We start from the raw sequence: 49,374 nt of genomic DNA on the forward strand, positions 1-49,374 counted from the left end.
TCGGTCAGGATCGTCTGCTGACAGGGCCTGAAGCCGGTATTACCCGTGACTCGATTTCCGTTGAATGGGAATGGCGTGGCCGTAGTGTTAAATTGTTTGACACCGCAGGTTTGCGCCGCAAAGCGCGCGTACAGGAAAAGCTGGAGAAGCTCTCCGTTGCCGATGGCTTGCGCGCTATCCGTTTTGCGGAAGTGGTGATTATCGTTCTCGATGCGACCATTCCTTTTGAAAAGCAGGATTTGCAGATCATTGATCTGATTATCCGTGAAGGCCGTGCGCCGATTATTGCTTTCAATAAATGGGATCTGATCGAAGACCGTCAGGCATTGCTGGCTGATCTGCGTGAGAAGACTGAACGTCTGTTGCCGCAGGTGCGGGGTATCCGCGCTGTGCCGATTTCCGGTGAAACCGGCCACGGCATTGATAAGCTGATGGAAAGCGTTGAGATGACGCACCGTATCTGGAATACGCGCATTTCCACAGGCCGCCTCAACCGCTGGCTCGAAGGTGTAATTACCCACCACCCGCCACCGGCAGTGGCTGGCCGTCGCCTTAAAGTGAAGTATATGACGCAGGTCAAGACACGCCCGCCGGGCTTTATGGTGTCCTGCTCGCGTCCTGATGTGATGCCGCAATCCTATGTGCGTTATCTCATTAATGGTCTGCGTGAAACATTCGAGATGCCGGGCGTGCCTATTCGTTTGTCCTTGCGTACATCGGACAATCCTTTTGCCGGACGCGCAAAAAAGAAACGCTGATGTCATCTTGGTGATGTATTTTAAAATCCTGCCGGAAATACTTCGGCAGGATTTTTTATTGCCGGTAACAGATGGGCAGGAATGCAATGCAGCTGATTTTTGTGAGCCACCCGCAAGTTGTAGTCGATCCGGCAGTGCCGGTTGAGTGCTGGCATTTGTCACAAGCGGGCAGGGCTGCATTACAACAGTTTCTCGAATGCAATATCTGGCCGGTTCCGGATATGATCTGGAGCAGTACGGAAACCAAGGCGCAGGAGACTGCTGCTTTATTGGGCGCGTATTTTAACAAGGCTGTGCAGAGCCATAGTGCTTTGGGAGAAAATGACCGCTCCGCAACGGGTTTCCTCCCTCCGGCAGAGTTCGAACAAGTTGTCGGTCAGTTCTTTGCTCAACCGCATCATTCCGTGAGCGGTTGGGAAAGAGCGGTGGATGCACAGGCGAGAATTGGCACGGCAGTTCGTGACATTATGGATGCTGCCGCCAAGGCTCAGCATAAGGCTGTTATCATCTGCGGTCATGGGGCAACTGGCACATTGCTTTATTGTGCGTTAGCCGGATTGCCGGTTTCCCGCCGCTATGATCAACCCTCGCAGGGGCATTATTGGCACTATGATCACGGGGCAAAACAGATGCTGCATCATTGGCGAAACATCAATGATCGCGCCTGACAGGGATTACAGTCTTGCATCGCGTTTCATGGTTCTGTAGTCAGAGAACATGCAGGTCCTGACAGTGCTGCCAGCTTGCAAAAAATTGCAGGAGTGCGGCATGGCACAAATTATTTCTACTGACATTGCATCTCTTGAACTGGCTGCAAATGCGCTGGGCACAGGCAAACTTGTGGCTCTGCCGACCGAGACCGTTTACGGACTGGCCGCTGATGCTACCAATGGCAATGCGGTTGCGGGTATTTTCTCTGCCAAAGGCCGTCCGCATTTCAATCCGCTGATTGCCCATATGGCGACGCTTGCAATGGCTGAACGTTATGTTCAGTTTGATGATCTGTCCCGTAAACTTGCGACAAAGTTCTGGCCGGGGCCGCTGACACTGGTGCTGCCGGTGCGTGATGGTGCAGAGATTCATCCGCTGGTGACCGCCGGTCTCACAACGCTGGCCATTCGTATGCCACGCGGGCCGGTGCGTGAGATTATTGCCATGCTTGACCGCCCGTTAGCTGCACCCAGCGCCAATAGTTCCGGTCGTATCAGCGCCACCTCGGCACAGGCTGTGCAGGATGATCTGGGTGCCAAACTCGATCTGATCGTTGATGGCGGTGCCTGTGTGGTGGGGCTGGAATCCACCATTGTTAAAATTGAAAATGGTCAGGCGTTTTTGCTGCGGCCGGGTGGTTTGGCAGCAGAAGAGATCGAAGCCTTTCTCGGCCAGCCTTTGCATCGTCTGGATCAGCGTGCGGCCATTCAGGCGCCGGGCATGATGGCGTCTCACTATGCGCCGGATGCAGCGATGCGGTTGAATGTTTCTGAAGTGCGTGAAGGCGAGGCGCTGCTGGGTTTTGGAGCGCAACGTGCAGCGGGGGCAGAAAATGCGGCTGCGGTGCTGAATCTGAGCCCTTCCGGTGATCTGCATGAAGCTGCCGTGCATTTGTTTGATTATATGAAAAAACTGGATGCAGCAGGGGCGAAGACGATTGCCGTTGAGCCGGTGCCGCATCATGGTCTGGGCGAAGCAATTAATGATCGCTTATCGCGCGCGGCTGCGCCGCGCGAATAACTGGAACTGGGCGGCTGCGCCGCGCGATTAGTTGAATTTGGGCGGAAACAGATGATGACGATTTCAGAAGAGTTGATTGCGCGCTTCACTGCAATTGTCGGTGAGAAAAATGCACTCCGCGATCCGGTCGATCAGATTTCCTATTTAAGCGAACCACGTGATCTGTTTCATGGCCGCGCCGCCTTGGTACTGCGCCCTGCATCGGTGGAAGAAGTCTCTGCCATTATGAAACTGGCCTATGAGACCGCTACACCTGTGGTGCCGCAGGGCGGAAATACCGGCCTTGTCGGTGCGCAGCAGCCGGATGCCAGCGGACGGGCGATCATTCTCTCGCTGTCGCGCCTCAATGAAATCCGCAACATTGATACGATCGGCAATCTTGTCACGGTTGAGGCTGGTGTGGTTTTGCAAAACTTGCAGGAAGCCGTGCAGGATGCGGGGCGGTTGTTTCCGCTATCTTTGGGCGCGGAGGGTTCCTGCCAGATCGGTGGCAATCTCTCGTCCAATGCCGGTGGTACGGCTGTGCTGGCCTATGGTAATATGCGTGAATTATGCCTTGGTCTTGAAGTCGTCTTGCCGGACGGGCAGGTGCTGAATGATCTGCGTCGCGTGAAAAAAGACAATACCGGCTATGATTTGCGTGATTTGTTTATCGGTGCGGAAGGCACGCTTGGAATTATCACTGCAGCGGTGCTGAAAATACACCCGCAGCCGAAAGGCAAAGCGGTGGCCTATGCAGGATTGCAGTCGGGGCAAGATGTGGTGCAGCTGTTCCGCTTGGCTACCGATCAGGCAGGGCAGTCGCTGACCGGCTTTGAGCTGATGCCGCGCATCGGCATGGAATTTATCCTCCGCCATATCGCAGAAGCGCGCGATCCGCTGGAAAATGCCTATCCGTGGTATGTGTTGATCGAGATTTCCTCTGCGCGTTCAGAGGCGGATGCGCAGGAAATGATGGAAGCTGTTCTGACGCAAGGTTTTGAGACCGGACTGGTGCAGGATGCAGCCATTGCGCAAAATGGTGCGCAGGCTGATCTGTTCTGGAAAATGCGTGAAGAAATGTCTCCGGCGCAGAAACCGGAAGGTGGCTCAATCAAACATGATATTTCTGTGCCTGTTGCTTCAATCCCTGCATTCCTTGCCGAAGCGGCGATTGCAGTTGAGGAAATGATCCCGTCTGCGCGTGTGGTCTGCTTCGGTCATATTGGCGACGGCAATCTGCATTATAATGTTTCGCAACCGGTGGGAGCGGATAAACAGGCTTTTCTGGCGCGCTGGCATGAGCTCAACCATCGCATCCATACGATTGTGATGCACTATAATGGTTCCATCTCGGCAGAGCACGGTATCGGCGCGCTGAAGCGTGAAGAATTGCGGGCGTTCAAACAGCCGCTGGCGCTGGAACTCATGCGCCGGATCAAACAGGCTTTTGATCCGAAGAATATTATGAATCCGGACAAGCTGCTTTGAATTGAGCCTTGTTAAAATTTAAACTTGAGCCGCCGTTTCGTTAAGAAGCGGCGGCTCAATTATTAAAAACAGGCCGCTTTGCCCACCGCTCATCATAAACGAGCGGTAAATATCCACATTCTGAGCAGCAAAAACGCGGTTAGCAAAAGATTGATGTGCTGTCCGGCGTGTTTAACGCGGATTTAATGTCCACAGCCTCAGCCTTAATAACTGGTTGCTGACGGATGGTGGTTTTCAGACAATCTTCAGATTTGGAAGCTCCGGAAGCGGTAAAATGCTGTTGGCGAAGCAGAACAGGCGCCTATTGTTTAACTCTTGTTAAAAATCATAAATATTCGCTGATTTTCATGGTTTAAATGCTGTTTACCGGCCTTTCCGAAATCTTACTTCTGCTTGGCCGATAGTTGGAATCTGTAAACCATTCCCGCAAAGACAGAAGCATTAACCGTGTCATTTAAGCAGATTGGTGACTTTGCCGCGCTATTCTTGTGTCTAACGAAGCCAAAAAGGCTCGCAAATATAACAGGACCGAAAATAAAAATAACAGCGGTTCTCAGAAGGTACAGGGCGCGAAAACAATGAACCAGATGCTGGAAAAACAGGACAAACCAGTTTGGGCGAGCAGGGAGATCCGTCTCGATCCTTTCCAGTTCCCTCAGAGCGTATCTTACGCTTCCGCGGGGGAGCAGGAAGATGTGACTTTTACGATTAATGAACGTGGCGCAGTGCTGCGACGCGTATTGCCTTCCAGCGGTTTGCCTATGTCTGTGGCATTACCTGCCCATGTGTTTCTCGGTGTGACTGCCCGTGCGGTTGAAGATGAACAGGGTCTGATTACCGTGACACTGGAACTGATGCACGAAGATCCGCAAATGTCTGTGCCGCTGCTGGTGGCGCATGATCTGGATGATGTTGCTGCCGACTGGCATGCATGGGCGAATGCTTACAAGCTGCCGATGCTTCTGGTTGAGGCCGATGGTGTTGCCCGTCCGCTTTATGACAGCATTGGCGGTGTTACAGCTTCAGCCAGCACAGAGCGTCGTCAGGGGCAGGAACCGCGCCGTCGTCGTCCGCGTTTTCTGGCACGCCGCAAAACCGGTTCGCTGGGCGTAAGTTTGAAGATTTCTGGCCGCGAGATCATCTCGCGAGTGTAAAAAAGCTGAAATTATTTCGCGAGTTTAAAAGACAGGAAATTATTTCGCGAGTTTAAAAAACTGAGATTATCTCGCGCGTTTAAAGAATTAAATATGTGATCTCCAGGCACAGAACATGCAAAACACCACATGCTTGAAGGGGCATGTGGTGTTTTGCTTTGCGGTGGAGTTATTTCTTGCGGGAAAGAAACGCGCCGACAGCCTGTGCAGTCTCTGCAGATTTCAGGCGATCAGAAAAAATCTGTGCCTCGCGATCAATCCGGTCTGTGAGCGGTTCTGCGGCGCTGCGTAACAAATCACGGGTCAGTTGCAGGGCAGCAGGCGGGCGGGCTGCAAGCTTTTGTGCGGTTTTGAGCACTTCCGCTTCCAGCTCTGCTTCCGGCACAATGCGCCAGACAATGCCGGCTTCCAGTGCCTGTTCCGCAGTCATGGCTTCCCCCATCGCCAGCAGGGCAAAGGCACGCTGGTAGCCCATGATTTTAGGGCCGAGCAGGCTTGAGCCGGCCTCCGGTACCAGCCCGAGATCGACAAAAGGTGTGTGGAACACGGAACGCGGCGAGGCAAAGGTCAGGTCGCAATGCAGGTTCAGTGTGGTGCCGACCCCGATTGCCAGCCCGTCCACACCGGAGATCAGTGGTTTACGTGTCAGTGCCAGCGTATGCAGAAAGTCGATAATCTCTGCACCGAGGCTGCCTTGTGACAGTGCTGCATGCATAAAGTCCTGCATGTCATTTCCGGCGGAGAATGCACCGGGCTGGCCTAAAATAACGCTAACACGGATAGTGTCGTCGGTATCAGCCTGTTTCAGTGCCTCGGCAATACCGTGATACATATCGCGGGTGATGGCATTTTTCTTTTCCGGCCGGTTGAGGCGGATAATCTGCACTGCATCCTGACGTTCAATCTGAAGAAAGTCGCTCATCATCAAATATCCTGCAAAATTGTTGCGGCATTGGTCAGGCTGGCTGCACCATTGAGCACGACCTGTTTAAGCGCGGCAGTTTCCTGAAGCGTGTTTTCGGCAAAGAAACCGGCAAGGGCAGCAGTACGGTTGTCATGCAATCCGGCTTTGGTGAGATAAAGCGCGCCGACAGTCAGCGAGAGCAAGCGCTGATAGGGTGTGGCACCACAAAGCGCTGTCTGGTTGTCGCCTTTAACTATGCAATCCTGCAGGAAGCGCGTGACTTCTTCTGTAGCATCCAGCGCGAATTCAAGCTGCGGAACGATTGCGGAGAGCTTGCCGGAGGTTTTGGCTTGTCCGGCAATGTCGCGTAATTCCTGCAGAAAGCCATGAATATGACCGCCATTTTCCAGTGGTAATTTGCGCATCACCAGATCCATGGCCTGAATGCCATTGGTACCTTCATAAATTGGCAGGATACGGGCATCGCGCAGCAACTGAGCGGCGCCGGTTTCTTCAATATAACCCATGCCGCCATGCACTTGAATGCCGAGGGATGCCACATCCACACCGCTATCGGTGGAGAAAGCCTTGGAAAGCGGGGTCAGCAGGCTGGCACGGTTTGCCCAGAAGTCCGCTTTGGCGCTGTCGGCTTTGGCCATATCCAGCGCCTGTGCGGTAGCATAGCAAATCGCACGGGAAGCCTGTGTCAACCCTTTCATGGTCAGCAACATGCGCTGGATATCGGGATGCTCGATGATCGGGCTCATTTCTGCGCCCTTCGGCGCATTCAGGGCACGTCCCTGACGCCGCTCCGCCGCATAGGCGCGGGCTTTCTGGTAGGCAGCTTCGGCAATCGCAACGCCCTGAATACCGACCAGCAGACGGGCATTGTTCATCATGGTGAACATATAGACGAGGCCTTTATGCTCCTCGCCGATCAGATAGCCGACAGCACCTTTTTCACCCGTATCACCAAAACCGTCACCATAAATCATGGTGCAGGTCGGTGAGGAGTGAAGGCCGAGCTTTTCTTCGAGTCCGGCGCAGAACACATCATTGCGTGCGCCAAGCGAGCCGTCTTTATTGACCAGATATTTCGGCACCAGAAACAGCGAAATTCCCTTCGTTCCTGCCGGTGCATCGGGCAGGCGCGCCAGAACCAGATGCACGATATTATCGGTCAGATCATGCTCGCCATAGGTGATAAAGATTTTTTGCCCGAAAATCCGGTATGTCCCGTCATCCGCCCGTTCAGCGCGGCAACGCAAAGCACCGAGATCGGAACCAGCTTGCGGCTCGGTGAGGTTCATGGTGCCTGACCATTCACCGGAAATCAGCTTTTCGAGATAGGTGTTTTTCAGTTCATCGCTGGCATGATGTTCCAGCGCTTCAACTGCACCCATCGTCAGGGTTGAAGCAATAGCAAAGCCGAGCGAACCGGAGTTCCACATTTCCGCAACGGCAACCGAGAGCAAAGTCGGCAGGCCTTGACCACCATAGACAGGATCGCCGGTCAGGGCGTTCCATCCACCATCCGTCCAGTCTCTGTAAAGTTCTTTCCAGCCATCTGCCGTGGTGACCTGCGCATCTTTCAGGGTTGCGCCCTGATGATCGCCTTTGGTGCGTAGCGGAGTGATGCGCGTCTCGCTGAACTTTGCCGCTTCCTGCAAAATGGCTTCGACAATATCCGGTGATAATTCTGAAAACAGCCCGGTTTTCAAAAGTTCCGGCAGGCCTGCAACCTGATTGAGTGTCTGGCTGATTTCAGCAAGTGGCGCGCGATACATCTGCTTCCTCCGTTTGGCGCATTCCGGTGAAAGAATGCAGCCGTAATTCTCCTGCAAATATTGGTATCGGCTTATTACGTAAACGTCAATAAATTCTCAGGGCAGCAAAACAAGAAAAAACCCGCCGAAGAGGTGGGTTTCAGAAGGCGGGTGTAAAAGCGATTATCGGGCTGATTTTTCCCGTTCAACGGCACGCCAACCAATATCCGAACGGCAGAAGCCACCAGCCCAGTCGATTTTAGACACAGCCTGATAGGCTTTCGCCTGAGCCTCGGAAACTGTCTTTCCGGTGGCTGTAACATTGAGAACGCGACCGCCATTAGCCAGCAACTCGCCATCTTTATGCACAGTGCCTGCATGGAACACTTTTACATCCGGCAGAGCATCAGCCTCTTCAATGCCTTTGATGACAGTACCTTTGCGCGGGGAAGCCGGATAGCCTTCCGCTGCCATCACCACGGTGAGGGCGGCATCGTCGCTCCAACGGATTGAAACCTGATCCAGCATTTTGTTGACCGCCGCCAGCATGATCACCAGCAGGTCGTCTTTGAGGCGGGTCATCAGCACCTGACATTCGGGATCGCCGAAGCGGGTATTATATTCAATCAGCTTAGGGCCGTCTTTGCCGATCATCAGACCGGCAAACAGCACACCACTGAAAGGTGTGCCGATCTCGGCCATGCCGCGCATTGTCGGCTCAATCAGCTCCTTCATCACCCGTTCCGTCATGGCTTCATCCATGATTGGCGCAGGAGAATAAGCACCCATACCGCCGGTATTGGCACCGGTATCGCCGTCACCGACACGCTTGTGGTCCTGTGCGCTGCCAAAAGGCAAGGCTGTGGTGCCGTCACAAATGCAGAAGAAGCTGGCCTCTTCACCGTCAAGAAACTCTTCAACCACAACTTCAGCACCGGCATCGCCGAAATGGCCTTCAAAACAGGCATCTACGGCATCCAGTGCTTCTTCCAAAGTCATGGCAACGACCACACCTTTACCGGCGGCGAGACCATCGGCTTTAACAACAATCGGCGCACCTTGCTCACGGATATAGGCCTTGGCCTTTGGCGCGTTATTAAAGCGGCCATAGCTGCCGGTCGGAATATCAAAACGGGCACAAAGATCTTTGGTAAAACCTTTGGAGCCTTCAAGCTGAGCCGCGGCCTGTGAAGGGCCAAAAACTTTAATGCCTGCAGCGATCAGCGGATCGGTAATACCGGCTACCAGCGGCGCTTCAGGGCCGACCACCACCAGATCAATCTCAAAACTATGACAGAAGGCAATCACGGCGTCATGATCATCAATATCCAGATCAATCAGTGTGGCACATTCGGCAATGCCCGGATTGCCCGGTGTGCAATAGAGGGTGCCGAGCAGCGGAGATGCTGCCAGTTTCCAGCTGAGCGCGTGTTCACGGCCACCGGAGCCGATCAGCAGAACTTTAAGAGCGTCTGAGGGGGAGGTGGTCACAGGCATTTCTCCATATGTGCTTGAGGCTTGCTCCTCCTTTACGAAATCGGTAGAGAATTTAAAAGCATTTATGAGAATGCGACTGCGAAAGGTTTGCATAAAATGGTTCAGATTCAGGCACGCGGGCAAACGGGCAAGGTTATGGACGCGCCGTCCGGCCATTGGGTCTACCGGTTATTGCCGCCAAGCCTGTGGCCTTATGCGCAGCTTGCCCGCTGGGATCGTCCGATTGGCTGGCAGCTGCTGCTTTGGCCATGCCTGTGGTCGGCAGCTTTGGTAGCGAGTGCCGGTGCTAAAGCCGGTGATGATATCTGGAGCGTGCTGCCTTCGCTTTGGCATATGGTGCTGTTTCTGATCGGTGCTATTGCCATGCGCGGAGCCGGTTGCACACTCAATGATCTGGCAGATCAGGATATCGACGATAAGGTTGCACGTACCCGTTCCCGCCCGCTGCCATCCGGTCAGGTCAGCCGCAAACAGGCTTGGGTTTTCTTAGGGTTGCAATGTCTGGCCGGTCTTGCTGTGGTGCTGCAATTCAACTGGTTTACAGTCGCGTTAAGCTTTGCTTCGCTGGTGATTGTCGCGGCCTATCCGTTTATGAAGCGCATTACCGACTGGCCGCAGCTGGTGCTGGGTATGGCTTTTTCGTGGGGTGCATTGGTGGCGTGGTCGGCACAAACCGGTTCTCTGTCACTTTCGCCTGTGCTGCTTTATATCGGCGCGATCCTGTGGACGATCGGTTATGATACGATCTATGCTCATCAGGATAAGGAGGATGATGCGCTGGTGGGTGTGCGCTCGACTGCCCGTTTGTTCGGCGAGAAAACCAAACTGGCGCTGATGCTGCTTTATGGCGGTGCGCTGATGTGCTTTGCCGGTGCGTTTGCTGTGGCAGAAGTGCCGATGCCTGCACTGGCCGGTCTGCTTGCAGCCGGTGTGCATCTCTACCGCCAGATTGTTGTGCTGGATATTGATAATCCGGAGCAATGCCTGCGCCTGTTCCGCTCCAATAATATTGTCGGCTGGCTGATCTTTGCCGGTCTGGTGCTCGGCTCTTTGTGGGTTGTGATCAAGCCGGTGATCTGATCTGGATCAGACAATAAAAAAGCCGCTCTGAACAAGAGCGGCTTTTTTGTTTACGGATAGAATTTCTGGGTTGTCCAATCGCCTTCCGGTGCATCGCGTTTGAAGATCAAGCGATCATGCAGGCGGAACGGACGGTCATGCCAGAATTCGATATAAGTTGGTTTGATACGGAAACCCGACCAGTATTCAGGGCGCGGAATTTCACCGATGGCATAGCGCGCAGTATATTCGGCAACCGCTTTTTCCAGTGCAAAGCGGCTTTCCAGCGGGCGGGATTGTTTGGAAGCCCATGCGCCGATGCGACTGCCGCGCGGGCGCGACTGGTAATAAGTATCAGCTTCCTCAGCCGTTACCTGTTCGACAGGGCCGCGCACACGGATCTGACGGCGCAGAGATTTCCAATGGAAGCACATGGCTGCTTTACCGGCTGACAGGATTTCGCAACCCTTCTGGCTCTCATAATTTGTATAGAATACAAAGCCATGCTCATCGAAATCCTTCAGCAGCACCATGCGCACATTCGGCATGCCGCTTTCGTCTACAGTTGCCACTGCAACAGCATTCGGATCATTCGGCTCGGATTTTGTTGCATCCTCAAGCCATTCTGCAAACAGACGAAAAGGCTCGGTTGCAGTTGTAAAATCATTCGCTGATGTTGTCATATCGGTATGTTCACTTGCTTGGTAATCGGAAGGCTTCAGCGGTACTTAAATCCGCGCTTCCATCATCATGACCAGCATAACTTGCATGAGCGGCTGAGCTTGTGAAGACCCGCAAGTTTATTATTGTACAAAAAACCGGCTGGATACCGGATGGATACCGGATGGGTGTCATATTTTTCTTCGGCCTGCAGATGGGAAATAGCCGTGAAAACAACAAGAAATAATCGCAAATCGATAATAAACCGGCGCATATGCGAAATGCTGTGAAAACATGTTTCAGAAGCCTTTGACGGCTGCTATCGATTTGTTTACCTTCTGCGCATACCGCTTGTTAACGCAGACCGGCACATAATAAAGGCCTGTTTTCAATTAACACCGGAATGTCCTTGCGGATATTCTGTTCTTCAGCCTGTCAGGACGATCATTTGCCAGTCACTACAATGACTTCAGAATTACAGAAAAGCGGTTTTTTGCAGTTGATGCGGGGGGCATCCTGCCGTTTTCTTATGATCGCTTGCACTGTTTCTGTCCTGTCCGGTTGTGCAATGTCCGGTTTTGATCTCGAAAAAGCGATGCCGGATAAAAACAGTATTACCGGTTCTGTCGCAAAACAGCCTGCTGTAACAGCAGAGGTTAATGACAGCAGTAAAGTATCGGATCAGAACACCATCCGGAATGTGGTTTCGGCTCTGAATTTCACGCAATGGGGCAAAACGCCGATCCCATGGGCTAATCCGGATACCGGCAGTCAGGGAACAATCACCACAGTCGCCGAGAAAAAGACGGATGCCGGACTGTGCCGCGAATTTGAAACCTCGCGCGAAGCCTTTGACGGTGCTGCACTTTATCGCGGACAAGCTTGCATGGCGCAGGGTGGTGCCTGGGCTCTGACCTCTTTCGCTCCGATTTAATAATTATACAGAAATTGAACGCCAGATTTTGCAGATGAACGGCTATATTTGCCGTTTAACATCTGGAAAACAGCCGTATTGATACGCATATTGCTGTATAAAAGCATGCCGGAACCATGCCGTGAAACACTGTCGCTGTCTTTACAAGCTGATCGGGTGTTTAATCCGCGCGGTAAAATGGTGCCGTATGCGCTAAGCTCTTATCAGATGACAGGTGATTCTGTTTGGCAATCACCGCAGCCATGAAGGAATATTATGCGCGATCCCTATAGCGTATTGGGCGTCGCTAAAACGGCGAAGCCTGAAGAAGTAAAATCTGCTTTTCGTAAACTGGCCAAGAAATATCATCCGGACCAGAATCAGGATGATCCGAAGGCGCAGGAGAAATTTGCCGAAATTAATCAGGCCTATGAAATTATCGGCGACAAAGACAAACGCGGTCAGTTTGATCGCGGTGAGATCGATGCCGAAGGAAAACCGGCAGGTTTTGCCGGCCATGGTTTTGGCGGTCAGGGCGGTGGTTTTCAGGGCGATCCGTTCGCAGGTTTTCGTCGGGGTGGCCCCGGCGGGCAAGGTGCTGGCGGCTTCCAGCAGGGCGGTTTTGACGGCGCAGAGGACATTTTGAGTAGTATTTTCGGTGGTGGTTTTGGCGGCGGCGGAGGCCGGACACGCAGCCGTGCACCGTCAAAGGCACCGGATCTGAAAGCCTCGATCTCTGTTTCACTGGAACAGGCCGCAGGAGCTGAGAAGGTTGAAGCTGTCTTCCCGAACGGCAAGAAACTGTCAATCAAACTGCCGAAATATGTTGAGGACGGTCAGACAATCCGCCTGAAAGGTCAGGGAGAAACTATTCCCGGTGCTGTTGACGGTGATGCATTGGTAACTATCAACTTCAAAAAACACCCGCGTTTCCGTCAGGACGGGCGTGATTTGCATCTTGATTTGCCGGTGCAGCTCAGTGATGCGGTGCTTGGTGCCCGTGCGGAAGTGGAAACTTTGAGCGGACGTGTGGCCGTGCGTATTCCTGCCTGGTCAAGCTCGGATAAGATTTTGCGTCTTAAGGGCAAAGGATTGCCTAATAAAACGGGAGATGCTGCGGATTTATTCGTGCATATCCGGATTATGTTGCCTGAAAATGGTGATGAAGAGCTCGAATCGCTATTGCGTTCACGGGCAGGATAAAGTGATTCACGGGTGGATTAGCGCCCGTGAATACTGCTTTATATTACTGACGGGAACCGTTACATATTAGAAACAATAAGCTGATATTTGCACTTAAATACCTGCTTTCAAGGGGAAGGGGGACAAAATTTACTGTCCTTGCTTGAAGCCAATGCTGTGCTGTGCGATAGGCAGCTATTCAGATTATATTTTTTTATGAGGTATGGTGAATGACCACCAAATCCGGTTTGTTGCAAGGAAAACGCGGGCTGATCTTAGGTTTGGCCAATAATCGCTCAATCGCCTGGGGTATTGCCAAGGCTGCACGGGATGCCGGTGCGGAGATCGCTTTAACTTATCAGGGCGATGCGATGAAGAAGCGCGTCGAGCCGCTTGCGGCTGAACTGGACGCGTTGGTTTGCGGCCATTGCGACGTGACTGACGATGCATCTATGGATGCGGTTTTCGCTCTGATCGAAGAGAAATGGGGTAAGCTCGACTTCCTCGTTCATGCTATCGGCTTCTCTGATAAGGATGAGCTGACTGGCCGTTATCTCGATACTTCGGCAGAGAACTTTTCCAACACAATGCTGATCTCGGTTTATTCCTTCACTGCGCTGGCTAAGCGCGCGGAGAAACTGATGACAGATGGCGGTTCAATGCTGACACTCACCTATTACGGTGCAGAAAAAGTCATGCCGAACTACAATGTGATGGGTGTTGCCAAGGCCGCACTGGAAGCCAGCGTGAAATATCTGGCTGTTGATCTCGGCCCGCAGAATATTCGCGTTAATGCGATTTCCGCCGGTCCGATCAAAACGCTTGCAGCTTCCGGGATCGGCGATTTCCGTTACATTCTGAAATGGAACGAGTATAACGCACCGCTGCGTCGTACCGTCAGCATTGAAGAAGTCGGCGATTCTGGCCTGTATTTCCTCTCCGATCTCTCCCGTTCCGTGACTGGTGAAGTTCACCATGTTGACAGCGGCTATCATACAATCGGTATGAAGGCCGTGGATGCACCGGATATTTCGGTTGTAAAAGACTGAGGACAGCAGGGATGGCACGGGAAATCATTTACTTCTCGCGTCATGGCGAGACGGACTGGAATGTCTCCCAGCGTGTGCAGGGGCAGATGGACATTGATATCAATGCCCATGGCCGCACGCAGGCTGACCGCAACGGCGATATGCTGAAGTCGCTGATTGGTACTGCAGAAGGATTTGACTTTGTTGCAAGTCCTCTGCGCCGTACCCGTGAAACGATGGAGCGTATCCGCACCCGTATGGGGCTCGACCCGCTGGCTTACCGCACCGATCCTCTGTTGATGGAGGTGCATTTCGGCGACTGGCAGGGGCATATGATGGAAGAGTTCGAGGCTGCCGGTGTCGGCAGTGCAAGTCTCTTGCAGCAGCGCGAGCGTGACAAATGGAACTTTGTTCCGCCGGGTGAACATGCCGAAAGCTATATGATTCTTTCAGGACGTGTTGCCAAATGGCTTGAAAGCGTGAAGGGCAAAACAGTGTGCGTAACCCATGGCGGTTGTATTCGCACCTTGTTCTATCTGGTTGAAGGCATGAGCGGGCAGGATGCCGCGCATCTTTCCGTGCCGCAGGACAAGCTTCTGAAGCTTGAAAACAACCGTCTTGAATGGGTTTGAATAAAGCAGCTTCTGCATAATAAAAAAGCGCCGGAAACGGCGCTTTTGTCATTTTATAATGGCCGGTAATTGCGGGTTTAACCGCCGTCGGCTTCGTCAATATTGCTGATATAGCGAACATTATCGACGAGATCATAGGTGACGATAACCTTCATGCCCTTTTCAATCGCACTATAATCGAATTCTCCGGGCAGGCGGTAATCTTTACCGTTGTCCAGCGTAATGGTTTCCGTATCTTCATTGATCTTGGTGATCTTACCCTCAGCATCGTCTGCAAGCGCTGTGCCTGCAAAAAGCGGGGCGAGTAACACCGTGAGAATGGCCAAAATACGCATGAGAAATCCTTGTGCGTTATAAAAATCCGGTTCCAAAGCTGCAGGTCAATTATGGCATTAGAACGACTTGCTTCTCTGAAATGCTCTGTTGTTCAGACTAGACTATATCCGCAGAATTTCGCAACATTTTCCGGTCATATGGTGCCGATACCGCAAACAGTATCGATTGGCGCTGCTTTTTTGTGCGCCTGTCTTTCTCTTGTTTGACCACCGCTTAAAAGGCGAATAGAAACAGATTACCAAACTGAAATTAAAATGAACCGCAAAGAACCGGTTCAATCTTGGGGTTTTCTATGTCGCATAACAGCTTTGGCCATCTTTTCCGCGTGACGACCTGGGGCGAAAGCCATGGTCCGGCGCTGGGTTGTATTATTGATGGCTGCCCTCCGGGTATTCAATTTACCGAAGCTGAAATTCAGGCCTATCTTGATAAGCGCAAGCCGGGTCAGTCAAAATATACCACGCAGCGCCGCGAGCCGGATCATGTGCGGGTATTATCCGGTGTTCTCACCAGTGAAGACGGGGTGATGACTACCACCGGTACGCCGATTTCCATGATGATTGAGAACGTGGATCAGCGTTCAAAAGATTATGGCGAGATTGCCCGTCAATACCGTCCGGGTCATGCGGATTATGCTTATGATGTAAAATATGGCCTGCGCGATTATCGTGGCGGCGGACGTTCTTCTGCGCGTGAAACCGCAGCGCGTGTTGCTGCCGGTGCGATTGCCCGCAAAGTTGTGCCGGGTTTGAGAATCCGTGCAGCATTGGTAGGCATGGGCATTCACAAGATTGACCGCTCCCGCTGGGATTGGGCTGAAGTCGACAATAATCCGTTTTTCACACCGGATGCAGGCTCAGTAGAACTGTTCGCCAATTATCTCGATGGTATCCGTAAAAATGGTTCCTCCATTGGTGCAGTGATTGAGGTTGTGGCTGAAGGTGTGCCTGCCGGTATCGGCGCACCGCTTTATGCCAAACTGGATCAGGATATTGCGTCCAATCTGATGTCGATCCCTGCAGTAAAAGGTGTTGAAATCGGTAATGGCTTTGAGGCTGCGACGCTGACCGGTGAAGAAAATGCCGATGAAATGCGCATTGATGCCGATGGCAATCCGGTCTTCCTGTCGAATAATGCCGGTGGTATTCTTGGCGGTATTGCAACCGGTGCACCGATTATTGCTCGCTTTGCCGTGAAGCCGACCTCATCCATTCTCACGACACGTCGTTCTATTGATGTGGATAAGAAGGAAGTGGATGTTATGACCAAAGGCCGTCATGACCCGTGCGTTGGCATCCGTGCTGTGCCGATTGGTGAGGCAATGCTCGCTTGCGCGATTGCGGATCATTATTTACGTCACCGCGGCCAGACTGGCCGCGTCTGATAATCATGGGGCCAGACTGGCCGCGTCTGATAATCGTGGGGCCAGACTGGCCGCGTTTGAAAATTATGCTCCAAGCTGGTCGCATTTGAATTTGGTGCGACCAGAGCAGTTATATGTGATGTTCTTTGAAAGATTACGGAGTGAAGCATGAGCTATAATCAGAAACAGGTTGTTGATGCACTCCGTGCTTTTGAACGCGGCGAAATCGTTGTTGTTATGGATGATGACGGTCGCGAAAATGAAGGCGATCTGATTGTCGCCGCTGTCCATTGTACAGCGGAGAAAATGGCATTCATCGTGCGCCATACTTCCGGTATCGTCTGCACACCTATGCCGAAGGAAGAGGCCAGACGCCTCAACCTGACGGCAATGGTGGCGGAAAATGATGCACCGCATTCCACTGCTTTCACTATTACTCTTGACTATAAGCATGGCACGACGACCGGTATTTCGGCAGATGACCGCACGCTGACTGTGCGCAATCTGGCGAACCCGAATGCAGGCCCTGCGGACTTCGTGCGTCCGGGGCATATTTTCCCGCTTGTCGCGCGCGAAGGCGGTGTGCTGATGCGCTCCGGTCATACGGAAGCTGCGGTGGATTTGTGCAAACTGGCCAATTTACCGCCTGTTGGTGTGATTTGTGAACTGGTCAATGATGACGGCTCTGTCATGCGAGGGCCGCAGGTCACTGAGTTCGCGGAAACACACGGATTGCATCGTATTACCGTGGCTGATCTGATCGCCTATCGCCAGCGCAAGGAAACGCTGATTGTGCGCATGGGAGAAACCGAGGTGGATACACTGGCGGGGCATGCCTGTGCTTTCACTTATCAGCTGCCTTGGGAGCCGATGCAGCATGTGGCTTTGGTATTCGGTGATATTCGTGACGGTGAAGATGTGCCGGTGCGTCTGCATCGGGAAGATGTGTTGGCGGATACATTTGGTGCCGGTTCCGGTCTTGATACGGTGCTGAAGCGAATGGCTGCCGAGAAACGCGGCGTGCTGGTTTATCTGCGTGAAGGGTCAGTCGGCGTCGGTAAAAATGACCAGTCGCGCCGCCGTGCGGAAAATCATGACAGGGAAGAGCATAAAGAAGCGCAGGCGCGTGAGGAAGAATGGCGCCAGATTGGTCTGGGTGCGCAGATTCTGAAAGATCTCGGCATCAGTTCCATCCGTCTGCTGGCTTCCAAAGAACGCCATTATGTCGGTTTGGAAGGTTTCGGTATTACTATTCTTAAAACTGAAATCTTGTAACTTTATTCTGCCTGAAATAGCAGGCAGATACAGGGCATTATGGCAACCAGACTTTATTCGCATCCGGTTTTTCTTGAGCATCTCACACCAGCAGGGCACCCTGAGCGTCCGGATCGGTTGCGGGCTTTGTTCAGTGTTCTGGAAGGCTATGATTATTATGCGCTTGATCAGGTGGAAGCACCTGTTGCCGATGAGGGTGCTTTAGGCTTGGTGCATCCGGCCTCGTATCTGAAGAAAATCAAAGCGCAGGTTCCCGATCCGCTTGATGAAGAACAAGTGGCTTCCGGCATGGCACAGCCGATTGTGAATGTCGGACAGGACACCTATGTCAGCCCGCAAAGCTGGCATGCCGTGTTGGCCGCAACCGGCTCTGCCCTTGCTGCCGTTGAAGATGTATTTAACGGGCAAGCGGATAATATCTTCATCGCTGCCCGTCCGCCTGGTCATCATGCAACTGCCGACACAGCTATGGGATTTTGCATTACTAATACGGCCGCGATAGCTGCACGCTATGCGCAGAGCCATTTTGGTGCGGAACGCGTAGCGATTATCGATTGGGATGTGCATCACGGTAACGGCACGCAGGATATTTTCGCTGCGGATAAGAATGTGCTGTTCTGTTCAACACATCAGGCGCAGATTTATCCGGGTACCGGTCTGGTCAAGGAGACCGGTGTCGGTAATATCATTAATGCACCTTTGCTTGCTGACAGTGGTAGCCGGGAGTTCCGCGAAGCCTTTACTTCCCGCATTTTACCGGCATTGGACAACTTTCGCCCTGACCTGATCTTGATTTCAGCGGGCTTTGATGGTCATTATCTTGACCCATTAGCTCAACTTAATTTGACCGAAGCGGATTATGATTGGGTGACGGGGCAGGTGATGGAGCGCGCCGACCGGTTCTGCAATAACCGGCTGATCAGTTTTCTAGAAGGCGGATATGATTTACAGGGCTTGTCCTTTTCCGCTGCAGCGCATATTACGCGTTTAATGAAAGGATAAATTATGACCGAGCCGAACACCACCGGACAAGCTTCCAATGACGATATTGCTGTAATGAGCTTTGAACAGGCGCTCAAACAGCTGGAAACAATTGTCGATGATCTGGAACGCGGTGATGTGCCTTTGGAAAAATCGATCCTGATTTATGAACGTGGCGAAGCGCTGAAAAATCATTGCGAGAAACTGCTGCAATCGGCAGAGGATAAAGTTGAGAAAATCAAGCTCAACCGTGACGGTCAGCCAACCGGTATCGAGCCGCTTGATCCGGAATAAATTGTTTCAAAATTTTAGATTTCTCATGCCTCATCCTTACAGATGAGGCATTGTTGTATCATGAGAGATTTTTAAGTGGCACCCAACCTTCATTGCCGCTTAGTGAGCGGCACCAAGCCCAGCCATGTGTGGTTTCAAAACTCTCCAATATCTGTCCTGCCTCGCAGGACAGCTCCATTGCTGAATAATCTTTATTGGCAAAGAAGCCACCAGCTGTGCGGCTTACTAATGTGTCTGGAACCCAACCGGTTTTGCCCTGCGTATTGATTGCCCAAAGCCATAAATGCCCGTCCCAATCATATTCTTCACCCGTGAGTTGCAAGACATCGCCTTGCCGGACACTGATCGGATCGGGATAGCTGGCTTCGTGGTCTGCAGTGACAGTTCTGTGGATCATGATTATTTTCTTATAAGAGAGAGCGAAAAAAGGCGCTGAAAAAATAGGGGCCTGCACCCCAGACTAAAGTCCACAGTGCCGCACCGATAATATTGGCGGAGACAAATTTCAGCCAGTGCATCTTTAAAGCACCGGCCATGATACCATTGAGCTGGCGCAAAATAGCAAAGAAGCGCGCAGTGATGACAATGCCGCTGCCGTATTTTTCAAACAATTTTTCGAATTGCTCCAGCCGTTCCGGTGTCAGTTTGATATAGGGGCCGAAGCGGATCAGAATTTTCCGACCGCCAAAATGGCCGATCAGATAACCTGTGCTGTCGCCTAGTATTGCACCCAGAAACACTGCGAGCAACATAACCGGCAAAGACAAGGTGCCTTGTTGCGCCAGCAGGGATGCAGCAATAAGCAATGTCTCTCCCGGTACCGGCGCACCGAAACTTTCAAAATAAATGATGATAAACAAAGCGATTGAGCCATAAGCGGCAATATATGGCTCAACCCAATGCATATTCGTGCCTGTTTATGTTTATCGCAGCTGCTTCTGGCCGCTGATTGCGTGATAAAGGAACAACACGACTACCGCACCGATTACGGAAACAATCAGGCTGTAAATATTCAGGCCGGTAACACCCGCCGCTCCGAAGAAATTGAAAATAACACCGCCGATAACCGCGCCGACAATGCCGAGGACAATATCCATCAGCATGCCCTGACCGCTTTTGTTGACGATTTTGCTGCCGATAAAACCGGCAATGAGACCGAGAATAATCCAGCTGATAACTGACATTGTATGTTCTCCGTTTCGCAAAAAGCATTCTACAGAGACAGATCACATCCGGCGCTGCAAGAATGCGAAAATCAAAGAAACCGGAACGCAGACCATCAATTAAATTTATGAGGCTGGCTCTGGAAGCTGTCCGAAACGCTCCCATATCATTACATGCTTGGCAAGTGACAATCTTGCCAACTGAATATTTTTGCGCGATGTTGCTAAGTATCCGGTATTTCAGCAGGTTTGGAGGAAGTCTTCGATGGGCATTTTTAATAATGATGGTTCTAATGAGCCGGTTCCGGGCGGTAGTCTGACCAAGCCGGTTCTGATTGCACTTGGTGCATTGCTTGTCGGGCGTATGTTCAGCGGTAAATCCGATGATAATGAACAGCCTCAGGTGAATGCGCCGGATCAGGCTGCATCCGGTGGCGGCCTCGGCGATCTTCTGGGCAGTGTGTTCGGCGGCGGACAGCAGGCGAATGCTCCGGCAGGCACGCAGGCAGATTCACAGGCTGGTGGCCTTGGTGGTCTCGGCAGTGTTCTTGGCGGCTTGCTTGGCGGTGTTCTGGGTGGCACAACCGCAGGACAAGCCGGACAGACCGGCAGCGGTGGTGGACTTGGTGGCGGTTTAGGCGGTCTGCTTGAGCAGCTTACACAGGCTGGTCATGCGGATAAAGTTGATAGCTGGGTTGGTTCCGGCAGTAATGCGTCGATCGAACCGGATCAGCTTGGCAATGCCATTGGTAAAAACACAATTTCGGATATTGCCCGTCAGACGGGGGTCAGTGAGCAGGATTTGCTGGCAGAGCTTTCCGCAGCATTGCCGGGCATTGTTGACAAGCTGACAGCGAATGGTCAGGTGCCGGATATGCAGCAATTGCTGAAAATGCTTGGCCAGAAATAACGAGCGGTTATATCCGGTCTCGTCTGACTGATTTGTGATGAAATGTCCGGATGTAAAACTCCGGACATTTCTTATTGTATGATATGTTATCTGAAGTGCATTCCGAAAATCCGCTGCAGACTTTGGTGCGGGATGCGGGTGAAAGCCAATAGATCAGGCATTTCAATGGCTCAGTTTAAGCTGGCAATGCTTCGACTACGCGTTTCATTGTTTCTGAAAGGACAGATTTGTGAGCTTCTTTCCCGGTCAGGATCCGGTTCCCGGTGATCATCAGTCGATTGATGCAATTGAAACGCTGATTATTCCGCGCACCAGTGAAGTGGGCGGTTTGCAGGTTCGCCGTGCTTTGCCGACGTCCAGGCGCCGTCTTGTCGGGCCATTTATCTTTTTCGACCGGATGGGGCCTGCTATATTACGGGCAGGGCAAGCGCTGGATGTGGCACCGCATCCGCATATCGGCCTTTCAACTGTTACTTATCTTCTGGACGGCAATATCCGTCATCGTGACAGTCTGGGCACCGAGCAGGTGATTAATCCCGGTGAAGTCAATTTGATGACTGCGGGGCGCGGCATTGTGCACTCAGAACGCACGCCGGAAGAAATGCGCGGATCGCCGCTGGCTATCTCTGGTGTGCAGACATGGGTTGCTTTGCCTGAACGCTCTGAAAATATGGCGCCGGAATTCAGTAATCATACGGTGCAGCAATTGCCGTGGCTGGCGGAAAAAGAATTCCGCATGCGTCTGATGATCGGCGATATGCACGGATTGAAGTCCAATGTGCCGACTTATAGCGAAACACTTTATGCCGATGTGTTTATTGAGGCGGGCGGTAAATTCCATCTGCCTGCGGTGCAGGAAGAGCGGGCGATTTATATCCTGAGCGGTGCAGTACGTATCGCCGGAGAAGTATTTACCGATAATCAGCTGCTGGCATTCCGGCAGGGCGATGATATTGTGATTGAAGCCGTGCCGCAAAATTTTGCGACTGAAGGTGCACAGATCATGGTTTTCGGTGGTGAGGCGATGGATAGCCGCCGATATATCTGGTGGAATTTCGTTTCATCATCAAAAGAACGTATTGAACAGGCAAAGGAAGAGTGGCGCAGCCGTCGCTTTGATATTGTGCCGGGCGATGCGGAGGAATTTATCCCGCTTCCCGAATAACTATTTGAAATAGCTGATTGCAAAATACAGGCAGATGGGAAACAAAGCTTTTTATATAAGTTTCCGTCTGCTCTGAACTGTCCATAGAATAATAAGGTTTTCCGATGACCGGTTTTGATAACAAGTTGCACACGCCATTGCTGGATCAGGTGCATTTGCCGGAAGATTTGCGAAAGCTTGCGCCTGCACAATTGCCGCAACTGGCGGATGAATTGCGCGCTGATCTGATTGATGTTGTGTCCCGCACCGGTGGCCATCTTGGTTCAAGTCTTGGCGTGGTCGAACTGACCGTGGCACTGCATTATCTGTTTGATACACCGAATGATCGCTTGATCTGGGATGTGGGGCACCAAACCTATCCGCATAAAATTCTGACCGGTCGCCGTGAGCGTATGCCGACCATTCGTCAGGAGGGCGGCCTGTCCGGTTTTACCAAGCGTGCTGAAAGCGAATATGATGATTTCGGCACCGGCCATGCGTCCACTTCGATTTCGGCTGGTCTTGGCATGTCTGTGGCAAGTGAGCTCAAAGGTGAAAAGCGCAATGTCATTGCTGTGATCGGCGACGGTTCCATGTCCGCCGGTATGGCCTATGAGGCGATGAATAATGCCGGCGCGCTGGATGCTCGTCTTATCGTTATTCTCAACGACAATGATATGTCGATTGCGCCGCCGACCGGTGCAATGAGCGCCTATCTTGCGCGTCTGGTTTCGGGGCCGACTTATCGTAACCTGCGCGAGATGGCCAAGCAGATCAGCAAGAAGCTACCAAAATTCTTTCAGGATAAAGCCCGTAAAACCGAAGAGTTTGCCCGTGGTTTCTGGGCTGGCGGCACGATGTTTGAAGAACTCGGCATGTATTATGTCGGCCCTGTGGATGGTCATAATCTCGATCATCTTCTGCCGGTTCTGACCAATATCCGCGATAATGTTGAGGGGCCAGTGCTGGTGCATGTGGTGACCCAAAAGGGCAAAGGCTATGCGCCAGCCGAAGCCGCAGCCGACAAATATCACGGCGTCAATAAATTCGATGTGATTACCGGCAAACAGTCGAAGCCACCTGCAAATGCGCCGAGCTATACAAAAGTCTTTGCCAATGCGCTGATTGAAGAGGCGCGTCACGACGAGAAGGTTGTGGCCGTAACTGCCGCTATGCCGGACGGGACGGGGCTTAATCTTTTCGGGCAGGCCTTTCCGCAACGAACTTTCGATGTCGGCATGGCTGAGCAACATGCGGTGACTTTTGCCGCTGGTTTGGCTGCTGAAGGGCTGAAGCCTTTTGCAGCAATTTACTCCACATTTCTGCAGCGCGCCTATGATCAGGTGGTGCATGATGTGGCGATCCAGCATCTGCCGGTGCGTTTTGCGATTGATCGTGCAGGTGTGGTTGGCGCGGATGGTGCCACCCATGCGGGCAGTTTCGACACCGCTTTCCTGAGCAATTTGCCGGGTTTTGTGGTCATGGCCGCATCGGATGAAGCAGAATTGGTGCATATGGTGCGCACGGCTGCGGAATATGAAGATGGGCCGATTTCGTTCCGCTATCCGCGTGGCGATGGTGTTGGTGTTGATCTGCCGGAACGCGGTACTGTTCTGGAAATCGGTAAAGGCCGTATTGTCCGTGAAGGCAGCAAGATTGCGATCTTAAGTTTTGGCGCACGTTTGCAGGAATGTCTTGCGGCTGCTGATGAGCTGGATGCAGCTGGTCTTTCAACCACTGTTGCCGATGCGCGTTTTGCCAAACCGCTGGACCATGATCTGATCCGCCGTCTCGCCAAAGAGCATCAGGTGCTGCTGACGATTGAAGAAGGCGCAGCCGGTGGCTTTGGCGCGCATGTATTGTATTATCTCAGCAATGAAGGCGCGCTGGATAATGGTCTGCGTGTCCGCACATTGACCTTGCCGGATGCATTTCTGGATCATGCTAAACCGGAGGCTATGTATGCCCGTGCAGGTTTGGATAGTGCAGGCATCGTGCGGGCGGCCTTTGCAGCGCTCGGCCGTGATGTGCTGACCGGTGAGGCAGGTGGCGGTCTGCGGGCATAATCTGCTGGCAGGCTTTGCCATCTTGATAGACATGCGCGGATAAAACACCTTGCGCTAAGCTGCTGTCTCCTTCATTGAGGCAGCATGAGTGAAAATACAGATAAGATACGCCTTGATCAGGCGCTGGTGGAGCGCGGGCTGTTTGCCTCGCGTTCACGCGCCCGCGATGCGGTGGCGCGTGGCACCGTGCGCGTGAATGGTCAGGTTGTCACAAAAGCCGGTCAGACTGTAACGGCTCAGGCCGAATTAGCCGTGGATGATCCGGCGAGCCGTTTTGTCTCCCGTGCGGCGCTGAAACTGACGGCTGCGCTCGATCATTTTGGTTTTGAGGTTGAGGGTCAGACAGCATTGGATATCGGTGCATCCACCGGTGGTTTCACACAAGTGCTGCTGGAGCGCGGCGCAGAGCATGTGATCTGCGTGGATGTCGGTCATGACCAGTTGCATGAGACTTTGCGTGGTGACAAGCGCGTTACTAATCTCGAAGGGCTGAATGCCCGTGTGCTGGATGTGAGTCATTTGCAAGAACGCAAGGTTGAGATTGTTGTCTCGGATGTCAGCTTTATCTCGTTGAAACTGGCATTGCCTAACGCACTTGCCCTTTGTGCCGATGGTGGCTGGTGTCTGCTGTTGGTGAAACCGCAATTCGAAGCTGGTCGCGAGGCAATCGGCAAGGGTGGCATTCTCAAAGACCCGTCGCAGGGTGAGACGATTGCGCAGGAGTTGCAAGCTTGGCTCAATGAGCAATCCGGCTGGCAGGCTTTAGGATTTTGTGCCTCACCGATTACCGGTGGTGACGGCAATCAGGAATATATTTTGGCAGGCAGGAAGAACAAAGCTGCCGCCGCGAAGGACGATGTTTGATGAGTTTGCGTGTTACAATTAATGCGATGGGTGCCGGTGGTGATGGTGTTGCCCAGCTGCCGGATGGTCAGGTTTTTGTGCCTTTTACCCTGCCAGGTGAGGTTGCCAATGTTGCGCGGGATAAGAACCGCGCCAGCCTGATGGCATTGCTGGAAACATCGGAACAGCGTGTGGAACCATCCTGCCGCCATTTCGAAGACTGCGGCGGTTGCGCCTTGCAGCATTGGGCAATGTCTGCTTATCAGGCTTGGAAGCGTTCATTGGTCGCCGCCAGTCTTGATGGGCGTGGTTTGAAATATGAGCTGGCACCATTGGTGCCATGCGCACAGCAGAGCCGTCGTCGTGCGACTTTCGCTATTCGCAAAACCGAAGCCGGTTTGCTGCTCGGTTTTAACCGCCACCAGAGCCATGAGCTGATCAATATTTCTGAATGTGCGGTGACAGTTCCTGCGATTATCTCCCGTCTGGATGATCTGCGTAAAGTCGCTATTCATCTGGCCGATGGTGCAAAGCCGTTCAAACTGACGGTTACCGATACAGAATCCGGCCTTGACCTGGCTGCAAGTGGTTGCCCGACACCGGATGATGCGGCTCGCCGTATTCTCACACCTTTGATGATGGAACTGGGCTTTGCCCGTCTCAGCGTTGACGGCGAGATTATTCTGGAACCGAAAAAGCCATTGGTTACCATTGGCAAAGTGCCGGTGAATATTCCGTCCGGCAGTTTCCTTCAGGCAACAATTGAAGCTGAAGAGGCCATGGTTGCGCTGGTGATCGGCCATTTCAAAAAGGCCAAAAGAGCGGCCGACCTGTTCTGTGGTGTTGGTACTTTTGCACTGCGTATGGCTGAAACTATGGCGGTTCATGCGGTGGAAAATGATGCACCGGCACTGGCCGCACTGGATCGCGGTATTCGTCATGTGCAGGGGCTAAAGCCGGTCACGCATGAGCGACGCGATCTGTTCCGCCGTCCGATCCTGCATAAGGATCTCAATGCTTATCAGGGTGTGGTTTTCGATCCGCCGCGTGCCGGTGCTGAAGAACAGGCAATGCAGATTGCCAAATCATCCGTGCCTAAAGTCGCGGCTGTTTCCTGTAATCCGGTGACACTGGCGCGCGACCTCGCCATTCTGGTCAAGGGCGGCTACAAGATCGACAAGATCATTCCTGTCGATCAGTTCCTGTGGTCATCCCATGTGGAAACCGTAGCACTGCTCTCGAAAAAGTAATCAGGAGAGGGCGGGTGTTCAGCCGAACAACCCGCCTTCATCCGTATCAATTGTGATTGAAGACAGCGTGATATGGCGCGGTCGGGTGATCGCAAACATTACCGCCTCACATACATCGCGATTGGTCGCGCGCTCACCTTTGGAGCGCTCCGGAATGGCATCCCATTCCGCATCCGCCGGTGAAATATCATCGAGATATGGCGGATGCACACAGAGTGAGCGCACCGGCGTGCCGCGTAGCATTTGCTGTAAGCCTGTTGCTATCGCTGCCTGTGCATGTTTCGCAGCATAAAACGGTACAGCCACACTATGTAGCGGGGCGTTTGGTAATGCGCTGATCGAGCCGATGGTCACTATATCCGGTCTTGCAGAGCGTTTCAGCAGCGGAAGCATGCCTTGCGTGAACAGAAAGCTGCCGGTCACTGCGGCATTGATGGTGCCGAACACTTCCTGTTCGCTGTGCGGTTCATCGCTGGCTTCCAGCCACATCGCACCATTATTAATCAGCAAATCGACCGCGTCGTATTTTTCAGTGATCTGCGCAATCGCACGGCCGATACTGGCATTATCGGCGAGATCAACCACAACCTGATCAGGGCGCAGACCTGTGCGCTGTTCAATCTGGTCAGCAATCGTTGAGAGTGCAGATTGATTGCGGGCGCAGAGCACAATCTTACAACCGGCATCGGCCAGCATCATTGCCATTGCAGCACCAAGACCACGGCCGGAGCCGGTTATAACAGCGGTTAAACCATTCAGATTTCTCATTTTTAAACAGCCGTTCCGCCAACAGTCATCTGATCCATACGCAGATGCGGCTGGCCAACGCCAACAGGCACCCACTGGCCGCCTTTACCGCAATTGCCGGAGCCGTTATCGAGCTTGCTGTCATTGCCGATCATCGACACGCGATGCATGGCATCAGGACCATTGCCGATCAGCATGGCACCTTTGACCGGTGCGCCGACTTTACCGTCTTCAATCATATAGGCTTCGGTGCAACCAAATACGAATTTACCGGAGGTGATGTCCACCTGACCACCGCCGAAAGACACCGCATAGATGCCTTTTTTAACAGAAGCGATAATTTCTTCCGGTATTTTATCACCGGAGAGCATCATCGTATTGGTCATGCGCGGCATCGGTGCATGGGCATAGGATTCACGGCGGCCATTGCCGGTCGGCTGCATGCCCATCAGACGGGCATTCTGACGATCCTGCATATAATTGACCAGCTTACCGTCGTCGATCAGTACCGTGTTGTTGGTCGGTGTGCCTTCATCATCAATGGTCAGCGAGCCGCGACGGTCAGCGATGGTGCCGTCATCCACCACGGTCACGCCCTTAGCGGCAACCTGCTGCCCCATGAGCCCTGCAAAGGCCGAGAGTTTCTTGCGGTTGAAATCACCTTCAAGACCATGGCCTACTGCCTCATGCAGCATCACACCCGGCCAGCCATTGGACAATACGATGTCGAAGGTGCCGGCGGGAGCAGGGATGGCTTCAAGATTAACGAGAGCCTGACGCAGGGCTTCATCTGCCGCGTGCTGCCATGAGCCGGTTGCGATAAAATCCTCAAACAGACGGCGGCCACCCATGGAATAGGAGCCGGATTCCTGACGGTCGCCCTGACCGGCCATGACGGAAATCGACAGGCGCACCATCGGACGGATATCGCGGACAAAATGACCATCAGCGCGCAGAATTTCTACCTGCTGCCAAGAGCCGCCAATGCTGACACTGACCTGACGCACTTTGCTGTCTTTGGCACGCAAATATCCGTCAATCTGCTGGAGTAGCACGACTTTTTCATCGAAAGTTGGAGAGCCCAGCGGGTTCACATCGGTATAGAGGTGGCGGTTAGTGCCATTTGGCGCCGCGCTATAACTGCCTGTTGCGTTACGCGAAATTGCAGAGGCCGCATCGGCTGCACGGAGCAAGGCGCTATGGGTCAGTTCGCCGGAATGGGCATAGCCGACCGTTTCACCGGAAACGCAGCGCAGACCAAAACCTTGCCCCTGATTGAACGCGCCGTTCTTGAGGCGGCCATCATCAAAGACCAGAGATTCAGATTCCGCATATTCCAGATAAAGTTCACCGTCTTCACTGCCGTGGAGCGATTGCGCTACCAGTTTTTCAACCTGATCACGGCTGATATCGAATTCATCAATCAGGCTTCGGGACGTGGTGGAACTCATAGATTTACTCCGGAACAGCGGCTGTGTCCTGCATCAGACGGGTGATTGTTCTTTGTATATGGCGAGTTTGCTGCGGTGGGACAAGCCGGACAGCGGGATAAAATAAAAAACGCCGCCGTCAAAATATGAGCGGCGGCGTTTTAATCAGATTAAAAGACTTATGGCAGTTTGTTGAAGCCGTCGCTGAAGCCTTGCAGTTCAACCGGAATACCAACGCCTTCTTCCGGTGTCTGGAAGACGATGAAGGTTGCAGCTTTACCCTTGCGCAGTGTTTCGATCAGCGCATCATCAAGGATAACCTCTGCATAACAGCCGTCTTCAAAGCAGCGTACGAAATAGGCACGACCGATATCCTTGCCATCCACATTGAGGCCGAGACCGTTTGGCAGCAGCACGCCGAGTGGTGCAAGAACACGCAGAATGCGTGCCTTGTTATCGGCGGTTTTGAGAACAACGACAGAAAGGCCGAGTTCAGGGCGATCCGCTGCGATCACATTCTGGATCAGCGCACATTGTTCGGTCTTGGCACCGGCAGGCTTGTCACAAAGAATGGACCATGCGCCATGCTGAGAGCGCAAAGTGCCGTTTTTCTGCGAAGCACCGGCCGCCGTTGGCTGGGGTGCGGATTGAGCAAAAGCAGCAGAGGCGGATACAGCCATAAGGCCTGCACCGAGCAGAGCAGCGGCAACTTTACGGCTGACAGAAGAGAAATGGTGCATATTTATGATACCTTTGGCGGCTCGGTAAACATTACATCGGTAAATGCGGCGCGAGCCGTAAGTACCCTTTGAAAGCGTATTTAAGTGAGGTCTTTGCGTCATTTCCGGAAACCGGCAAATCAGAAAGCCATGCTTTTTATTCTGTGTACATGGATAATGGCGGAATTTGAACCGGATAAGGTAAAGTTTTAGTATAAATCAGATTATGAACACCATTCTAAATCCGCATTGTTGAAATTATCGCTATGCCATGCACAGTTTTCGTCATCGGCTCTCCCTTTCAGCTCCGTGAATTTTACTCTGATACGGCGGAGCGTGCAGGGTTTGAAATCTGCGGTGCTTTTAAAGGCATTGCAGCAGGGGCAGCGGGAATACGCGGTGCTATTGTTTTATCTCTATTTTACTTGATCCAGATCAATGCAAATAAGCCCGGATTGTGAATTGATTCTCCTCCCTGAGGCCGGAATAAGGCGTGATCAGCGAATTTGGGCTGTTTTGGCGCGGTTGAGACAATCAGACTCATCTTAAGATTTTTCCGGAGAGACAAAAATTATATACAATGACGTTGTGTTGGTTTTCCTTTATAACTTATTGATTTTATGTATTTTTATGAATTGTTTTTTAAAAATCCATATCCCGTTTCCGGTGATGTGAGCCGGAAAAGACTGGTGTTTTTAAGTTGTATTACGCGCAAAAATGCCGCACGGGAAAATCTTCGCCTTCCTTGCTTGGTGCTATAATGTGTTGTCAGTACGGTGGGGGAACGGGGCATTGGCTAGGGAAGAGCTATGTCTGCGATTAACCGGCAAGGCTATAATCGGGAGAAGATGCTGGTGGATAGGGTTATTGCCACAAATAAAGCCGTTGCAGGTAAGGATTCTGCGATGAAAAAACATATTTTGACCGGCAGCGCGGTTGCATTCGGCGCAGTGTCCGGTCTTTTGGCGTCTGCAGCGGGTGCGCTGGCTGACAAGCCGGTTGACTGGCAGCTGAGCTGGCAGGATTCCGCAACGAAAATTGCGGATCAGATACATTGGTTCGAACGTTATTCGCTGATGTTCATTATTCCGGTAACCGGTCTGGTGATGCTGCTGCTCTTGTGGTGCATCCTGCGCTTCCGTAAAGGCGCTAATCCGGTTGCTTCCAAAACCAGCCATAACACAACGATTGAAGTGATCTGGACACTGGGGCCGGTCATTATTTTGCTGTTTCTGGCCATTCCGTCCTTCCAGCTTCTGACAGCGCAATATTCTCCGGATGAGCCAAAACTGACTGTTAAAGCAACAGGTTACCAGTGGTACTGGGGTTATGAATATCAGACAGAGGAGCCGCTTTCTTTTGATGCGCTTCTGCTGAAAGACGAAGACCGTGCTGCTGCCGGAAAACAGGATCTGGCTGCCTATCCGCGTCTTTTGGCCGTTGATAATGAAGTTGTGGTTCCTGTGGATACGACTGTCCGCTTGCTGGTGACAGCTGCCGATGTGATCCACTCATGGGCAATGCCTGCTTTCGGCGTCAAGATGGATGGTGTTCCGGGACGTAATAACGAAACATGGTTCAAGGCTGCCCGTGAAGGGCTCTATTACGGCCAGTGTTCCGAACTGTGCGGTAAAGATCATGCTTATATGCCGATTGCTGTGCGCGTTGTTTCGCAGGAGCGTTATGATGCATGGCTTGCTGCCGCCCGCACAGATATTTCCGGTGCGAATAAGACACTGATGGCTGAAATTGAAAATGATACCAAGACCGTGACTGTTGCCGGAAACTGATTATAAGCCTGACGTGAATGAAAACTTCGTCAGGCTCTTGGGTTTTTACAGGTCACGAACCGCATGGCTGCTTAAAAATCAAATATGATTTAAGACGGAATTCATGCGGTAATTTAATATTTTAGAATACCTGTTTTGGTTCCCTAAAGGGCATTTGGTATTCGTTCAGAACGGGAGCAATCTTATGGCTGGTTCAACAGCTCACGATACCCGAAAGGGAGCCCCTCACGCAGGGGCGGATGCACACCATGACGACCACAAGCCGCGTGGTTGGGTTCGCTGGGTGTATTCGACCAATCACAAGGATATCGGTACACTTTATCTGATCTTTGCGATTATTTCCGGTATCATCGGCGGGGCATTGTCCATCGCTATGCGTGCGGAATTGCAGGAGCCTGGTATTCAGATTTTCCACGGTCTGGCTTCCATGGTCTATGGCGTTGAAGGCGATGCGGCTATGGACGCCGGCAAGCATATGTTCAACGTGTTTACCTCCATGCATGCGCTGATTATGATCTTCTTCATGGTTATGCCTGCGCTGATCGGCGGTTTCGCCAACTGGATGGTTCCGCTGATGATCGGTGCGCCTGATATGGCGTTCCCGCGCATGAACAATATTTCATTCTGGCTGCTGCCTCCGGCATTGCTGCTGCTGCTCATCTCCTTCTTCGTGCCGGGTCCTGCCGGTGGCTGGGGCGCGGGTGGTGGCTGGACGCTGTATCCGCCGTTGTCGACTTCGGGGCAACCGGGACCTGCAGTGGATTTCGCAATTCTGTCGATCCACATTTCCGGTGCGTCGTCCATTCTTGGTGCGATCAACTTCATCACAACTATTTTGAATATGCGTGCGCCGGGCATGACCCTGCATAAAATGCCGCTTTTTGCATGGTCTGTTCTGGTTACAGCCTTCCTGCTTCTGTTGTCGCTGCCGGTTCTGGCTGGTGCGATCACCATGTTGCTGACAGACCGTAACTTTGCGACAGCATTCTTCGCACCTGAAGGTGGCGGTGACCCGATCCTGTATCAGCACCTGTTCTGGTTCTTCGGGCATCCGGAAGTGTATATTCTGATCCTGCCGGGCTTCGGCATTGTCAGCCACGTGATTTCGACCTTCTCGAAAAAGCCAATTTTCGGTTATCTCGGCATGGCTTATGCGATGGTTGCAATTGGTGTAGTCGGCTTTGTGGTCTGGGCGCACCATATGTATACAGTGGGTTTGTCGCTTGATACGCAGCGCTATTTTGTGTTTGCAACCATGGTGATTGCTGTGCCGACCGGTATCAAGATCTTCTCGTGGATTGCCACAATGTGGGGCGGTTCGATTGATTTCCGTACGCCAATGATGTGGTCAATCGGCTTTATCTTCATGTTTACCGTTGGTGGTATGACCGGTGTTCAGCTGGCCAATGCCGGTTTGGACCGTGCGCTGCATGACACTTATTATGTTGTAGCGCATTTCCATTACGTGCTGTCGCTGGGTGCCGTATTCGCGATCTTTGCGGGCTGGTATTACTGGTTCCCGAAAATGTTCGGCTACATGTATAATGAAACCATCGGTAAGATTCACTTCTGGCTCACATTTATCGGTGTGAACCTCGTATTCTTCCCGCAGCATTTCCTCGGTCTTGCCGGTATGCCGCGCCGCTATATCGACTATCCTGATGCCTATACAGGCTGGAATATGGTGTCGTCCTACGGTTCGTATATTTCCGGCTTTGCGGTGTTGGTTTTCCTCTATGGTGTATTTGAGGCCTTTGCGAAAAAGCGTGCCACAAGTGCAAATCCATGGGGTGAGGGTGCAACAACACTGGAATGGCAGCTGTCATCGCCGCCGCCTTACCACCAGTGGGAACAGCTCCCGCATGTGAAGTAATCATTGTTCGGGCGGCGTCAGTCATGCCGCCGCCCGATACAACCGAAAATGCCGGATAGCATGATTTATGCAATTCATAGGGCTGTTCACTTTTAGGCTATTTATGAATTTCCTAAATTATGACGGGTGTACCGTGCGGTGTTTGGGTGTATAGAGGCGCTATTAGCGCTTAACGCACCACAGGTGCTGCAACAGTCGCGCAAGAAAAATGCGGCGTTGCGGGAGAAGCAGTCTCCCCGCAAATAGCTGCTCAGAGTGCGACATTCGTTTTAAGGAATTGCCGGATTTGAGATCCGGTATCCGGTTTTGCCGGAATTGTTGAATAAGGACAGATACAGATAATGTCTCTGGTTGAGAAAAATAACATGACTGGTGAAGCCGGACAGCAGATGCAGCTGTCGGAAGCGAGCGCGGCTGATTATATCGCGCTGCTGAAACCGCGTGTCATGTCGCTGGTTGTATTTACCGGTTTTGTTGGTCTGATCGTGGCTCCCGGCCATATGAATCCGGTTATGGCTGCGATTGCTATTCTTTGTATTGCGATCGGCGGCGGTGCCTCAGGCGCACTGAATATGTGGTATGATGCGGATATTGACCGCATTATGAAGCGTACCAAAAACCGGCCGATCCCTGCGGGTCTGATCCGTGAAGAAACAGTGCTTGCCTATGGTATTACACTGTCTGTCTTTTCCGTGATGACGCTTGGCCTGCTTGTCAACTGGCTTGCCGCTGCTTTGCTGGCCTTTACAATTTTCTTCTATAGCGTCGTTTATACGATGTGGCTGAAACGCTCGACACCGCAGAATATTGTGATTGGCGGTGCCGCCGGTGCATTCCCGCCGATGATCGGCTGGGCTTCGGTAACCGGCACGATTTCGATTGAAAGCGTTGTTCTGTTTCTGATTATCTTCCTGTGGACGCCGCCGCATTTCTGGGCGCTGTCTCTGTTCACATCCGGTGATTATGAAGCGGCAAAAATTCCGATGATGCCGAATGTGCGGGGTGAAAAATCCACACGTTTGCAGATCGTGGTCTATTCACTGATCGTTGCGCCGGTTGGCGTACTGCCATGGTTCCTCGGTTTCGGCGGCCATGTCTATGGTGTACTCTCTGCATTGCTTGGCGCAATCTTCATATGGCGCGCAGTGCAGCTATGGATGGCGCCGGAGCATGAAACACAAATGCGTGCTGCCCGTGCGCTGTTTAAATTTTCGCTGGTTTATCTGTCCGCTTTGTTCAGCATCTTGCTTGTTGAGGCACTGGTGGCGAAAATACTGCCGGTAATAGGGGGATAATGATGGCGGATAAAGAAGCAAAAACTGAACTCGAACTGATAACGCAGACAGAGAAACAGAAGAAAGCCCAGCGCAGCCGTTCTGTGGCTCTGGCATTGGCTTTAGCGGCCTTTGTTCTGATCGTTTACATCGGCACATGGGTTAAACTCGGACCAGGTGTGCTGGTTCGCCCGATGTAATCGGAACTGTCAGCGTTTTAAGTCGCAGGGAGGCGGCATAGGCAATGATACAGAAACCGGAAAATACAGAAACAATGCAGGCGCCTGCAGCAGAAGACACTGCTGTACAAGCCGCACGTCATCAGCGTTCCAATCGTATTGTTGCTTTATCCTGTACCAGTTTTTTCGTTGCTATGATCGGCATGGCCTATGCAGCTGTGCCGCTTTATCAGATGTTTTGTCAGGTTACCGGCTATGGCGGCACAACGCAGCGCGTTGAGCAGATGTCGGATACGATACTCGATCAGACGGTCAATGTACGCTTTGATGCCAATGTGTCCGGTGGACTGCCATGGGAGTTCAAGCCGGTTCAGCGCGAAGTGACTGTGCGTATCGGTGAAACGACTATCGTTAATTACGAAGCGAAGAATATTTCAGACCGTCCGGCTTCGGGACGCGCGACATTCAACGTGTCGCCGGATCTCACAGGCTCCTATTTCAACAAGGTTCAGTGCTTCTGCTTCACAGACACAACCTTGGCCGCCGGTGAGACAATGGAAATGCCGGTCATGTTCTTTGTCGATCCGGATATTGTGAAAGAAAAAGATCTCAAGGGGCTGAAGACGATCACCTTGTCTTATACATTTTTCCCGCTGGACAAGGAGCCGGTAAATTCAGCCGCAGTGCCTGCTGTTCTGCAGAAAAATGCTGAAATTAAGCCGGTGGTCAAGCCGCAAGGATAGAGATGCCGCGACATCATGTTGCGGTGCGCAAAAAAGCGAACTGCATCAAGAATATGGTCAAGAGGGGCTATGTTCGGCGCATGAAACGACTGAATGCGCCAGCGGCACAAAGTAAAGAACAGGGTGCTTGTCGGGGGATATCCGGATGCAGCACCGGAAAGATAAACAGAGGAGCCTTGGGGCATAAACCTTAAGGGGGAATGACATGGCAGACACTCATCAGAAGAACCACGACTATCATATTATAGATCCTAGTCCGTGGCCGTTTCTGAGCTCGGTTGGTGCATTTGTTCTGGCCATTGGCGGTATCGCTTATATGCGCTACCTCAATGCAGGCGAGCTGCATCTGTTTGGTATCAATTTTGTAACGCCATGGCTGTTCTTTATCGGCATCGCCATCATCCTGTACTGCATGTATGGCTGGTGGTCAGATACGATCCGTGAGGGTAAGGAAGGCCACCATACCCGCGTGGTTTCCATCCATCTGCGCTATGGCATGATTATGTTCATTGCCTCCGAAGTTATGTTCTTCGTGGCTTGGTTCTGGGCGTTCTTTGATGCCAGCCTGTTCCCGAATGAAGTGCATCAGGTGATGCGTGCAGAATTCACCGGCGGTCAGTGGCCTCCGAAAGGCATGGAAGTTCTCGATCCTCTGCATCTGCCGCTTTATAACACCGTTATTCTGCTGCTCTCCGGCACAACGCTGACATGGGCGCATCATGCGCTGCTGCATAATGACCGCAAAGGCCTTGTCTGGGGATTGGCGCTGACTGTTGTTCTCGGCGTGTTGTTCTCTTTCGTGCAGGCTTACGAATATATTCATGCGCCATTTGCCTTCAAAGATTCCGTTTATGGTGCAACATTCTTCATGGCGACCGGCTTCCATGGTTTCCACGTTATTGTTGGTACGATCTTTCTGGCTGTTTGTCTGATCCGCTCTATTCGCGGTGATTTCACGCCGAAGAACCATTTCGGTCTGGAGGCCGCTGCATGGTACTGGCATTTCGTGGACGTGGTCTGGCTGTTCCTGTTCTTCAGCATTTATGTATGGGGTTCATGGGGCGCACCGATTGCCGTACATTAACCGGCATCAGGAATAGCGGCATTTTGCCGGAGTTCTGAACCTGATGGGATAAGGAAAGCGTCGCGGTTTTTGAGGGCTGCGGCGCTTTTTGTTTCTTAAAGTGCCGTGTGCCAGACTTGGCACATAAAACTCGCTCCAACACTTTAAAATTTTGCTCTGGTTTTAACGGCGCAACTAGAGCATTTCACAGTCAAGTTGGATCAACTTGACGGCAGTGATAATGCGACAAAATAAAGAATCTAGAGCGAGCGCTATGATCCAATCTGGACGTAAACCGCTCTAGACCGCAGCGGAGGTGGAATGATGCATAATGAAGATAGTCTTTATCCGCCGGTAGAGCCAATCAAAGCCGGTATCAAAGGACGTTGTCCGCGCTGCGGACAGGGCGCTTTGTTTAATGGTTATCTGAAACTGGCAAAGCGCTGCGAGGTCTGCGAACTGGATTATGGTTTTGCAGATTCCGGTGACGGGCCTGTTGTTTTTGTGCTTCTGCTTGACGGTTTTCTTGTTACTGCTTTGGCGCTCTGGGCTGAGGTGTCTTATCAGCTGCCGCTCTGGTTGCATTTTATCATCTGGATACCGCTGGCTATTCTCATCGGGCTGGTGCTGACACGCTGGATGAAAGGTATTCTGATAACTCTGCAATATAAGCATAAAGCGGCATCGGGGCAGCTCGACAGGCGGGGGCGCGAATGACTGCCACCGGCCAAACATCGAAGCCCTTCCCATGGATTCTACTGCTCTGCAGCAGCATTGCTTTTGCCGTTCTGCTGGGGCTTGGTATCTGGCAGACACAGCGTTTATTCTGGAAAGAACAGCTAATTGCGCAGATTGAAGAAAGGGTGCATTCCGCACCAAAACCGTTGAGTGACATTGAGGCTGAATTTGCAAAAACCGGTGCTGTGGATTACATGCCGGTGACTTTGCGTGGTACATTTCAGCATGAGCGCGAACAGTATTTTTTTACGACCTTTAAAGGCGCATCCGGCTATGCGGTTTATACGCCGCTGATCCTGAATGACGGGCGGGCTGTTCTGGTTAATCGTGGTTTTGTGCTTTATGAAAAGCAAAATCCGGCAACACGATCGCAAGGTCAGAACACGGGAGAGGTGACTGTTACGGGGCTTGCCCGTGATCCGCTGATTGCCAAACCGTCTTTCTATCTGCCGGATAATGAACCAGCCAAAAAACTTTATTACTGGAAAGACTGGGGCGCGATGATGGAAAATAGTGGCCTTGCTCAGGATCGTGATTTTGTCGGGTTTTTTGTGGATGCGGATGCCACAGCCAATGCCGGTGGCCTGCCGCAGGGCGGGATAACCATTCTGGAGCAACCGAATAATCATCTGCAATATGCGGGCACATGGTTCGGGTTGGCTGCCGTTTTGCTGGTTGTCACCTTTATCTATATTTTCCGTCAGCGTCGCAGCGCGGATGCGCAATAGCTGTTGACATTGCGCGATGCGAAGCCCAATTGCTACAGCAGCATTTGTTTTACAGCGCATTGATGATCTATGGTCGCAATGTTGCTTTGAAGACAGGATAATCAGAGTTCAATGACCGATAAGCCTAAGCTGACCATCCGCCTGTGCGGTCCACGTGGATTTTGCGCCGGAGTTGATCGCGCTATTCAGATCGTTGTGCTGGCGCTGAAGAAATACGGCGCTCCGGTCTATGTGCGTCATGAGATTGTTCACAACCGCTATGTGGTTGAAGGCCTGCAGGCGCGGGGTGCGATTTTCGTGGAAGAGCTGGACGAAATTCCGATGGAGCACCGCGATCAGCCGGTGGTATTTTCCGCTCACGGTGTGCCAAAATCCGTACCGGAAGATGCGGATGCGAAAAACCTGTTCTATCTGGATGCAACTTGTCCGCTGGTTTCTAAAGTACATAAACAGGCGATGCGCCATCAGCGTCTTGGCCGGCATGTTATTCTTATCGGCCATTCCGGCCATCCGGAAGTGATCGGCACAATGGGGCAACTGCCGGAAGGTACGGTTTCTTTGATCGAAACTGTAGCAGACGCAGAGGCCTATCAGCCGGAAGATCCTGAAAACCTCGGCTTTGTAACGCAAACCACACTATCGGTAGACGATACTGCGGGGATTATTGCCAAGCTTCAGGAGCGGTTTCCGCAGCTGACAGCGCCTGCCGCTGAATCCATCTGCTATGCCACAACCAATCGTCAGGAAGCGGTGAAAGAAGCGGCTCCCGGCTGTGATCTGTTTCTGATTGTCGGCGCGCCGAACTCTTCAAATTCCAAACGTCTGGTGGAAGTGGCCGAGCGCTCCGGTGCCCGTCATTCTCTGCTTGTGCAGCGTGCGGAAGAGATTGACTGGGATAATCTGGGCGAGCTTTCGGTGCTGGGGATTTCGGCAGGGGCATCGGCACCGGAAATTATCGTTGATGAGATCATCGATGCGTTTTCGCAGCGTTTTGATGTCACAATTGATCTGGCGATCACCACCGTTGAAACCGAGAACTTCCTCGTAAATCGTCAGATCCGCGATGTGGAACTAACGACTCAGGACATGGCGTTTGTGAACGGCAATCATTGAAATAAAGAATAATCTGCCGCGATTTTCGCAGGTGACGGCAGGGGGAGACCAGCATGGCTGTCTATACGGATATTAATGAAATTGAACTGGCAGCCTATCTGGAAAATTACAACATTGGTACTTTGCTGTCTTTCAAAGGCATTGCCGAAGGTGTTGAGAACTCCAATTTCCTGCTGCGCACGACTGAAGGCACTTTCATTCTGACCCTTTATGAAAAACGCGTGGATCGTGATGATCTGCCGTTCTTCATTAAGCTGATGCAGCATCTGGCGGCCAACGGGATTGAGTGCCCGCAGCCGGTTGTGCAAAAAAACGGTGAGGCGATTGGTGAATTGGCTGGTCGTCCGTCGGCAATTGTCACCTTTCTCGAAGGCATGTGGTTGCGCAAACCTGCCGCGGAACATTGCTATGCTCTGGGTGTGGCAATGGCGCAGATGCATCTCGCTGGTCAGAATTTTGCGATGGAACGCGAAAACAGTCTGACACTGAAAGACTGGCGTCCGTTGTGGGAAAAATGCATGGCAGATGCTGATGCCGTTGAGGCCGGCTTGCGTGTACAGACAGAAGCGGATCTGGCCTATCTGGAGCAGAACTGGCCGTCTGATCTGCCGCGCGGTGTGATCCATGCCGATCTGTTTCCGGATAATGTGTTTTTCATCGGTCCGAACCTGTCAGGCATTATTGACTTTTATTTTGCCTGCACGGATATGCTGGCCTATGATCTGGCAATCTGCCTCAATGCATGGTGCTTCGAGCGTGATTTTTCCTATAATCTGACTAAAGGCACAGCTTTGCTGCGCGGTTATAATTCTGTGCGTCCTCTGAACTCAGCAGAGCGTGAGGCTTTGCCGGCGCTGTGCCGCGGCGCTGCCTTACGCTTTATGCTGACGCGGCTTTATGACTGGATCAATGTGCCTGCAGACAGTTTTGTTACCAAAAAAGACCCGATGGAATATTTGCGGCGTATGCGTTTTCATCGCGAAGTACGCTCGGCCAGTGAATATGGACAGTAAGCAATAACAGGTTACGGTGCTGAATATCCGTGAACTGAGCCTGATAAATAAATGTGAGAAAACCGCTTGAAGACGATTACAGCCTATACGGATGGTGCCTGTTCAGGAAATCCGGGTCCCGGAGGATGGGGGGCTATACTGGAATATAACGGCCATCGCAGAGAGTTGAATGGTGGTGAGCGGGATACGACCAATAACCGGATGGAGCTGATGGCGGCAATTTCCGCATTGCAGGCACTTAAAGAGCCATGTCAGGTCGATCTCTATACGGACTCGGTTTATGTGCGCGATGGCATTTCCAAATGGATCGAAGGCTGGAAGCGTAATGGCTGGAAAACCGCGGCCAAGGCTCCGGTTAAAAATGCCGAGCTATGGCAGGAGCTGGATGCTGCACGCAAAAATCACAAGGTGACATGGCACTGGGTTAAAGGTCATGCGGGGCATCCTGAGAATGAGCGTGCGGATGAACTCGCCCGTGAAGGTATGGCACCATATAAAAAGCGCTGATATTCGTGTAACGAGACTATCTGTGCGACCGCAATGCTGCAGAAAGCAGAGACAATGTTTTACATCGGATTGTTGCTGACGGGTGTTTTTCTGATTTTATCAGCCATTCATGTCTATTGGGCACTTGGCGGAGAGATGGGTAAAGCTGCCGCAGTTCCGGTAAGAGAAGACGGGCAGCAATCATTCACGCCGTCTAAGGCCGGTACTCTGGCTGTGGCCGTTGCGCTGTTTTTGTTTGCCGTTCTGGTTTTCTCTGTCGGTGTTTGGAATGTCACTGTACTTCAGCCGTTAGGTTGGGGACTGGCGTTTATTCTGTTTCTGCGCGCTGTCGGAGATTTCAGGCTGGTCGGCTTTTTTAAACGTCCGTCTAAATCTGAATTTGCGAAATATGACAGCCGGTATTATTCGCCGCTTTGCTTGCTGCTGGCTGCCGGTATTTTATATATTTCGCTCTGATTTTGATCATTCTGTTTATAAAAAAAAAGCCCGCTTTGAAGCGGGCTTTTTGCATGCGGATTATGAAATCAGAGCTTTTCGAGCATCGCTTCTGCGGAAGAAACTGTGGCAACGCCCGGATTTTCTTCAATATCGAGGCTCTTTACAACGCCATCTTCAATCAGCGCTGAATAGCGCTTGGAGCGTACGCCAAGACCGCCGCCGGACAGGTCGATATCAAGACCGGCAGCTTTAGTGAATGCGCCGATACCGTCGGAAAGGTAGACGATTTTGCCTTCACCTTCGGTGGCCTTTGCCCATGCGCCCATGACATGCACGTCATTGACGGAAACGACAGCAACAGTGTCTACGCCTTTAGCGATCAGCGCATCGTAATTCGCCAGATAGCCTGGCAGATGGTTCAGTGTGCAGGTCGGGGTGAAAGCACCTGGTACTGCAAAGAGAACGACTTTCTTACCCTGAAAAACGTCATCTGTGGTGACGTCTTTAACGCCGTCAGCAGTTTTGGTTTTGAAGCTCGCTGCTGGCAGTTTATCGCCGATCTGAATGGCCATTGTCTGTTCTCCTTCATACAGATTATGAGTAACGGATATTGGCATTATACATAGCCTCTGACCGGATTTTACGGAAGCGCTATTTCTTGAAATTTCTGGCGGACAGGCGTGTAATTTTCTTCTTAAGGCAGAATATTTCGCTTTTAATATGAATTTTCTAAAATACGAATTTTAAGTAATGTGCTGAAATGCCTGAAAAAATATAAACCGGATTTTTTCGCTTCAAAAAACTTCGATAAATGTGACTTGGCTCATGTAAGCGTTGTGTTATGCTGATTATTCACTATGCCGTGAATGAATAAAACAGACGCATAATCATCCGAAGCGAACGGCAAAAATTACCCATTTATCTTCATCAATCCTGTTGCATTGAAATTGAAAGAGGCGTGTGGTGAACAACGGTTTTCTCAACGGACAATTTCTGCTTGCAATGCCCGGTATGACGGATGAGCGTTTTGCCCGTTCGGTCATTTATATTTGCGCGCATTCAGAGCAGGGGACGATGGGTTTTATCATTAACCAGCTGCAGCCGCTTGAATTTCCCGACCTTTTGATCCGCCTTGGTATCATTACGCAGGCGCAGAGCATTTTACTGCCCGAAAAAGCCCGCTCGCTGATGGTGCGCCGTGGCGGCCCTGTTGAAACCGGACGGGGCTTTGTACTGCATAGCGATGATTTTATGGTTGGTACCAGTATTCCCGTCACCGATGATATCTGTATGACCGCGACTATGGATATTCTCCATGCCATATCGGATGGTATGGGGCCGGATAAAACACTGATGGCGCTTGGCTATGCCGGCTGGGATGCAGGGCAGATTGAGCGTGAAATTGCGAGTAATGACTGGCTGATCTGCCCGCCAACCACAGATTTGTTGTTTGATACGGATATTCTCGGCAAATATGATCGTGTCATGGCGCAGATGGGCGTCGATCCTGCACGCCTCGTTGTGCAGGCCGGACATGCTTGAGCCAAAGCTTTACGCATATAAAAACACCGCCTCTCCTGCCGAGGCGGTGTTTTTTATTCTCGCCGTATGATGCTTATTCTACTGTCTGGCCATTGAGCAGGCGGGCTGCATTTTCAGCAGTCATCGGTTGGCCGAACAGGAAACTCTGGACATATTCGCAGCCCATTTCACGCAATTGCATGGCATCCTGTTCGCTTTCAACGCCTTCAGCAACAACTTTGAGTTCCAGATCTTGCGCCATGCGAATGATGGAGCGCAGCAAGGTTGCTTTCTGTGGCTTGTCACCTTTCACAAAAGAGCGGTCGATCTTGATCATATCAATCGGGAAGCGTGTGAGATAGGCAAGCGATGAATAGCCGGTACCGAAATCATCCAGTGACAGGCCGACACCCATGGATTTCAGCTCGTTCAGCATATGCGCTGACTGCTCCGGATTTTCCATCAGCACGGATTCTGTCAGTTCCAGTTTGAGTGTGCCTTTGGTCACATGTGTACGGGACAGGATCGCACGGACATCGCTCAGCAAATCCTGACGGATCAACTGGGTGCTGGACAGATTGACGGAGACAAACAGGTTCGGACGTGACAGGTTCTCCTGCCAGTTGAACAGGTCATTGGCTGATTGCTGCATGGCGAACAGGCCAAGCGGCACGATGAGACCGGAATTCTCGGCAATCGGAATAAATTCAGATGGCGAGATTGGACCACGACGCGGATGTTCCCAGCGCATCAGGGCTTCAAAACCGGCAATTGTACCGTCCTGCAGGTTCACAATCGGCTGATAGGCTATTGTGATTTCCTTACGCTCAATGGCGCGGCGCAGATCCGATTCCAGCTGCAACTTGTCGCTGCCGATAGCACGGAAGGACGGGCGGAACGGCTCAATACGGTCGCCGCCAAAACGCTTGGCCTGATACATGGCCAGTTCCGCATCTTTGATCATATCTTCCGCATTGGCGGCATTGGCTGTCCATGTCAGAAGACCAACGGAAGCGGTCAGTACAATCTCGCGCTTGGCATAGGAAATCGGTGCGCGGATGGCCTGACGCAGCGCTTCTGCAAAGGCCGCAACTTTTGCCGGATCAGACTCGGATGCGAGGATCAGACCAAATTGGTCGGAAGACAGTCTTGAAAGCGTATCTTGCGGCTTCATCAGGCGGAACAGGCGGCGCGAGATCGTCAGCAGGATTGTATCACCGGCTGACATGCCGAGGCTGTCATTGACCTGTTTGAACCGGTCGATATCAATGACGAAAACAGTCGGTTTGAGCCTGCTCTCATTATAGGACATGCTCATGACATTGGCGAGACGGTCAAGGAATAGTTCGCGGTTCGGCAGACCGGTAAGATTGTCATGCACAGCATCATGCAGCAGGCGTTCTTCGGCCTTTTTCTGTTCGGTCACATTATGCAGCGTACCGACACAGCGTACAATTTCGCCATCCGAGCCGATAACCGGACGCGCGCGCAGATGATACCAGTGATAATGGCCGTCATTGGCGCGCAGACGGAAAGTCTGGTGAATACGACCACGGCGATTTTCCAGAATAGCATCCAGCGTGGTGCGGAAACGGTCACGGTCATCACCATGCATCACCGGCAACCAGTTGCGCACAGGGCCGAGAAGGCTGGCCGCAGCCGTGCCGAGATAGGTGGAAATATCAGGCGTTGTCACCACGCGGTCGCGCGGCACATCCCAGTCCCAAACAATATCGCCGGAACCGATAACCGCCAGCGCCTGCCGCTCCATATCTGAGAACAGACCGACACGCAGTACACCGCCTGCAAAAGCATGTTGCATTACGGTGAAACCGATCAGCAGAACGATCAGTACAAGACCGCCGCCTAGCGCAGGCTGCACGATATCATTGTCCAGACGACCGGAAACGGCCAGCCATGCGCCGGTCATCCATATGGCTATCAACAGCCATGTGGGGATCAGCATAATTGCGCGGTCATAGCTGCGCAAAGCCAGAATGCCGATGATCGCGATGCCGCAGATAACGGTCAGCGCAAAAGAGATGCGGGCAATACCGGCAGCAATCGGCGGATCAAAAATCGCCACGCCGCTCAGCATCATCAGGCCGAGAACCCATGCCACAGCGCCATAGGAAAAATGGTCGTGCCAGCGGTTGAGGTTGAGATAGGTGAACAGGAAAATCAGGAAACTGGCAGCCAGTGCCACCTCCGTGCCCGCCCGCCACATCTGCTCATTGCCGGGGGTGATGGCGATCAGCTTGTTCCAGAAGCCGAAATCCACGCAGATATAGGCCAGAACCGCCCAAGCCAGTGCCGCCGCTGCAGGAAACAGAGATGTTCCGCGCACGACAAAAAGAATGGTCAGAAACAGTGCCAGCAGACCGGAAATGCCGAGCAGAATACCGCGATAGAGCGTGTAGGAGTTGATTGTGTCTTTATAGGCATCCGGTTCCCACAGATAAAGCTGCGGCAGGTTAGGGGAGGCCATTTCCGCAACCAGTGTAATCACCGAGCCCGGATTGATAGTAATCAGAAACACATCCGCATCAGGGCTGACCTGACGGTCAAGCGCAAAGCCCTCACTTGGCGTGATCGAGGATATGCGCTGCGAACCCAGATCCGGCCAGACAAAGCCGGATTTCACAAGGCGGTAATGCGGCGCAACAATCAGACGGTCAATCTGCTCATCGGTCGGGTTAGCAATAGCGAAAGCTGCCCAGTTACCGCTGGAGCGTTTATCCTTGTCGGCCTGCACTTCAATGCGCCGGACAATGCCGTCGGCACCGGGAGCGGTGGAAACCTGCACAGTATCACCTTGATTATGCATAATCTGCACAGCACGGGTGAGGTCGAGAGCGGTATCTTCTTTGGAAATTTTGATAGGCTCAACTGCGGATGCAGGAACCGTGATCTGCAATAATGCTGCGATAAAGGCAAACACACAGAAAAACGTTTTCAATCGGTTCTGAAAGTTTTCTGTCACTATCTTTACCTTTTTGTCTTGGTATCAGGTGTTTTGCGCTTAATAGTCAGACGGCTGTTGTTTTGACTGACAGGCTTCTGCGCTGCTCTTCTCCCTCAATCAGACTGTAGAGCAGATGATCCTGCCACAGGCCGTTAATCTTGAGATAGGAGCGCAATGTGCCTTCCAGTAAAAATCCGGCTTTTTCAAGAAGCCTGACCGAACGCAGATTAGACGGAATACAGGCAGCTTCAAGTCTGTGCAACCGCAGTTCACTGAATGCGAAGGGGATAACCAGTTTCAAAGCGTCGAACATATAGCCCTGACCGGCATGAGGTACGCCGCACCAGTATCCGATCTGTCCGGATTGGGCGACACCGCGCCGGATATTGCCGAGAGTGATTCCCCCCAGCAAAACATTGTCGGACTTACGGAATAAAAACAGTGACCACGCATTTCCACTGCGTGCCTCTTCGCTGTAATGGCGTAACCGCAGCCGGAAACTCGATTTTTCCAGTTCGTCATCCCGCCATACCGGCTCCCATGGTGTCAGAAAAGCGCGGCTTTTTTCGCGCAGATTTGCCCATTGGCGGTAATCAGACCATTGCGGTTCACGCAAAAACAGACGCTCTCCCTTCAGATACACAGATGGTGTTTTGCTGAAGGGAAAGCTGATCATGATACCCAGCCTGTCTGAAGAGAGGTTAGAGCATTTCCGAGCTAAAAGCGGGACGCTGTTTTGCGTGCGGAAATACGTGAAATAAAGAGACAGAGCGGTTCCAATTGTTCATTATTAACCGGAACCGCTCCGGTGTTCAGACTGCCAGCGCCGGACGTTTATTCGCTGCGAAACCGCGTAATGTGCCGTGAATATCATCATAGCCCATCATCTGACTGACAGGGCCGACAGCGGCAATGGTCGGCTTGCTGTCGAGGAACATACGACCGGAAAGATCTGTCAGGCGTTCCGGCGTAATCAGGCTCAGGCGTTCCAGCAGTTCTTCGTTCGGTACCGGACGACCATAGAGCAGCATCTGGCGGGCAATCTGACCTGCACGGCTTGCTGCACTTTCCTGCGACATCAAAAGACCGGCGCGATATTGTGCACGGGCACGGTCAACTTCCTGAATATTGATATTGGTGGAGGCTTCATAAAGCTCGTTGAGAACAACCGGAACCAGCTCTTCAAGATTTTCACGACCTGTCGCAGCATGAATGCCGAACAGGCCGGTATCGGAAAAGCCCCAATGGAAGGCGTAAACGGAATAGCACAGACCTCGCTTTTCACGCACTTGCTGGAACAGGCGGGAGGACATGCCGCCACCGAGAACCGTTGCCAGAAGCTGTGAGGCATAGAAATCGCGCACATGATAGGCGCGGCCTTCAAAACCGATCAGCACCTGTGCATCCATCAGATCGCGTTCTTCGCGGTAATCACCACCGACATAGGATGCTTTCACCGGCGCTGCAGCCTGTGTCGTTGCGCGGAAACCGCCGAGACGGCTTTCCACTTCACGTACAAAAGAAGCGTGGTCAACCGCACCGGTAGCGACAACAACCATACGGTCGGCGCTATACTGTTCGTTGATATAGTTACGCAGATCGTCCGGCGTGAAGGATTGCACTGTTTCAGGCGTGCCGAGAATAGAACGGCCAAGCTGCTGGTTGAGGTAAGCGGTTTCAGAAAAACGGTCGAAAACAATATCATCGGGCGTATCATGTGCCGCGCCGATTTCCTGCATGATCACGTTTTTCTCGCGCTCAAGCTCATCTTCGTCAAATTTTGAACTGGTCAGAATGTCGGCCAGAATATCAATCGCCAGCGGCAGATCATTGCGCAACACACGGGCATAATAAGAGGTAGTTTCGACGCTGGTCGCGGCATTGATTTCACCGCCGACATTTTCAATGTCAGCCGCAATCTGCCATGCACTGCGGTTATCAGTGCCTTTAAAGGCCATATGTTCGAGAAAATGTGCAATGCCGTGGCGGTTATGCGCTTCATTGCGGGAGCCTGCCTTAACCCAGATGCCCAGTGCCACGCTTTCAATAAGCGGCATGGTTTCGGTGGCAATCGTGAGTCCGTTGGACAGAACACTTACTTCTACACCCATTCTAGGCATACTCCCCTGCGTATTTCACCGTCATTTTCTTTGATGCTGACGGGTATGATAATACGTCAAATTAAACAGATAGAGCAGTTTCAACATTTCAATCGTAAATGAAATTGCTCTATTACTCCGTCTGCCTCTTATGTTTTTGCAGCATATAAAGGCAGAGTGAAAACTATGCAAATTTGCAGCCATAATACAATATATGGCTGCAACTGCGGTTTAATTATTTCGCAGCTCTTGAATGATTGCGGATGTGATCTTCAACCACTTTCAGGTCATTCTGCAGACGCGTAAAATGCTCTTTACGCTCCATCAGATCGCTGAGCCATGCAGGCAGAGCCGGAGAAACACCGCAGGCATCTTTCACCGCATCCGGGAATTTCGCCGGATGGGCAGTGGCCAGCACCACCATCGGCGAGGCTGTGTCTGCGTGCTCGCGGGCAACTTTAACGCCGATAGCCGAGTGCGGATCAAGCAGATAACCATCCTGTTTCAGCACGGAGTCAATGGTTGCAGCGGTTTCTGCCACCGTTGAACGACCGGCAGCAAATTGTTCGCGGATAGTTTTCAGCGGGGCATCGGCAATCGTGAACTCACCGGACTGACCAAGGCTGCGCATCAGGCCGCGAATAGCTGCTGCATCACGGTCATAGGATTCAAACAGCAGACGCTCGAAATTCGAGGAAATCTGGATATCCATGGACGGAGAAGAAGTCTGTTCCACGCCGCGCATCGCATAGGAGCCGGTGGCAACAGTGCGTGACAGGATATCATTATCATTGGTGGCAATGATCAGGCGATCAATCGGGAGTCCCATTTGTCTAGCAACAAAGCCTGCAAAAATATCACCGAAATTGCCGGTAGGCACAGTGAATGACACTTTGCGATCCGGTGCACCGAGGCTGATAGCTGATGTGAAATAATAGACGATCTGCGGCATGATACGTGCCCAGTTGATCGAATTCACACCGGAGAGCGAAAGTGTGTCACGGAAGTTCAGATCATTGAACATGCCTTTGACGAGGTTCTGACAGTCGTCAAAATTACCATCAATTGACAGGGCATGAACATTGCTGGCCGCAGATGAGGTCATCTGGCGCTGCTGTACCGGAGATACACGGCCATGCGGGAACAGGATGAAAATGTCGGTATTATCACGACCGGCGAAAGCTTCAATCGCCGCGCCGCCGGTATCGCCGGATGTGGCGCCGACAATGGTCGCGCGCTGCCCGCGCTGCGCCAGCGTATAATCCATCATGCGCGAAAGCAGCTGCATCGCAACGTCTTTAAACGCCAATGTCGGGCCGTGAAAAAGCTCCAGCACATATTCATTCGCGCCGGTCTGCACCAGCGGGCAGACCGCATCATGGCGGAATGAGCCATAAGATTCGCGCACCATTTTTTCAAATTCGGCGTCCGGAATCTCACCATTTACAAAAGGAGTGAGGACTGCGAGAGCGATTTCCACATAGGATTTACCGCGCAGCTTGCGGATGTCATCTGAGGAGAATTGCGGATAGGTTTCCGGCAGATAGAGACCGCCGTCCCGCGCCAAACCCGCCAAAAGTGCATCAGAAAAGCCCAAAACCGGCGCTTCGCCACGGGTGCTGATATATTTCATAAGATTTCAGGCCTCATTCAGTCAATGCAATTCTGCGCCGGTTTTGAGCCGGTTTCGGTCAAGTTTGCGGTGTTTTCCTGTCATATCTCTTGTGACTGACGCAAGCATCGGTGGATAGAGCTTGCCCTGTTCACAAAAAACGTGAAAATATTATCTCATAATGCATGTTAAGCGCCTTGCGTCCATATGGATATGTCAAAGACGCAGCAGGATTTGGGTATAAAGCGCATTCCAAAAAGTGTGAAACGGTTTTTGGATAAAATGCGCGATAACAAAGATGGCGCATTCCAAAAAGTGTGAAACGGTTTTTGGATAAAATGCGCGATAACAAAGATGGCGCATTCTAAAAAGTGTGAAACGGTTTTTGGATAAAATGCGCGATAACAAAGATGGCGCATTCCAAAAAGTGTGAAACGGTTTTT

The 49,374-nt window shown here is 52.0% G+C and carries 49 protein-coding genes (1 of these 49 running past the window's edge); 32 read left to right on the plus strand and 17 right to left on the minus strand.

Features of this window, described 5'->3' with window-relative positions:
- The 5 genes from der to HBA93_RS10075 form a co-directional block, all read left to right on the plus strand.
- Positions 1-758, plus strand: the 3' portion of a protein-coding gene (gene der / locus HBA93_RS10055; protein ID WP_121991810.1) for a ribosome biogenesis GTPase Der. 682 nt of this gene lie to the left of the window's left edge; the window shows 758 of its 1,440 coding nt (coding positions 683-1,440); its start codon lies beyond the left edge, outside the window; it ends in the stop codon at positions 756-758.
- A gap of 86 nt (positions 759-844) precedes the next feature.
- Positions 845-1,426: a histidine phosphatase family protein gene (locus HBA93_RS10060; RefSeq protein WP_221723178.1), complete on the plus strand. Its 582-nt coding sequence runs from the start codon at positions 845-847 to the stop codon at positions 1,424-1,426.
- A gap of 100 nt (positions 1,427-1,526) precedes the next feature.
- Positions 1,527-2,489, plus strand: a complete 963-nt coding sequence (locus HBA93_RS10065; RefSeq protein WP_221723179.1) for an L-threonylcarbamoyladenylate synthase — start codon at positions 1,527-1,529, stop codon at positions 2,487-2,489.
- 51 nt (positions 2,490-2,540) lie between these two features.
- Positions 2,541-3,959, plus strand: a complete 1,419-nt coding sequence (locus tag HBA93_RS10070; protein ID WP_221723180.1) for an FAD-binding oxidoreductase — start codon at positions 2,541-2,543, stop codon at positions 3,957-3,959.
- Between the two features lie 587 nt (positions 3,960-4,546).
- Positions 4,547-5,113, plus strand: a complete 567-nt coding sequence (locus HBA93_RS10075) for a DUF6101 family protein (RefSeq protein ID WP_221723222.1) — start codon at positions 4,547-4,549, stop codon at positions 5,111-5,113.
- A 169-nt stretch (positions 5,114-5,282) separates the two neighbouring features.
- Here the strand turns inward: HBA93_RS10075 and HBA93_RS10080 are convergent, their stop codons facing one another.
- The 3 genes from HBA93_RS10080 to purD all read right to left on the minus strand — a co-directional run bounded on the left by HBA93_RS10080 (position 5,283) and on the right by purD (position 9,274).
- A complete protein-coding gene (locus HBA93_RS10080) occupies positions 5,283-6,035 on the minus strand; it encodes a crotonase/enoyl-CoA hydratase family protein (protein WP_221723181.1) in 753 nt (250 codons plus the stop codon).
- A 2-nt stretch (positions 6,036-6,037) separates the two neighbouring features.
- A complete protein-coding gene (locus HBA93_RS10085) occupies positions 6,038-7,804 on the minus strand; it encodes an acyl-CoA dehydrogenase family protein (RefSeq protein ID WP_221723182.1) in 1,767 nt (588 codons plus the stop codon).
- Positions 7,805-7,966: 162 nt separating this feature from the next.
- Positions 7,967-9,274: a phosphoribosylamine--glycine ligase gene (purD, locus tag HBA93_RS10090; protein ID WP_353619338.1), complete on the minus strand. Its 1,308-nt coding sequence runs from the start codon at positions 9,272-9,274 to the stop codon at positions 7,967-7,969.
- Between the two features lie 102 nt (positions 9,275-9,376).
- Between purD and ubiA the strand changes: the two genes are divergently transcribed.
- Positions 9,377-10,360 (plus strand): 4-hydroxybenzoate octaprenyltransferase, encoded by a 984-nt coding sequence (gene ubiA / locus HBA93_RS10095; RefSeq protein ID WP_221723184.1) that lies wholly within the window; start codon positions 9,377-9,379, stop codon positions 10,358-10,360.
- A gap of 50 nt (positions 10,361-10,410) precedes the next feature.
- Here the strand turns inward: ubiA and pdxH are convergent, their stop codons facing one another.
- Complete coding sequence (pdxH, locus tag HBA93_RS10100) at positions 10,411-11,022, minus strand: pyridoxamine 5'-phosphate oxidase (RefSeq protein ID WP_121991805.1); 612 nt, start codon at positions 11,020-11,022, stop codon at positions 10,411-10,413.
- A 440-nt stretch (positions 11,023-11,462) separates the two neighbouring features.
- On the opposite strand from pdxH, the gene HBA93_RS10105 reads away from it, so the two are divergent.
- The 4 genes from HBA93_RS10105 (at position 11,463) to HBA93_RS10120 (ending at position 14,754) form a co-directional block, all read left to right on the plus strand.
- Positions 11,463-11,933, plus strand: a complete 471-nt coding sequence (locus HBA93_RS10105) for an RT0821/Lpp0805 family surface protein (RefSeq protein WP_502910079.1) — start codon at positions 11,463-11,465, stop codon at positions 11,931-11,933.
- A 255-nt stretch (positions 11,934-12,188) separates the two neighbouring features.
- Complete coding sequence (locus tag HBA93_RS10110; protein ID WP_121991804.1) at positions 12,189-13,115, plus strand: DnaJ C-terminal domain-containing protein; 927 nt, start codon at positions 12,189-12,191, stop codon at positions 13,113-13,115.
- 209 nt (positions 13,116-13,324) lie between these two features.
- Positions 13,325-14,143 carry an enoyl-ACP reductase FabI gene (gene fabI, locus HBA93_RS10115; protein ID WP_116087060.1) on the plus strand — a complete coding sequence of 273 codons (819 nt, stop codon included), beginning with the start codon at positions 13,325-13,327 and terminating at the stop codon, positions 14,141-14,143.
- An 11-nt stretch (positions 14,144-14,154) separates the two neighbouring features.
- Entirely contained in the window at positions 14,155-14,754 is a 600-nt protein-coding gene (locus HBA93_RS10120; RefSeq protein ID WP_116087062.1) for a histidine phosphatase family protein, read from the plus strand.
- 77 nt (positions 14,755-14,831) lie between these two features.
- Here the strand turns inward: HBA93_RS10120 and HBA93_RS10125 are convergent, their stop codons facing one another.
- Positions 14,832-15,089: a DUF1344 domain-containing protein gene (locus tag HBA93_RS10125; RefSeq protein ID WP_022709980.1), complete on the minus strand. Its 258-nt coding sequence runs from the start codon at positions 15,087-15,089 to the stop codon at positions 14,832-14,834.
- Between the two features lie 293 nt (positions 15,090-15,382).
- On the opposite strand from HBA93_RS10125, the gene aroC reads away from it, so the two are divergent.
- From aroC to HBA93_RS10145, 4 genes are all read left to right on the plus strand, one after another.
- Positions 15,383-16,474 (plus strand): chorismate synthase, encoded by a 1,092-nt coding sequence (gene aroC / locus HBA93_RS10130; protein WP_221723185.1) that lies wholly within the window; start codon positions 15,383-15,385, stop codon positions 16,472-16,474.
- A 147-nt stretch (positions 16,475-16,621) separates the two neighbouring features.
- Positions 16,622-17,728, plus strand: a complete 1,107-nt coding sequence (ribB, locus tag HBA93_RS10135) for a 3,4-dihydroxy-2-butanone-4-phosphate synthase (protein WP_221723186.1) — start codon at positions 16,622-16,624, stop codon at positions 17,726-17,728.
- 39 nt (positions 17,729-17,767) lie between these two features.
- Positions 17,768-18,730, plus strand: coding sequence for a histone deacetylase family protein (locus tag HBA93_RS10140; protein ID WP_221723187.1), 963 nt, complete (start codon positions 17,768-17,770; stop codon positions 18,728-18,730).
- A gap of 3 nt (positions 18,731-18,733) precedes the next feature.
- Complete coding sequence (locus HBA93_RS10145; protein WP_221723188.1) at positions 18,734-19,003, plus strand: exodeoxyribonuclease VII small subunit; 270 nt, start codon at positions 18,734-18,736, stop codon at positions 19,001-19,003.
- Positions 19,004-19,061: 58 nt separating this feature from the next.
- Here the strand turns inward: HBA93_RS10145 and HBA93_RS10150 are convergent, their stop codons facing one another.
- From HBA93_RS10150 to HBA93_RS10160, 3 genes are read right to left on the minus strand one after another with little or no spacing between them, the layout of a single operon-like run.
- Entirely contained in the window at positions 19,062-19,400 is a 339-nt protein-coding gene (locus HBA93_RS10150; RefSeq protein ID WP_221723189.1) for an SH3 domain-containing protein, read from the minus strand.
- A gap of 10 nt (positions 19,401-19,410) precedes the next feature.
- The gene (locus HBA93_RS10155; protein ID WP_122093338.1) at positions 19,411-19,908 is read right to left on the minus strand and encodes a DedA family protein; all 498 of its coding nucleotides are present in this window, start codon (positions 19,906-19,908) and stop codon (positions 19,411-19,413) included.
- Between the two features lie 18 nt (positions 19,909-19,926).
- A complete protein-coding gene (locus HBA93_RS10160; protein WP_113942557.1) occupies positions 19,927-20,187 on the minus strand; it encodes a GlsB/YeaQ/YmgE family stress response membrane protein in 261 nt (86 codons plus the stop codon).
- Between the two features lie 244 nt (positions 20,188-20,431).
- Here HBA93_RS10160 and HBA93_RS10165 point away from each other — a divergent pair, with 244 nt between their 5' ends.
- The 5 genes from HBA93_RS10165 (at position 20,432) to HBA93_RS10185 (ending at position 26,379) form a co-directional block, all read left to right on the plus strand.
- Complete coding sequence (locus HBA93_RS10165; RefSeq protein ID WP_121991795.1) at positions 20,432-21,076, plus strand: YidB family protein; 645 nt, start codon at positions 20,432-20,434, stop codon at positions 21,074-21,076.
- A 229-nt stretch (positions 21,077-21,305) separates the two neighbouring features.
- Positions 21,306-22,241, plus strand: a complete 936-nt coding sequence (locus HBA93_RS10170; protein WP_221723190.1) for a pirin family protein — start codon at positions 21,306-21,308, stop codon at positions 22,239-22,241.
- A 104-nt stretch (positions 22,242-22,345) separates the two neighbouring features.
- Positions 22,346-24,286: a 1-deoxy-D-xylulose-5-phosphate synthase gene (gene dxs / locus HBA93_RS10175; protein ID WP_221723191.1), complete on the plus strand. Its 1,941-nt coding sequence runs from the start codon at positions 22,346-22,348 to the stop codon at positions 24,284-24,286.
- 84 nt (positions 24,287-24,370) lie between these two features.
- Complete coding sequence (locus tag HBA93_RS10180; protein WP_221723192.1) at positions 24,371-25,150, plus strand: TlyA family RNA methyltransferase; 780 nt, start codon at positions 24,371-24,373, stop codon at positions 25,148-25,150.
- On the plus strand, positions 25,150-26,379 hold the full coding sequence (locus HBA93_RS10185; RefSeq protein ID WP_221723193.1) for a class I SAM-dependent RNA methyltransferase: 1,230 nt from the start codon (positions 25,150-25,152) through the stop codon (positions 26,377-26,379). The genes HBA93_RS10180 and HBA93_RS10185 overlap by 1 nt, the downstream gene beginning before the upstream one ends.
- Positions 26,380-26,397: 18 nt before the next feature.
- Here the strand turns inward: HBA93_RS10185 and HBA93_RS10190 are convergent, their stop codons facing one another.
- The 3 genes from HBA93_RS10190 to HBA93_RS10200 all read right to left on the minus strand — a co-directional run bounded on the left by HBA93_RS10190 (position 26,398) and on the right by HBA93_RS10200 (position 29,296).
- Complete coding sequence (locus HBA93_RS10190; RefSeq protein WP_221723194.1) at positions 26,398-27,147, minus strand: SDR family oxidoreductase; 750 nt, start codon at positions 27,145-27,147, stop codon at positions 26,398-26,400.
- Between the two features lie 2 nt (positions 27,148-27,149).
- Positions 27,150-28,577 (minus strand): metalloprotease TldD, encoded by a 1,428-nt coding sequence (tldD, locus tag HBA93_RS10195; protein WP_221723195.1) that lies wholly within the window; start codon positions 28,575-28,577, stop codon positions 27,150-27,152.
- Positions 28,578-28,735: 158 nt separating this feature from the next.
- Positions 28,736-29,296 carry an invasion associated locus B family protein gene (locus tag HBA93_RS10200; RefSeq protein WP_121991788.1) on the minus strand — a complete coding sequence of 187 codons (561 nt, stop codon included), beginning with the start codon at positions 29,294-29,296 and terminating at the stop codon, positions 28,736-28,738.
- Positions 29,297-30,180: 884 nt separating this feature from the next.
- Between HBA93_RS10200 and coxB the strand changes: the two genes are divergently transcribed.
- From coxB to HBA93_RS10260, 12 genes are all read left to right on the plus strand, one after another.
- Complete coding sequence (coxB, locus tag HBA93_RS10205; protein WP_122093418.1) at positions 30,181-31,065, plus strand: cytochrome c oxidase subunit II; 885 nt, start codon at positions 30,181-30,183, stop codon at positions 31,063-31,065.
- Between the two features lie 184 nt (positions 31,066-31,249).
- Complete coding sequence (ctaD, locus tag HBA93_RS10210) at positions 31,250-32,938, plus strand: cytochrome c oxidase subunit I (protein WP_121991787.1); 1,689 nt, start codon at positions 31,250-31,252, stop codon at positions 32,936-32,938.
- A 341-nt stretch (positions 32,939-33,279) separates the two neighbouring features.
- Positions 33,280-34,233, plus strand: a complete 954-nt coding sequence (locus tag HBA93_RS10215) for a heme o synthase (RefSeq protein WP_121991786.1) — start codon at positions 33,280-33,282, stop codon at positions 34,231-34,233.
- Between the two features lie 2 nt (positions 34,234-34,235).
- Entirely contained in the window at positions 34,236-34,412 is a 177-nt protein-coding gene (locus HBA93_RS10220; protein WP_286201850.1) for a cytochrome c oxidase system small membrane protein, read from the plus strand.
- Between the two features lie 74 nt (positions 34,413-34,486).
- A complete protein-coding gene (locus HBA93_RS10225) occupies positions 34,487-35,134 on the plus strand; it encodes a cytochrome c oxidase assembly protein (protein ID WP_121991893.1) in 648 nt (215 codons plus the stop codon).
- Positions 35,135-35,339: 205 nt separating this feature from the next.
- Positions 35,340-36,218 (plus strand): cytochrome c oxidase subunit 3, encoded by an 879-nt coding sequence (locus HBA93_RS10230; RefSeq protein ID WP_022711677.1) that lies wholly within the window; start codon positions 35,340-35,342, stop codon positions 36,216-36,218.
- Between the two features lie 303 nt (positions 36,219-36,521).
- Positions 36,522-36,914 carry a DUF983 domain-containing protein gene (locus HBA93_RS10235; RefSeq protein WP_116087085.1) on the plus strand — a complete coding sequence of 131 codons (393 nt, stop codon included), beginning with the start codon at positions 36,522-36,524 and terminating at the stop codon, positions 36,912-36,914.
- Positions 36,911-37,663: an SURF1 family protein gene (locus tag HBA93_RS10240; RefSeq protein WP_221723196.1), complete on the plus strand. Its 753-nt coding sequence runs from the start codon at positions 36,911-36,913 to the stop codon at positions 37,661-37,663. The genes HBA93_RS10235 and HBA93_RS10240 overlap by 4 nt, the downstream gene beginning before the upstream one ends.
- 111 nt (positions 37,664-37,774) lie before the next feature.
- A complete protein-coding gene (gene ispH, locus HBA93_RS10245; RefSeq protein WP_121991783.1) occupies positions 37,775-38,776 on the plus strand; it encodes a 4-hydroxy-3-methylbut-2-enyl diphosphate reductase in 1,002 nt (333 codons plus the stop codon).
- 53 nt (positions 38,777-38,829) lie between these two features.
- The gene (locus HBA93_RS10250) at positions 38,830-39,789 is read left to right on the plus strand and encodes a homoserine kinase (protein ID WP_221723197.1); all 960 of its coding nucleotides are present in this window, start codon (positions 38,830-38,832) and stop codon (positions 39,787-39,789) included.
- 66 nt (positions 39,790-39,855) lie between these two features.
- On the plus strand, positions 39,856-40,296 hold the full coding sequence (gene rnhA, locus HBA93_RS10255; protein ID WP_116087091.1) for a ribonuclease HI: 441 nt from the start codon (positions 39,856-39,858) through the stop codon (positions 40,294-40,296).
- 54 nt (positions 40,297-40,350) lie between these two features.
- Positions 40,351-40,752 (plus strand): DUF3995 domain-containing protein, encoded by a 402-nt coding sequence (locus tag HBA93_RS10260; RefSeq protein ID WP_121991892.1) that lies wholly within the window; start codon positions 40,351-40,353, stop codon positions 40,750-40,752.
- Between the two features lie 68 nt (positions 40,753-40,820).
- On the opposite strand, the gene HBA93_RS10265 is transcribed toward HBA93_RS10260, so the two are convergent.
- Complete coding sequence (locus HBA93_RS10265) at positions 40,821-41,306, minus strand: peroxiredoxin (RefSeq protein ID WP_075654487.1); 486 nt, start codon at positions 41,304-41,306, stop codon at positions 40,821-40,823.
- A 388-nt stretch (positions 41,307-41,694) separates the two neighbouring features.
- On the opposite strand from HBA93_RS10265, the gene HBA93_RS10270 reads away from it, so the two are divergent.
- Positions 41,695-42,276, plus strand: a complete 582-nt coding sequence (locus HBA93_RS10270) for a YqgE/AlgH family protein (protein ID WP_502910076.1) — start codon at positions 41,695-41,697, stop codon at positions 42,274-42,276.
- Positions 42,277-42,349: 73 nt separating this feature from the next.
- On the opposite strand, the gene HBA93_RS10275 is transcribed toward HBA93_RS10270, so the two are convergent.
- The 5 genes from HBA93_RS10275 to HBA93_RS10295 all read right to left on the minus strand — a co-directional run.
- Complete coding sequence (locus HBA93_RS10275; protein WP_162994441.1) at positions 42,350-45,214, minus strand: EAL domain-containing protein; 2,865 nt, start codon at positions 45,212-45,214, stop codon at positions 42,350-42,352.
- Between the two features lie 70 nt (positions 45,215-45,284).
- A complete protein-coding gene (locus HBA93_RS10280; protein ID WP_221723198.1) occupies positions 45,285-45,896 on the minus strand; it encodes a GNAT family N-acetyltransferase in 612 nt (203 codons plus the stop codon).
- Between the two features lie 136 nt (positions 45,897-46,032).
- The gene (locus HBA93_RS10285) at positions 46,033-47,331 is read right to left on the minus strand and encodes a M16 family metallopeptidase (RefSeq protein WP_221723199.1); all 1,299 of its coding nucleotides are present in this window, start codon (positions 47,329-47,331) and stop codon (positions 46,033-46,035) included.
- Positions 47,332-47,554: 223 nt separating this feature from the next.
- The gene (gene thrC / locus HBA93_RS10290) at positions 47,555-48,952 is read right to left on the minus strand and encodes a threonine synthase (protein ID WP_221723200.1); all 1,398 of its coding nucleotides are present in this window, start codon (positions 48,950-48,952) and stop codon (positions 47,555-47,557) included.
- Between the two features lie 195 nt (positions 48,953-49,147).
- Positions 49,148-49,374 (minus strand): hypothetical protein (locus tag HBA93_RS10295; protein ID WP_221723201.1); only part of this gene is annotated, 227 nt, incomplete at its 5' end.

It is taken from the genome of Ochrobactrum sp. SFR4 (assembly GCF_019730395.1).
GTDB lineage: Bacteria > Pseudomonadota > Alphaproteobacteria > Rhizobiales > Rhizobiaceae > Pseudochrobactrum.

Bases quoted from the DNA above. Each gene is read 5' to 3' on its own strand.
- HBA93_RS10155 (WP_122093338.1), bottom strand. From the start codon at position 19,908: ATGCATTGGGTTGAGCCATATATTGCCGCTTATGGCTCAATCGCTTTG.
- HBA93_RS10190 (WP_221723194.1), bottom strand. From the start codon at position 27,147: ATGAGAAATCTGAATGGTTTAACCGCTGTTATAACCGGCTCCGGCCGT.
- ispH (WP_121991783.1), top strand. From the start codon at position 37,775: ATGACCGATAAGCCTAAGCTGACCATCCGCCTGTGCGGTCCACGTGGA.
- pdxH (WP_121991805.1), bottom strand. From the start codon at position 11,022: ATGACAACATCAGCGAATGATTTTACAACTGCAACCGAGCCTTTTCGT.
- HBA93_RS10120 (WP_116087062.1), top strand. From the start codon at position 14,155: ATGGCACGGGAAATCATTTACTTCTCGCGTCATGGCGAGACGGACTGG.
- HBA93_RS10235 (WP_116087085.1), top strand. From the start codon at position 36,522: ATGCATAATGAAGATAGTCTTTATCCGCCGGTAGAGCCAATCAAAGCC.
- HBA93_RS10185 (WP_221723193.1), top strand. From the start codon at position 25,150: ATGAGTTTGCGTGTTACAATTAATGCGATGGGTGCCGGTGGTGATGGT.
- HBA93_RS10220 (WP_286201850.1), top strand. From the start codon at position 34,236: ATGGCGGATAAAGAAGCAAAAACTGAACTCGAACTGATAACGCAGACA.
- ubiA (WP_221723184.1), top strand. From the start codon at position 9,377: ATGGTTCAGATTCAGGCACGCGGGCAAACGGGCAAGGTTATGGACGCG.
- HBA93_RS10150 (WP_221723189.1), bottom strand. From the start codon at position 19,400: ATGATCCACAGAACTGTCACTGCAGACCACGAAGCCAGCTATCCCGAT.
- thrC (WP_221723200.1), bottom strand. From the start codon at position 48,952: ATGAAATATATCAGCACCCGTGGCGAAGCGCCGGTTTTGGGCTTTTCT.
- HBA93_RS10200 (WP_121991788.1), bottom strand. From the start codon at position 29,296: ATGCACCATTTCTCTTCTGTCAGCCGTAAAGTTGCCGCTGCTCTGCTC.
- HBA93_RS10215 (WP_121991786.1), top strand. From the start codon at position 33,280: ATGTCTCTGGTTGAGAAAAATAACATGACTGGTGAAGCCGGACAGCAG.
- HBA93_RS10250 (WP_221723197.1), top strand. From the start codon at position 38,830: ATGGCTGTCTATACGGATATTAATGAAATTGAACTGGCAGCCTATCTG.
- aroC (WP_221723185.1), top strand. From the start codon at position 15,383: ATGTCGCATAACAGCTTTGGCCATCTTTTCCGCGTGACGACCTGGGGC.
- HBA93_RS10125 (WP_022709980.1), bottom strand. From the start codon at position 15,089: ATGCGTATTTTGGCCATTCTCACGGTGTTACTCGCCCCGCTTTTTGCA.
- HBA93_RS10070 (WP_221723180.1), top strand. From the start codon at position 2,541: ATGATGACGATTTCAGAAGAGTTGATTGCGCGCTTCACTGCAATTGTC.
- HBA93_RS10075 (WP_221723222.1), top strand. From the start codon at position 4,547: ATGCTGGAAAAACAGGACAAACCAGTTTGGGCGAGCAGGGAGATCCGT.
- tldD (WP_221723195.1), bottom strand. From the start codon at position 28,577: ATGAGTTCCACCACGTCCCGAAGCCTGATTGATGAATTCGATATCAGC.
- HBA93_RS10110 (WP_121991804.1), top strand. From the start codon at position 12,189: ATGCGCGATCCCTATAGCGTATTGGGCGTCGCTAAAACGGCGAAGCCT.
- ribB (WP_221723186.1), top strand. From the start codon at position 16,622: ATGAGCTATAATCAGAAACAGGTTGTTGATGCACTCCGTGCTTTTGAA.
- HBA93_RS10080 (WP_221723181.1), bottom strand. From the start codon at position 6,035: ATGAGCGACTTTCTTCAGATTGAACGTCAGGATGCAGTGCAGATTATC.
- HBA93_RS10140 (WP_221723187.1), top strand. From the start codon at position 17,768: ATGGCAACCAGACTTTATTCGCATCCGGTTTTTCTTGAGCATCTCACA.
- HBA93_RS10230 (WP_022711677.1), top strand. From the start codon at position 35,340: ATGGCAGACACTCATCAGAAGAACCACGACTATCATATTATAGATCCT.
- HBA93_RS10280 (WP_221723198.1), bottom strand. From the start codon at position 45,896: ATGATCAGCTTTCCCTTCAGCAAAACACCATCTGTGTATCTGAAGGGA.
- HBA93_RS10060 (WP_221723178.1), top strand. From the start codon at position 845: ATGCAGCTGATTTTTGTGAGCCACCCGCAAGTTGTAGTCGATCCGGCA.
- HBA93_RS10285 (WP_221723199.1), bottom strand. From the start codon at position 47,331: ATGGGTGTAGAAGTAAGTGTTCTGTCCAACGGACTCACGATTGCCACC.
- HBA93_RS10240 (WP_221723196.1), top strand. From the start codon at position 36,911: ATGACTGCCACCGGCCAAACATCGAAGCCCTTCCCATGGATTCTACTG.
- coxB (WP_122093418.1), top strand. From the start codon at position 30,181: ATGAAAAAACATATTTTGACCGGCAGCGCGGTTGCATTCGGCGCAGTG.
- HBA93_RS10225 (WP_121991893.1), top strand. From the start codon at position 34,487: ATGCAGGCGCCTGCAGCAGAAGACACTGCTGTACAAGCCGCACGTCAT.
- HBA93_RS10165 (WP_121991795.1), top strand. From the start codon at position 20,432: ATGGGCATTTTTAATAATGATGGTTCTAATGAGCCGGTTCCGGGCGGT.
- HBA93_RS10145 (WP_221723188.1), top strand. From the start codon at position 18,734: ATGACCGAGCCGAACACCACCGGACAAGCTTCCAATGACGATATTGCT.
- HBA93_RS10065 (WP_221723179.1), top strand. From the start codon at position 1,527: ATGGCACAAATTATTTCTACTGACATTGCATCTCTTGAACTGGCTGCA.
- HBA93_RS10105 (WP_502910079.1), top strand. From the start codon at position 11,463: ATGACTTCAGAATTACAGAAAAGCGGTTTTTTGCAGTTGATGCGGGGG.
- HBA93_RS10260 (WP_121991892.1), top strand. From the start codon at position 40,351: ATGTTTTACATCGGATTGTTGCTGACGGGTGTTTTTCTGATTTTATCA.
- dxs (WP_221723191.1), top strand. From the start codon at position 22,346: ATGACCGGTTTTGATAACAAGTTGCACACGCCATTGCTGGATCAGGTG.
- fabI (WP_116087060.1), top strand. From the start codon at position 13,325: ATGACCACCAAATCCGGTTTGTTGCAAGGAAAACGCGGGCTGATCTTA.
- HBA93_RS10085 (WP_221723182.1), bottom strand. From the start codon at position 7,804: ATGTATCGCGCGCCACTTGCTGAAATCAGCCAGACACTCAATCAGGTT.
- ctaD (WP_121991787.1), top strand. From the start codon at position 31,250: ATGGCTGGTTCAACAGCTCACGATACCCGAAAGGGAGCCCCTCACGCA.
- HBA93_RS10265 (WP_075654487.1), bottom strand. From the start codon at position 41,306: ATGGCCATTCAGATCGGCGATAAACTGCCAGCAGCGAGCTTCAAAACC.
- HBA93_RS10180 (WP_221723192.1), top strand. From the start codon at position 24,371: ATGAGTGAAAATACAGATAAGATACGCCTTGATCAGGCGCTGGTGGAG.
- HBA93_RS10160 (WP_113942557.1), bottom strand. From the start codon at position 20,187: ATGTCAGTTATCAGCTGGATTATTCTCGGTCTCATTGCCGGTTTTATC.